This is a genomic window from Oscillatoria salina IIICB1 (genome assembly GCF_020144665.1).
In the GTDB taxonomy this organism is placed as follows: domain Bacteria; phylum Cyanobacteriota; class Cyanobacteriia; order Cyanobacteriales; family SIO1D9; genus IIICB1.
Genome location: NZ_JAAHBQ010000011.1, coordinates 57,672 through 106,041 on the forward strand (window position 1 = coordinate 57,672; position 48,370 = coordinate 106,041).

At 41.6% G+C, this 48,370-nt stretch carries 46 protein-coding genes, 1 tRNA gene and 1 pseudogene (1 of these 48 running past the window's edge); 23 read left to right on the forward strand and 25 right to left on the reverse strand.

The features are described from left to right. From G3T18_RS04155 to G3T18_RS04165, 3 genes are all read right to left on the reverse strand, one after another. On the reverse strand, positions 1–756 hold the 5' portion of the coding sequence (locus G3T18_RS04155; RefSeq protein WP_224409269.1) for a bifunctional aminoglycoside phosphotransferase/ATP-binding protein. 777 nt of this gene lie to the left of the window's left edge; the window shows 756 of its 1,533 coding nt (coding positions 1–756); the start codon lies at positions 754–756; its stop codon lies off the left edge, out of view. 79 nt (positions 757–835) lie between these two features. Continuing rightward, positions 836–1,504, reverse strand: a complete 669-nt coding sequence (locus G3T18_RS04160) for a 50S ribosomal protein L25/general stress protein Ctc (protein ID WP_224409270.1) — start codon at positions 1,502–1,504, stop codon at positions 836–838. A gap of 109 nt (positions 1,505–1,613) precedes the next feature. Continuing rightward, the gene (locus G3T18_RS04165; protein WP_224409271.1) at positions 1,614–2,954 is read right to left on the reverse strand and encodes an adenylosuccinate synthase; all 1,341 of its coding nucleotides are present in this window, start codon (positions 2,952–2,954) and stop codon (positions 1,614–1,616) included. 272 nt (positions 2,955–3,226) lie between these two features. Here G3T18_RS04165 and G3T18_RS04170 point away from each other — a divergent pair, with 272 nt between their 5' ends. The 6 genes from G3T18_RS04170 (at position 3,227) to G3T18_RS04195 (ending at position 10,537) form a co-directional block, all read left to right on the forward strand. Then, positions 3,227–4,765 carry an efflux RND transporter periplasmic adaptor subunit gene (locus tag G3T18_RS04170; RefSeq protein ID WP_224409272.1) on the forward strand — a complete coding sequence of 513 codons (1,539 nt, stop codon included), beginning with the start codon at positions 3,227–3,229 and terminating at the stop codon, positions 4,763–4,765. Positions 4,766–4,826: 61 nt separating this feature from the next. Next, on the forward strand, positions 4,827–6,017 hold the full coding sequence (locus G3T18_RS04175; RefSeq protein WP_224409273.1) for an ABC transporter permease: 1,191 nt from the start codon (positions 4,827–4,829) through the stop codon (positions 6,015–6,017). Positions 6,018–6,032: 15 nt separating this feature from the next. Continuing rightward, positions 6,033–8,042 (forward strand): TolC family protein, encoded by a 2,010-nt coding sequence (locus G3T18_RS04180; protein ID WP_224409274.1) that lies wholly within the window; start codon positions 6,033–6,035, stop codon positions 8,040–8,042. 153 nt (positions 8,043–8,195) lie between these two features. Then, positions 8,196–9,242, forward strand: a complete 1,047-nt coding sequence (locus G3T18_RS04185) for an adenosine deaminase (RefSeq protein ID WP_224409275.1) — start codon at positions 8,196–8,198, stop codon at positions 9,240–9,242. Between the two features lie 203 nt (positions 9,243–9,445). Further along, positions 9,446–9,979 carry a hypothetical protein gene (locus G3T18_RS04190; protein ID WP_224409276.1) on the forward strand — a complete coding sequence of 178 codons (534 nt, stop codon included), beginning with the start codon at positions 9,446–9,448 and terminating at the stop codon, positions 9,977–9,979. 63 nt (positions 9,980–10,042) lie between these two features. Further along, positions 10,043–10,537 (forward strand): GAF domain-containing protein, encoded by a 495-nt coding sequence (locus G3T18_RS04195; RefSeq protein ID WP_224409277.1) that lies wholly within the window; start codon positions 10,043–10,045, stop codon positions 10,535–10,537. Between the two features lie 6 nt (positions 10,538–10,543). Here G3T18_RS04195 and G3T18_RS04200 read toward each other — a convergent pair whose 3' ends face one another. From G3T18_RS04200 to pdxA, 4 genes are all read right to left on the reverse strand, one after another. Beyond that, a complete protein-coding gene (locus G3T18_RS04200; protein WP_224409278.1) occupies positions 10,544–11,128 on the reverse strand; it encodes an alpha/beta fold hydrolase in 585 nt (194 codons plus the stop codon). A gap of 117 nt (positions 11,129–11,245) precedes the next feature. Continuing rightward, the gene (locus G3T18_RS04205; protein WP_224409279.1) at positions 11,246–12,028 is read right to left on the reverse strand and encodes a hypothetical protein; all 783 of its coding nucleotides are present in this window, start codon (positions 12,026–12,028) and stop codon (positions 11,246–11,248) included. Positions 12,029–12,031: 3 nt separating this feature from the next. Beyond that, complete coding sequence (locus tag G3T18_RS04210; protein ID WP_224409280.1) at positions 12,032–12,250, reverse strand: hypothetical protein; 219 nt, start codon at positions 12,248–12,250, stop codon at positions 12,032–12,034. A 91-nt stretch (positions 12,251–12,341) separates the two neighbouring features. Next, complete coding sequence (gene pdxA, locus G3T18_RS04215) at positions 12,342–13,394, reverse strand: 4-hydroxythreonine-4-phosphate dehydrogenase PdxA (RefSeq protein WP_224409281.1); 1,053 nt, start codon at positions 13,392–13,394, stop codon at positions 12,342–12,344. A 93-nt stretch (positions 13,395–13,487) separates the two neighbouring features. On the opposite strand from pdxA, the gene petM reads away from it, so the two are divergent. After that, complete coding sequence (gene petM / locus G3T18_RS04220) at positions 13,488–13,598, forward strand: cytochrome b6-f complex subunit PetM (RefSeq protein ID WP_224409282.1); 111 nt, start codon at positions 13,488–13,490, stop codon at positions 13,596–13,598. Positions 13,599–13,718: 120 nt separating this feature from the next. Beyond that, on the forward strand, positions 13,719–14,645 hold the full coding sequence (thyD, locus tag G3T18_RS04225; protein ID WP_224409283.1) for a thylakoid membrane protein ThyD: 927 nt from the start codon (positions 13,719–13,721) through the stop codon (positions 14,643–14,645). Between the two features lie 421 nt (positions 14,646–15,066). Here the strand turns inward: thyD and murA are convergent, their stop codons facing one another. Then, positions 15,067–16,425 (reverse strand): UDP-N-acetylglucosamine 1-carboxyvinyltransferase, encoded by a 1,359-nt coding sequence (gene murA, locus G3T18_RS04230; protein ID WP_449867663.1) that lies wholly within the window; start codon positions 16,423–16,425, stop codon positions 15,067–15,069. A gap of 115 nt (positions 16,426–16,540) precedes the next feature. Here murA and G3T18_RS04235 point away from each other — a divergent pair, with 115 nt between their 5' ends. From G3T18_RS04235 to G3T18_RS04245, 3 genes are all read left to right on the forward strand, one after another. After that, entirely contained in the window at positions 16,541–16,681 is a 141-nt protein-coding gene (locus G3T18_RS04235; RefSeq protein ID WP_224409284.1) for a hypothetical protein, read from the forward strand. Between the two features lie 109 nt (positions 16,682–16,790). Beyond that, positions 16,791–16,876: transfer RNA gene (locus G3T18_RS04240), tRNA-Leu, on the forward strand. A 66-nt stretch (positions 16,877–16,942) separates the two neighbouring features. After that, complete coding sequence (locus tag G3T18_RS04245; RefSeq protein WP_224409285.1) at positions 16,943–17,746, forward strand: TrmH family RNA methyltransferase; 804 nt, start codon at positions 16,943–16,945, stop codon at positions 17,744–17,746. On the opposite strand, the gene G3T18_RS04250 is transcribed toward G3T18_RS04245, so the two are convergent. Then, positions 17,743–17,970 carry a hypothetical protein gene (locus tag G3T18_RS04250; protein ID WP_224409286.1) on the reverse strand — a complete coding sequence of 76 codons (228 nt, stop codon included), beginning with the start codon at positions 17,968–17,970 and terminating at the stop codon, positions 17,743–17,745. The genes G3T18_RS04245 and G3T18_RS04250 overlap by 4 nt on opposite strands. Before the next feature lie 228 nt (positions 17,971–18,198). Between G3T18_RS04250 and lpdA the strand changes: the two genes are divergently transcribed. The 4 genes from lpdA to G3T18_RS04270 all read left to right on the forward strand — a co-directional run bounded on the left by lpdA (position 18,199) and on the right by G3T18_RS04270 (position 22,324). Then, on the forward strand, positions 18,199–19,623 hold the full coding sequence (lpdA, locus tag G3T18_RS04255) for a dihydrolipoyl dehydrogenase (protein WP_224409287.1): 1,425 nt from the start codon (positions 18,199–18,201) through the stop codon (positions 19,621–19,623). Between the two features lie 140 nt (positions 19,624–19,763). After that, positions 19,764–20,651, forward strand: coding sequence for an indole-3-glycerol phosphate synthase TrpC (gene trpC / locus G3T18_RS04260; protein WP_224409288.1), 888 nt, complete (start codon positions 19,764–19,766; stop codon positions 20,649–20,651). 45 nt (positions 20,652–20,696) lie between these two features. After that, entirely contained in the window at positions 20,697–21,017 is a 321-nt protein-coding gene (locus G3T18_RS04265) for a DUF5340 domain-containing protein (RefSeq protein WP_224409289.1), read from the forward strand. Positions 21,018–21,169: 152 nt separating this feature from the next. Further along, complete coding sequence (locus G3T18_RS04270; protein WP_224409290.1) at positions 21,170–22,324, forward strand: pyridoxal-phosphate-dependent aminotransferase family protein; 1,155 nt, start codon at positions 21,170–21,172, stop codon at positions 22,322–22,324. Between the two features lie 173 nt (positions 22,325–22,497). Here the strand turns inward: G3T18_RS04270 and G3T18_RS04275 are convergent, their stop codons facing one another. The 8 genes from G3T18_RS04275 to G3T18_RS04310 form a co-directional block, all read right to left on the reverse strand. Further along, positions 22,498–22,689, reverse strand: a complete 192-nt coding sequence (locus G3T18_RS04275; RefSeq protein WP_224409291.1) for a DUF2949 domain-containing protein — start codon at positions 22,687–22,689, stop codon at positions 22,498–22,500. Positions 22,690–23,370: 681 nt separating this feature from the next. Further along, positions 23,371–23,901 (reverse strand): DUF192 domain-containing protein, encoded by a 531-nt coding sequence (locus G3T18_RS04280; protein ID WP_224409292.1) that lies wholly within the window; start codon positions 23,899–23,901, stop codon positions 23,371–23,373. A gap of 78 nt (positions 23,902–23,979) precedes the next feature. Continuing rightward, positions 23,980–24,681, reverse strand: coding sequence for a response regulator transcription factor NblR (gene nblR, locus G3T18_RS04285; protein ID WP_224409293.1), 702 nt, complete (start codon positions 24,679–24,681; stop codon positions 23,980–23,982). Between the two features lie 187 nt (positions 24,682–24,868). Continuing rightward, the gene (locus tag G3T18_RS04290; RefSeq protein WP_224409294.1) at positions 24,869–25,783 is read right to left on the reverse strand and encodes an NAD(+) kinase; all 915 of its coding nucleotides are present in this window, start codon (positions 25,781–25,783) and stop codon (positions 24,869–24,871) included. Positions 25,784–25,834: 51 nt separating this feature from the next. Continuing rightward, complete coding sequence (locus G3T18_RS04295) at positions 25,835–26,812, reverse strand: SDR family oxidoreductase (protein ID WP_224409295.1); 978 nt, start codon at positions 26,810–26,812, stop codon at positions 25,835–25,837. Positions 26,813–26,931: 119 nt separating this feature from the next. After that, on the reverse strand, positions 26,932–27,789 hold the full coding sequence (locus G3T18_RS04300; RefSeq protein WP_224409296.1) for an MBL fold metallo-hydrolase: 858 nt from the start codon (positions 27,787–27,789) through the stop codon (positions 26,932–26,934). Between the two features lie 11 nt (positions 27,790–27,800). Then, positions 27,801–28,898: a chorismate synthase gene (gene aroC / locus G3T18_RS04305; protein ID WP_224409297.1), complete on the reverse strand. Its 1,098-nt coding sequence runs from the start codon at positions 28,896–28,898 to the stop codon at positions 27,801–27,803. A 46-nt stretch (positions 28,899–28,944) separates the two neighbouring features. Next, the gene (locus tag G3T18_RS04310; protein WP_224409298.1) at positions 28,945–29,484 is read right to left on the reverse strand and encodes a retropepsin-like aspartic protease family protein; all 540 of its coding nucleotides are present in this window, start codon (positions 29,482–29,484) and stop codon (positions 28,945–28,947) included. A 463-nt stretch (positions 29,485–29,947) separates the two neighbouring features. Here G3T18_RS04310 and G3T18_RS04315 point away from each other — a divergent pair, with 463 nt between their 5' ends. Beyond that, positions 29,948–31,756 (forward strand): hypothetical protein, encoded by a 1,809-nt coding sequence (locus G3T18_RS04315; RefSeq protein ID WP_224409299.1) that lies wholly within the window; start codon positions 29,948–29,950, stop codon positions 31,754–31,756. Between the two features lie 88 nt (positions 31,757–31,844). On the opposite strand, the gene G3T18_RS04320 is transcribed toward G3T18_RS04315, so the two are convergent. Together G3T18_RS04320 and G3T18_RS04325 are read right to left on the reverse strand one after the other, a co-directional pair. After that, positions 31,845–33,386 carry an MBOAT family O-acyltransferase gene (locus tag G3T18_RS04320; RefSeq protein WP_224409300.1) on the reverse strand — a complete coding sequence of 514 codons (1,542 nt, stop codon included), beginning with the start codon at positions 33,384–33,386 and terminating at the stop codon, positions 31,845–31,847. Positions 33,387–33,544: 158 nt separating this feature from the next. Next, positions 33,545–36,448: a DUF1574 family protein gene (locus G3T18_RS04325; RefSeq protein WP_224409301.1), complete on the reverse strand. Its 2,904-nt coding sequence runs from the start codon at positions 36,446–36,448 to the stop codon at positions 33,545–33,547. Positions 36,449–36,812: 364 nt separating this feature from the next. Here G3T18_RS04325 and G3T18_RS04330 point away from each other — a divergent pair, with 364 nt between their 5' ends. Together G3T18_RS04330 and ppc are read left to right on the forward strand one after the other, a co-directional pair. Beyond that, on the forward strand, positions 36,813–37,007 hold the full coding sequence (locus G3T18_RS04330) for a hypothetical protein (protein ID WP_224409302.1): 195 nt from the start codon (positions 36,813–36,815) through the stop codon (positions 37,005–37,007). A 314-nt stretch (positions 37,008–37,321) separates the two neighbouring features. Then, complete coding sequence (gene ppc / locus G3T18_RS04335) at positions 37,322–40,411, forward strand: phosphoenolpyruvate carboxylase (protein WP_224409303.1); 3,090 nt, start codon at positions 37,322–37,324, stop codon at positions 40,409–40,411. Positions 40,412–40,488: 77 nt separating this feature from the next. Here ppc and G3T18_RS04340 read toward each other — a convergent pair whose 3' ends face one another. Next, complete coding sequence (locus G3T18_RS04340; RefSeq protein WP_397333909.1) at positions 40,489–41,655, reverse strand: histidine kinase; 1,167 nt, start codon at positions 41,653–41,655, stop codon at positions 40,489–40,491. 367 nt (positions 41,656–42,022) lie between these two features. Here G3T18_RS04340 and G3T18_RS04345 point away from each other — a divergent pair, with 367 nt between their 5' ends. The 4 genes from G3T18_RS04345 (at position 42,023) to G3T18_RS04360 (ending at position 45,412) form a co-directional block, all read left to right on the forward strand. Continuing rightward, on the forward strand, positions 42,023–43,612 hold the full coding sequence (locus G3T18_RS04345; RefSeq protein ID WP_224409304.1) for a glycoside hydrolase family 57 protein: 1,590 nt from the start codon (positions 42,023–42,025) through the stop codon (positions 43,610–43,612). Positions 43,613–43,910: 298 nt separating this feature from the next. Continuing rightward, positions 43,911–44,225, forward strand: coding sequence for a hypothetical protein (locus tag G3T18_RS04350; protein WP_224409305.1), 315 nt, complete (start codon positions 43,911–43,913; stop codon positions 44,223–44,225). 356 nt (positions 44,226–44,581) lie between these two features. After that, positions 44,582–44,875 carry a hypothetical protein gene (locus G3T18_RS04355; RefSeq protein ID WP_224409306.1) on the forward strand — a complete coding sequence of 98 codons (294 nt, stop codon included), beginning with the start codon at positions 44,582–44,584 and terminating at the stop codon, positions 44,873–44,875. Positions 44,876–44,941: 66 nt separating this feature from the next. After that, a complete protein-coding gene (locus G3T18_RS04360) occupies positions 44,942–45,412 on the forward strand; it encodes a TspO/MBR family protein (RefSeq protein WP_224409307.1) in 471 nt (156 codons plus the stop codon). 175 nt (positions 45,413–45,587) lie between these two features. Here G3T18_RS04360 and rpsU read toward each other — a convergent pair whose 3' ends face one another. The 5 genes from rpsU to G3T18_RS04385 form a co-directional block, all read right to left on the reverse strand. Continuing rightward, on the reverse strand, positions 45,588–45,764 hold the full coding sequence (gene rpsU / locus G3T18_RS04365) for a 30S ribosomal protein S21 (RefSeq protein WP_224409308.1): 177 nt from the start codon (positions 45,762–45,764) through the stop codon (positions 45,588–45,590). 342 nt (positions 45,765–46,106) lie between these two features. Further along, positions 46,107–46,775 (reverse strand): peptidylprolyl isomerase, encoded by a 669-nt coding sequence (locus tag G3T18_RS04370; protein ID WP_224409314.1) that lies wholly within the window; start codon positions 46,773–46,775, stop codon positions 46,107–46,109. A gap of 136 nt (positions 46,776–46,911) precedes the next feature. Beyond that, the gene (locus G3T18_RS04375) at positions 46,912–47,478 is read right to left on the reverse strand and encodes a photosystem I assembly protein Ycf4 (protein ID WP_224409309.1); all 567 of its coding nucleotides are present in this window, start codon (positions 47,476–47,478) and stop codon (positions 46,912–46,914) included. 62 nt (positions 47,479–47,540) lie between these two features. Further along, positions 47,541–47,678 carry a hypothetical protein gene (locus tag G3T18_RS04380; protein ID WP_224409310.1) on the reverse strand — a complete coding sequence of 46 codons (138 nt, stop codon included), beginning with the start codon at positions 47,676–47,678 and terminating at the stop codon, positions 47,541–47,543. 43 nt (positions 47,679–47,721) lie between these two features. Beyond that, on the reverse strand, positions 47,722–48,003 hold the full coding sequence (locus tag G3T18_RS04385) for a hypothetical protein (RefSeq protein ID WP_224409311.1): 282 nt from the start codon (positions 48,001–48,003) through the stop codon (positions 47,722–47,724). Positions 48,004–48,244: 241 nt separating this feature from the next. Here G3T18_RS04385 and G3T18_RS04390 point away from each other — a divergent pair. Next, positions 48,245–48,370, forward strand: a pseudogene (locus G3T18_RS04390) (photosystem II D2 protein (photosystem q(a) protein)); the annotation flags it as partial.

Sequence of the window (48,370 nt, forward strand, 5' to 3'; positions counted from 1 at the left end):
ATCATACATCACGTCTACAAAACGGAAAGGCTCATTAAACTCAATTCTGTCAAACAAGCAAATGCGATCGTGCCAAAAACAAATATTTCTTAAATGTAAATCGCCATGACACTCGCGAATTTTATCATTTTGACGGCGTTGGGCGAATAAATCTGTTCTTTCGGCGAAAAAAGTATCGCTAAATTGCTTGGTTTCCTCAAATTGTTGTTTGGTTTGCGGTCCACCAATATATTTATCTGTTTGTTCGTAATTTTCAGTAAAAGCTTCGCTAATTTTCTCAATTTCTCCGAAGGAACGAATGTAATCATTGGTCGGTGTTTGACGGTGAAATTCCGCAACTACTCGTCCCAAATCTGCCATTAATTCTGTCGTCAGCTTTCCTTGCTTAAACATTTCGTTCATTAAAGCATCTTGGGGAAATTGACGCATTTTCAGCACATATTCTACAGGTTCGCCATCGCCATCGAGAACAAATTTATCGCCAGTTTGAGCGATACTTAAAACCTCTAGATAAATTTCTGGTGCATTGGGCTGATTCAAGCGAATTTCTTCTTCACAAAAATGCTTGCGCTTTGTCACACTGGAATAGTCGAGAAAGCCAAAATTAACGGCTTTTTTCACTTTATAAGCATAATCTCCCGCAAGCAGCACGTAAGAAACATGAGTCTGAAATAACTTAATTGGTGTTTCTACCGGATGAGGATAAAACTCCGGCTGTTGCATTTGCTGAATTAAATTTGCTTGTTGAGTATTCATGGGTAATTGTTATTAATGGGCTGAAAAAAAAACAGGGACGAAATTCGCCCCTGGTACGAGTAATCTAACAAAAAATAATTTATCCTTCTTCGCCTTCCGTGGCGATTTCTTCACCCTCTGTTTCTGAAGAAGCAACTAATTCTACTTCGGGAAGTATTCCTTCTGTCTCTTCAGTTTCTTCTGTGGTTGTAGCTAAACGTGGTGCAACTACTGTTAAGACAGTTCTGTCGAGATCGTCTAATACAGTAACACCTTCTGGTACAACTACCTCGCTCAGGTGGATATTTGTCCCAATCTCGAAACTAGAAACATCAATTTCAATCGATTCGGGAATGTCACCGGGTGGACATTGTACCTTCAATTCAGTGATAATTTGTTCTAAGATACCACCTTCTTTCGCTCCGGCGGGTTCTCCTACCAAATTTACAGGTACTACCACTTCTACACTATCTTGTCCGGCGACAGCAAAAAAGCTTAAATGATAAAGAGTTCTTCTCCAAGGGTGAGCTTGAACTTCTCTAATTAAAGCTTTCCCTTTCCAAGACAAATCGGGAATTTTGAGGTCAACTAAAGTATTGTTTACCGAAGCTTTTTTGAGTAAATTTTCGGCTTCTTTAGCGTTCATGACTAAAGAAACTGATTCGGCTCCATTATGTCCGTATAAAGCCGCAGGAAGCAATCCTTCGCGACGCAGTGCATTTGGTTTACTACCTTCGGGTCGTTTTTGACATTCAACTGTAACTTGCATTGTTTTTGGTTCAGTAATTAATAATCAGTAACAAAAAACTGGAAATTTTCCAGTTTGGCTTGACAAGCAAACACAATTATGTTATCGCAAATTTTAGATAAGCATAACTTTAAATTTCTAACTTGACTGGAGTACCATCCTCATCAAGTAAAGCGCGTTTGGGACCATGAATCGGGTCTTCAACAATAATAGTTCGATCGCGGCTAGCGCCAAGAGAGACGATCGCGATCGGCACTTCCATCAACTCCGCGAGAAACTTAAGATAATCGAGAGCTTGGGGAGGCAAATCCTCCAAAGTGCGACAATCAGCAGTAGAGCGTTGCCAACCAGGAAGAGTTTGATAGATCGGGCGACAGCGAGCAAAGATCCGGGAATTGCTAGGAAACTCCTGACAAGTAGTCCCATCTAACTCATAAGCGACACAAACCTTAATTTCTTCGAGTCCATCAAGAACATCAAGTTTAGTAATCGCCATACAATCCATACCATTAATCCGGACAGCATAACGACCGATAACCGCATCAAACCAACCACAACGACGACGGCGACCTGTTGTCGTGCCAAATTCAGCCCCGCGATCGCATAAAAACTCACCGATTTCGCCATCTACTTCCGTCGGGAAAGGGCCTTCACCCACACGAGTAGTATAAGCCTTTGCCACGCCAATCGTGCGATCGATCGCCGTCGGACCCACACCCGCACCGACACAAGCACCACCAGCCACCGGATTAGAAGAAGTCACATAAGGATAAGTACCGTGATCCAAATCCAGGAGCGTACCTTGAGCGCCCTCAAATAGAATATTACGTCGTTGTTGTTTCGCCTGATAAATTTTCAATGAACTATCGACGACATAGGGACGCAACCGTTCTGCATAACCAAGATACTCTGCAATCACTTCATTGGGATTAAGCGGCGGCAAATCGTAGAGCTTTTCTAAAATAGCGTTCTTATAATTTATCGTCCACTCTAGCTGAGAGCGCAGACCCTCAGCATCCATCAGATCGATGATGCGAATTCCCGTACGCTCAGATTTATCGGCATAAGTAGGACCTATCCCCCGCTTAGTAGTGCCAATTTTGTGACTACCGCGACGTTCTTCCGAAGCATTATCAATCATGCGATGATAAGGCATCGTCACATGAGCAGTTTGCGAGATAAATAAATTATCAGTCGAAATCGCGATCGCTTCTAACTGATCGATTTCTTCAATGAGAACTTGGGGGTCAATAACCGTACCCGAACCGATAATACATTCAGTATCGGGGTATAAAATGCCAGAAGGAATCAAGTGGAGTTTAAAAGTTTTGTCTTTAACAACCACAGTGTGTCCAGCGTTAACCCCCCCTTGATAACGCACAACCACATCTGCGGAACGGGAGAGTAAATCTGTTATTTTTCCTTTGCCTTCGTCGCCCCACTGAGCGCCAATTACAATTACGTTAGCCAAGGGTCTTTATTTAAGCTAGAGTTTTCACAAACTATAATTATCCACATTTGGGGTCATAACTGTCAAGTTATTAATTCGTGGTTGGGGATTGGGGATTGGGGATTGGGGATTGGGGATTGGGAGAGGGGGGAGATAAGGGAGAGGGGGAAGCAAAGGAGACAATGGAGATAAGGGAGAGGGGGAAGCAAAGGAGACAATGGAGATAAACTGATAACTGTTCCCTGGTAACTGTTCACTGATAACTGAACCCAGTCCCCAATCCCCAATCCAAAATGCAGCAGTTAGCGAAAGAAAAATATAAAAGCGGCGTAAAATGGTTAACTTGGTCAGCAGTGTTGGCTGTAGTCAGTGTTGGTGGCTGGTTAGTTTATACCACTCGTTTTCAAGAAAGCTCTCAACCAGTAGAAGTCCGTTTGCTTACCGTCAAAAGAGACACTTTAGAGGAAGTAATTAACGAGAGCGGTACAGTAGAATTAGCAGAACAACAAACGCTCAAAGCACCTGCTGATGGTACAGTAGAAAAGATTTTAGTTGAGGTAGGCGATTTTGTTACTTCTGGTAAACGCTTGATTGTGTTGCGCGATCCCGAAGCACAAACTAAACTGGCAGATCATCAGTTAGAGATTCAACGACAAGAAGTTACACTCGCTAATGCGAAATCGCAAGTTACAGCCGCTCAAGAAAAGTTAAAAGTAGCACAAGCTGAACTAGAGAAACTGAAAAACGGCGATAGTGGAGGCGATCGCACTCGTCTTCCCGCACAAAGGTTAGCGATCGCTAAACAGGAACTAAATTTAACTAATCTTCGCGCTCAAGTTACTGAAGCTCAGGAAAAATTACGCGTCGCTCAAAATAAACTCGAAGCTGACCAAAAACTCTTCGCTAAAGGCTTTATTGCTGAAAATGAGTTGCAAAATCAAAAAGATGCAGTTCGTGCGGCACAGGCTGAATTAAGGGGCGCTCAGTTGGAAGTTAGCACCGCTCTCCTGGATCTCAAAAACGACAATCTGGAATTAGAAAGAATCGAGTCGGAATTACAACAAGAAATTGCTGATGCGGAGTCTGAATTAGCACAAGCTGAAGTTAGTTTACAAGATGCCGTCGCCCAGTTACAAAACGCACAAACTCAAGTCCGTCAAGAAGCGATCGCATTACAAAAACTACAACTCGAACGTCAGACAATTGAGCAAGAATTGCAAGAAAACGTGGTTATCGCCCCCGTAGCCGGACAAATCCTTGATATCGTAGTGAAAAAAGGAGCAGTAGTCCAACAAAGCGAAGCTTTATTGGTTCAAGGAAACCCCACTGAAGAAATCATTAAACTACAACTTTCTACCTTAGATGCAAGTAAGGTAGAATCTCAGCAAGTTGCTCGGATTAGCGTTATCGGTCCCAATCCAGAATCTTACACCGGACGAGTTGAAGAAATTTCGTTACTCGCGAATCTTAGTAGCGGTGATAATAGTGGCGATAGTTCACAAGCAAGAGTACCAGCAATAGTCCGTTTAGATAATCCCACGGGTAGTTTGATTCCTGGTAGTCAAGTAAGTGTGGAAATTATCATTGAACAGCAAAAAAACGTGCTAGTTTTGGACGCAGAAGCAATTCACCAGAAAGATGACGAAGCTTTTGTCTGGTTGATTGACGAACAAGGTAGGGTGAGCAAGCAATCTGTTACTCTCGGACTAGAAGCTTTAACTGCTATTCAAGTTAAATCTGGTTTAAGTGAAGGATCTCGCGTGGCTGTACCTGCTCCCGATACTACTTTACAACCAGGTATGAAAGTTAAAACAGTGGACAGTGAACAGTGATTAGGGACTGGGGACCCCTAATCCCCAATACCCAATCCCCAATCCCTAATCCCCAATCACCATGAGTCTCGTAATTTCTGATTTACTACATTTAACTTATCTTTCCCTGCGTGGGAATCCTTTGCGTTCCGCTTTGACAACTTTAGGGGTATTTATGGGAGTAGCGGCAGTGACGGCGACAATGCAAGTGGGTAATATTAGTAAAGCAGTAATTGCCAAACAATTAGCAGAACGAGATGCACCTCAAGTTACTTTATTTTCAGGACGACATCCAGTTACAAGAGATCGGGTTCAATTGCAGTCAGAGGATATAGAATTATTGCAGAAACGATTGCCACAGGTACAAGCGATAAGTAGTTACAGAGGGATTTGGAATCGATCGGAGATTTTGTTTCTCGATCGCGCTGCGACACCTTACCAAGCGGCAGTTTCGCAAGAGTTTTTGCTAACATCGGGGCGATCGCTATTGTCAGGACGCTTTTTTACTGAGGCGGATTTTGCTAATTTTCGCCCTGTGGTAGTTATTGATACGGTTTTGGCGGAAAAATTGTTTTCTGATGAAGATCCCATTGGTGAGCGTATTTATCGCGATCGTAAGCCTTATGTGGTGGTAGGTGTAATTGAAAGTAAGCTGGAAGAGGGGGAAGAAGAACCTCCGGGTTTGTTGTTGATGCCTCTGGCGACTTACAATGCTCTTACTGGTAGAGATAATGTGGGAGCGCTTTCTCTTCGTCCTGAGAGGATCGAAGATTTGACGAATTTGCAAGAGCAAGCAAAAGTTATTTTAGAGCAACGTTACCCTGGTTATGAGTTTTGGACTTGGAGTAATGTTGAGGATGTAATCGAACAACAGCAAACTTTACGCTGGGTTTCGCTTTCGTTACTTGCGGTTGGTGGAATCGCGTTACTTGTTGGTGGTGTGGGTATTGCTAATATTACTATTGCTTCGGTGATGGAACGCACCCCGGAAATCGGTTTGCGACGAGCTTTAGGTGCGACTCGACAGGATATTATGCTTCAATTTATCCTGGAAGCGGTACTTTTAAGTTTAGTTGGAGGAGTTGGTGCGATCGCTACTGTTCATGGAATTACGGTTGTGGTAGCTGACACTTTTGCGTTACCCTACGAGTTTAATCGCCAAACTACGGTTTTGGCTTTAGGTTCGGCTTTGCTAGTTGGAGTTGGTGCTAGTTTTTTTCCAGCCCTACGTGCTAGTAAACTAGATCCAGTTAAAGCTTTAAGAGCTTCCTAAGTTAAGGTAACAGTTATGATGGAGAATGAGCCTCCAGTATTTTCTCAATCTCCCTACCAACGACCAATCTCGCTACCGTCTCTGAGTTTGATTCAAGTTTTTTTGGTCGCAATTTTTTCGGCAATTTTGGGTAGTGTTTTTACCCTCAGTTTTTTGGGAATTTTCTCTAAAGAAAAAAAATCTCTCGCTCCCGCGATCGCTGCTGTTAAATCTTCTTCTTCTCTTACTTTGGACTCTTTTCCCTCTCCGATTATTTCGTCGAGAACTTTTCCTACTTCACCTCAACAATCAGTTTCAAGAAAACCACTAACTACTGCTGTCTCAAACCACGATCGAGTTGCTATTAAACAGAATTCATTTGTACCTCAAAATCATCCTCAATCTTGGTTGAATTCACTAAAATTTGCTGAGTCTGTAGAAGGAGAATTGCTCGCTCCTACAAAGACTAAATCCGCTCGTGCTAACTCTTCTTCAGTGAAATACTTTCCTACTTTTCCAGCGAAATCAAGAAAAAGCGATTTGCAAATTGCTAAAAAATTTACTGCTATTCAAGCACCAATTTCAACTGCTTATTTCTTAGCACAAAATCAGCATCAAGTCAAGCCGGAAACCGATATAGAATCAACTTTAACCAACGAGCGAGAAGAAGTGAAATTGTCCTTAAATGACGTAGTATTTTTAGTAGTCGAAAACAATAGAAATATTAAAAACGCTTACCTAGATCGAATAATTGCCAGACAAAATTTAGCTGTAGCTGAAGATAAATTTGTTCCTAACTTTACCCCGAGAGTTTCCCTCAGCGTTGAGGAAAACGAAAGTCGTTCGCTAACAACTAACAATCGAGAATTCAATTTAGGAACAGATTTTGCCGTAAAAATTCCTACAGGTGCAGATATTCAGTTAGAATGGAATGCGTTGAGACGTTCCACAGCAGAAAATAGAATCGATTTACTTGAGAGTATTGCTCAAAATCGCATTAATCAAACTTTAGAGTTAAGTTTTACTCAACCTTTACTCAAAGATTTTGGGATAAATATTAATCGTGCTTCAATTGAAATAGCGAGAATTGAAGAACAGGTAGATTTTTTACAACTAAAAAATACTTTAATTGAGACAATCACCTCAGCAATTCAAACTTACCGTAGTTTAGTACAAGCCCAAGAACAAGTAAAGATTCAACAGCTATCTTTAGAAAGAGCAAAAAGACAATTAGAAATTACTCAAGCTTTAATTGAAGCCGGGAGATTAGCAAGAATAGAATTAGTCCAAAACCAGACAGATATTGCCTCACGAGAAGTAAGTCTTTTAAATGCACAAAGAAATTTAGCCAATGCGCGTTTAAATTTATTGCAAATTCTTGACATTGAAGGAGATTTGCAAATCATTGCCGCCGAAATTTCCGAAACAGTAGGAGAAAATGTTAATTTAGATTACAAACAACTTTGGCAGCAAGCTTTAGCGAATGACCCAGAATATTTACAAGCAATTTACGCAGTCGAAATTGAGAAATTAAATGTTTTATTAGCCGAAAACAATCAACGCTGGGATTTAGATTTACAACTAAGTTACGGTATTGATGCAGATAATTTAGCAGAAAATAATACCGATTTGCGAGCCGGATTGAGTTTCACGCGCGAATTTGGCAATTTGGAATTAGAGCAAGCTGTCGAAAGAAGTAAAATTGACCTAGAAAAAAGCGAAAATAACTTAAGAGAAATTCGCGAAAATCTGGGAATCGATCTGCAAGACAGAATTAGAGATGTAGAAATTAGTTTAAGACAAGTAGAACTAGCGCGAAGATTCCGAGAATTAGCAGAAGAAAGGTTAGAAAACGAGCGAGAAAAACTCAGATTAGGAGTTCCAGGAACTCGCTTAATCGATATTATCAACTTCGAGAATGACCTAGTAGAAGCGAGAAATGCGGAATTAAATGCCAAGATTGATTATCTCAATGCTTTAACCAGCTTACAACAAACCGTAGGCATTACCTTAGAAGTATGGGAGATCGAACTTGAAGAAAATTAGCAAGAATTTAGCGATCGCTGCGGACGCTATTTTTTGACAACGAGCTACCATAGGAAAAAGTAGCGCGAGATAAAGTTAACCAATACTGTAACTCGTAATTCCTATTTCCTGAATAATTAAACAAACAACTAACGATTAACCACGGAGGTTATCATGGCATTATATGCAGACTTACACCGTCACTTAGGTGGTTCAGTAGTTCCGCGCATTCTCTGGCGTTATTTCCAACGTCACGACGAACAACTAGCGCAACGTTTTCCTAAGTATAAAGAATTCGAGGAATTTTATACTCGCAAACGCAATACCCTCGATGAATATTTGGAATTACACACCTTAGTGGAAAGTACCCAAACCGCAGCCAGTTTACCTTACTTTATTTATCGCTTGATTCGGGGTGCGTATATTTTCGAGAATTTAGCTTATCTAGAATTGCGCTATACACCTTATTTGCGTACTGACGATCAATTAAGTCAATCAGCAAGAATTGACCAAATGTACTCCATTGTAGAAATTGTCGGTAAAGCTGCTCGCGTACCAGAGTATCCGATGGTGACAAGTCAAATACTTTGTATGCACTCTAGACTACCCTACGAAGTGAACAAAGCGATCGCCGATTTAGCCATCCAATCCAGCGAGTATGTTTGTGCAATTGACGTAGCTGGAGGAGACTCCCATTACGCCGAACGTTTAGACGAGTTTATCAGTTTATACGAGTATGCGCGCGATCGCGGCTTGAAAACTACAGGTCATCTCTATGAAACTACTGACGGTTGTTACCCAAAATTGCTACCCTATTTAATGCGGATCGGTCATGGAATTCAAATTCCTCTGCGCTATCCAGAATTACTTCCCCAACTGGCTAAAATGAATCAATGTCTGGAAGTTTGTCCCACAACTTACTTAAAAACAGGTACTCTCGAAGATCTACATCAACTTAAAGTTGTTTTCGATCGCTGTTTTGCAGCCGGAGTAGACATCGCTATTTGTACCGACAATGCTGGTTTACACAATGTCCGACTTCCTTTTGAGTACGAAAATCTCTTAACCAAAGATGTCATCGACTTCCAGCAACTACAAGCTTGTCAAGAAGCCGCTTTTCGCCATGCTTTCGCATGGCCCCACAACCAAGGTCCGGCTTCTTTAATTACTGGGTTACTTCAAGACAAGCAGCCAGAAGCTTTAACTTTAAGTGGGAAGTAAATCTTTCGTAGTTAAGGCTTTATTGCCTCTTAGTTTACTACTGACTGCGCGGAAAAATTTTTTCTCTTCTGGCGATCCATTTTCCCAATGAAGGTAACGAGTGAGTATGGTGCGAAATCGTGTCAAAATATACTAGTCAAAGCTGACCATCTTGCACCACTCGCTAATTTCTAATTAATTTATATTCTCAGTCTTGTTTGGTAATGAAAGCAACCCGATTTTTCCGTCAGTTTACTTCTGCTGTGCTACTTTCCTTGATAGCTGGTACACTAGGTAACGTCGCCTTGGCGCAACCAGAACAACCAGTGCGTCGAGCATTTTTACTCCACTTACCCTGTGCTGATGGTGATGGTAAATCTTACAATAATTTTCGACGCAGCAATGCAGAAATCTCGGTTAATAGAGAATATTACGAAGCGGTAATGGAAGTGAAACCCGGAGGTGAAATGAGTTGCGGACTCCGAACTGACACACCTGCCACATTAGAGTTAGAATTTGGAATGCGAGACAGCGATCGCGGTAGCGCCCCGGTAATTGTTACTCTATTCTTAGATGGTTTTCAAATTGACTCCCAAACTGTTGCACCAGGACAAACTCGCAGTATTCTCGCTGATGTTACTAATGTTAGAAGTATCGCTATAGAAACTGCTTGTACGAAACCAATTAATTGCGGTTCGCCTGTTTATTTTACTAAGGCTGAACTCACCGAAATTCCCCTTTTCATTCAACAACAATAATTTGCCGGCTACAAAAGTCTTCCCGGCTTTTGTAGCTTCGTTCATCTTTGCATCAATAATATTATGTCCGATCGCCGTCTCCGAAACGTATATCAAAATCTTATTGGCAGTTTAGAGAGAGACTCTCTTGTTCAAAACACTACCGATAAACTCAGAAATTCTCTCCAAGTTGACCGCGTAGTTTTATACTATTTCTATAAAGAATGGTCAGGTCAAGTTACTTTTGAATCTCTCAGTAACCTAAAATTTTCTATTTTTGGTGCTACTGGTCCAGATCAATGTTTTAACGATAAATATGCAGCCCTGTATCTTGCTGGAAGAGTAAAAGCAATTAAAGATATTGCACAAGCAGAAATTACTGAATGTCACCGCAATTTTCTCCTAGATTTACAAGTACGTGCTAACTTAGTCGTACCAGTGTTAAATCACGATAAATTATGGGGACTTTTGATTGCTCATCACTGTCAGTCACCTCATCCCTGGTCTAATTCTGACATAGAACTTATGCGAGCGGAAGCTAAAAATATCGCCTTATCTCCCGCAATTCAAAACAGCTAAAATGAATTACTTTAAACATCTAGCGAGAAATTCCAGCAAATGTTGATGAAATTCTGGGGTTGCGTTCATGTAACAAGCATGACCAGCTTCAGCTAAAATTATTTTCTCAGCATTAGGCATTAATTTGACAAAAATATCGGCTTCTTTTACCATTCGATCTTTACTACCATAAATTGCTAACGTTGGCAACTCAATTTCTGGTAATTGTTGCTGATAATTAGCTAAACTTACCGGAGCAATTGGAACAAAACCGCTCAATTTTTCTGGATAATTAACTACAAAAGGTAAACTGTAGCCTCCACTCATCGAAGGCGAAATTAACACTGGTAAATTAATGCTTAACTCCTGGAATAATTTTAGCAGGAAATTTGCGCGATCGCTAAAATTACCTGTAGATTTTCCATACCCAGGTAAATCTATCGCAACTGCACGATAACCTTTTTCTACTAATAATTGCAAAGTCCCAATATCTTCCCAAGTTTGCGAACTAAAACTAGCACCATGTAACAATAAAACTGATTTACTATTCTTCTCTCCCGTTTCCCGATAAAAAATATTTTGCTCTTCTATTTCAATGTATTCTGCTTTCACTATTTGACTCCTTTTCTAATTTATTGTAACTTTAAAATCAACTACTCAATTAATCGAAAATCTTCTTGATTACGAAAAAAGCAAAATCTAAATTACTTTTCTTTTTACACAACAAATTTAACCGCTTGAAGAATTATAATCGTTATTTGCTGCTACTACTGCATTGTAAAAATCGTTTAACTCGACAGCGATATTATTGTTCTTATTAACATAATAATACCCACAAATTAGCGCAACTTTTCTTTTTGGCAAATACTCAAACTCTTTGATAGTTTTCAGTAATTCTTCTCCCGTCAGTGGTTCAGTTGCAGCATTCATTGGTAAATCGGAACGTTGATAAGACCAACTTCTTCCCACACCTAATTGTAGCAGCATATTATCAGGAGTAAATAACTCCCAATAAGGCAAATCATAATCATCTTCCCAATCTGGAAAAACTTGCAACTCATATTTATTGTTGAAACTTATTTTCAGGACTAAACTTGGATACTCAAGTTCAAATTTACTAATTTCATTTCCTTCTACTAACTTAATTTTTTCTTTGATTATTTCCAGTTCAGATTCTGAACTAACTATTAACTCACTAATCCTTTTTCTAGATATTTCTGAACTATTCAGTAAAGACACAGTATTCTGGGAATTTGCCGGAAAATCTAGGGTGAAATATATAGAATATAGTTTCCATTGTGACCCACGAGTCCCAAATGTCCAAGAGCCTTTTTGCTTATTTTTCATTAATTTGTGAGAGTAAGGAATTTTATCTCCAATTTCCAGAGATAATTCATCTCCATAGCTAAGTTTTGCTTCCCAACAAATTTCTCCACAAATATTTTTGACTATCTCTTGCAGTTGTTTCAAGTCAGTTTCACTATCAATTGATTGAATTAACATTAAATTCATAACTTAGTCCTCAAAATTTTCTTCCTCTAACTCTAAACCTAGAAACTCACGAGCTTTTTTTTGTAACTCTTGATAAGTAAAATCACCACGTTCATTTTTTGTTCCTCCGTAACCAGCAGCTTTCTCCTCTTCTAGAAAATTACCAAAATCTTTTCTTTCTTCTGATGTCATTTTAAATGCTTGAGCAATCTCATTAAATTGCTTAATGTTTGACTTTGACATTAATTATTCAACCTTTGACTAAATCTGAACTAACCTCATTCACAAAAGGATCTAATATCCGTGTTTATCTGCGTTTATCTGTGGTTACTAATTAACCCTTAATTCTCTGAGTAGTTAAATCAACTGCTAACTTAATTGCTTCTCGCATCGAAGTAGCATTTGCAATTCCTTTACCTGCAATATCAAAAGCTGTACCATGATCCGGTGAAGTGCGAATAAAAGGCAAACCAATGGTAGTATTAATTGCATAGTCAAAGGCTAACAATTTTACCGGAATTAATCCTTGGTCGTGATACAAAGCGAGATAGCCATCATAAGCACTATTTGTCGCTTCAGGATTGTACCAAGCTTGTCCAACTTTAACCCATAAAGTATCTGGAGGTACGGGACCAATTAACTTTAAATTAGGGCGATTTTTTTGTTCTGATTCTATCCAGGATATTAACCAATCTACCTCTTCTGTACCTAATTGTCCCGCTTCTCCGCTATGAGGATTTAATCCAGAAATAGCAATAGTTGGGGTTTCAATTCCGAAATCTGTGTGCAAACATTGGACAAGTAAATCTAATTTCTGACTCATTAATTCCGGATTAAGGGCATCGGGGACTTGACGCAGGGGAATATGTGTGGTAGCTAGTAGAGTACGCAAGGTGTAAGTTGTGTGAGGCGATCGCGCAACAAATAACATCCCAAATTTGTCGGTTTGCGATCGCCTAGCTAAAACTTCGGTTTGTCCGGGGTATTCATGTCCGGCTGCTTTCCACAACGACTTGGCGATCGGGGCGGTGACAATCCCATCAAATTCACCAGCCAGAGTGCGCGCGATCGCGGTTTCTAAATAAGCAAAACTGGCTGCACCACTCGCTGCATTACCAGCCCCCAAGATAATTTGCTCCTCGATTTCTCGCTCCAAACCGACATCTAAAATCGACAATTCGGCTGGATTTGCCATACCACTTATTCCTTGTTTTGTCAAGGACAAATAATTCTTTTCCAGTAGCGAAGTCGTCCCAACCACAGTAATTCGAGCATTCAGCGACAAATCCCGAAGCGCCTTAAGAATAATTTCTGCGCCAATTCCGGCAGGATCTCCCATTGTTACCGCTAAATGCGGATACTCTTGTTTAGCGATCGTCGATTCCATTTTCACCTTCTCCGAGGGCGACACACAGGAGGTATGATGATAAAGATTGACAAACTTAAAAAATCTTTAGGCAAGTTTACGAGGGAAAAATTTATGACCGCTCACAATTTGATGATTAACGCCGCAGTCTTATCTTCTAGCTTAATTATCGTCGGCTTAGTTTTAGGATTCTTAATGCTGAAAATTCAAGGCGGCGAAGGCTAAATCAAGTACCCGCATTTACCATCTTATCGGTTGTTAATTATTAGCCTCTAATTTCCACCCTCTAACCTAAAACTACCACATCAAACCTTTTCCCGAAGCACAAACAATGAATAAATAATTATGAAAGTAGCAATTACAGGCGGTACGGGATTTGTGGGCACACGCTTAGTCGAAAAGCTACACTCCCAAGGTGAGGAAATTGTCATTTTCACTCGCAACGAAACTCGTGCCAAGCGTATTTTTCCAACTTCAGCTTATCAAAATTTAGAGATAGTTGAATATACACCCCAAAAATCCGGCGACTGGCAAAATGCTCTCTCCGGCTGCGATGCTGTAGTAAACTTAGCCGGAGAACCAATTGCTGAGGAACGGTGGACACCACAAGTTAAGCAAAAAATTCTTCAAAGCCGTCAGCTAGGAACCCGTAAAATCGTCGAAGCCATTACCCAAGCCGAACCTAAACCTAGTGTATTAGTAAACGCTTCCGCGATCGGTTACTACGGAACCAGCGAAACTGCTACCTTTGACGAAAACAGTCCTCCTGGAGACGATTTTCTCGCCGAAGTTTGTCAAACTTGGGAAGCCGAAGCCGAGAAAGTCCAAGCCGCAGGAGTCAGACTAGTAATTTTGCGTTTAGGAATAGTATTAGGTAACGGTGGCGCACTCGCAAAAATGCTGACTCCCTTTAAACTTTATGCAGGCGGTCCCATCGGTAACGGTAAGCAATGGTTTTCTTGGATTCATCGGGAAGATTTAGTTAACTTAATTATCACCGCCTTAAAAAATCCTGACATCCAAGGTACTTTCAACGCCACTGCACCAAATCCTGTCCGCATGAACCAACTTTGTCAATCGTTAGGAGAAGTAATGAAGCGCCCCTCCTGGTTGCCAGTTCCCGGTATCGCCTTGGAATTACTGTTAGGAGAAGGCGCCAAGCTGGTATTAGAAGGTCAAGAAGTAATTCCCAAACAAACTCAATCTACAGGTTTCGAGTATCAATATCCGACCATTAAACCAGCACTAGCTCAGATTGTAGCTAATTATTAGGAAACACCCAATGTGTAGAGACGTTGCACGCAACATCTCTACAATCAGCTTAGGATTTGACGCTCCCCTGCCTAAAGGCGCGGGGATTCTTGGTTCAACGACACTCCTTACAACTAAAAGGAATCAGTCTCGCCGATTCGACCCCTCCCTTGACAAATTAACAAAAAAGCAATTTTATCAAGAGCGGCAATTAGTTCCAGTGGGATATATCTCCCCAAGCGTAAATTCTCGTGCGCCCCACGATACTCGAAAAAGCAAATTTCTTAACCACTGGTTTTCGGTACTCTGTCGAGTCCGGTGCGTTTTTTAAGAGGTTGTTCGCGCCTCATGTACTGGTATCGCTTTACGTCGTCAACTTAAGACAGTACCGACGAATCCTGTCTGTACCAGGCTACTTTCTTAGAATAGCATCAAAGCCGTCCTATAAGGACGGGGCTTGAAACCCATTATTCTTGGTCACTTTTGTCGCCTCAGCCGAAGCTAAATTTTCCTTTTGAGGATCGGATGTCAGGCGTTGAATTTTTGCCCCCAAGCGCCGTAGCTTATCCTCTAAGTTTTCATAACCTCGATCTAAGTGATGTAACCCTTGAATCGTCGTCGTACCTTCAGCAGCTAAACCTGCTAATACCAGTGCCGCCGATGCGCGTAAATCCGTAGCTACCACAGGCGCACCAGAAAGTAATGGTACACCTCGGACGATCGCATTTTGACCTTTGATGCGAATATCTGCGCCCATGCGACTCAATTCTGCTACGTGACGCATTCGATTTTCAAAGACCGTTTCAGTAATTACGCTATCTCCCTCAGCCAGAGTCAACAAAGCCATAAACTGGGCTTGCATATCGGTGGGAAATCCCGGATAAGGCAAAGTTTCAATATCGGTTCCGCGTAACTCTCCAGGAACAATGCGCAAACAATTACCACCTTCATGAATTACTCGATTACCGATGGTTTTGAGTTTCGCAATCACCGGAGTCAAGTGGTCGGGAATCACAGGTGAAAGCACCAATTCCGAGTGAGTAATTGCTCCAGCCACCAAAAAAGTTCCCGCCTCAATGCGATCGGGGATAATTTGGTAATCTACCGAATGTAAACGCTCAACTCCACTAATGGCGATCGCATTTGTCCCCGCACCTTTAATCTTGGCTCCCATTGCTCGACAGAAATTCGCCAAATCTACCACTTCTGGTTCTTGAGCAGCATTTTCGATAATCGTCTCACCATCAGCTAGGGTTGCCGCCATCATCAGCGTTTCTGTCGCACCGACACTGGGATAATCCAGGTAGATTTTTGCTCCCTTAAGCCTACCTCCACTACCATGTACATAAGCATGGACAATGCCATGTTCGATCCGAACCTCTGCTCCCAAAGCCTGCAAACCGCGAACGTGCAGGTCAACAGGTCTAGCACCAATCGCACATCCTCCTGGTAAAGGAACTCGCGCTACACCCAATCTGGCTAATAACGGACCGATGACAAAAAAGCTAGCTCTTAACTGAGAAACCACTTCATAGGGAGCCTTGGATTTCCCAATCGAACTAGCATTAACATCCAAAATGTTATCTTGTCGTCGGATTTTGACACCCAAAGCCGACAAAACTTGACTCATTCTCGCCACATCTACCAAAGAAGGAATATTCCGCAAGCGGCAATCTTCAGGACAAAGTAAAGCTCCTGCCATGATAGCTAGTGCCGAGTTTTTCGCTCCACTGATCGTAACTTGACCTTTTAGCGAAGTTCTGCCTTGGATTTGAAGCACTGATTGGTCTTCTTCAGGCAGAGATTTGTTATCTTTCAGGCTTATAGAGGGATTAATGGCTCTATCCTCCAGAATCACGCTAATATGTGTTAACTAATTTTAAAATTCGGTTTTGATTCTACAGGAAAGATCCAAAATGTATACATTTTTGAGCGATCTTTCTTGGCGATCGGCATTCATACAATCAAGATTGATAATCGGTGTTAAGGAATTTGGTACAGCAATTGCTGGAATGAGTTTACACTATAGCGCTTATTTAGGCAAAATTTTGGATTAATTTGCTGACTTTGTCCCCTTCTACCTTGGCGATCTTTTTTCCGGAAAAAGCTTGACTATCCTGAAAATTTTCGTCATTATAAGAAATTGCACGTCTATATTTGACTGATGCGGAACTGGCGGAATTGGTAGACGCGCTAGATTCAGGTTCTAGTGTCCCTAACCGGACTTCCGGGTTCAAGTCCCGGGTTCCGCATAATTAAGCGCTCGGGTATCAGTAATCAGTTATTAGTAAGCGATTCCACTACCTGACTCAGATTAAATGTTAACCAGTCTTCAGAATCCTCTGATCAAACAACTTCGGAAATTGCATCGCACCAAAGAGCGACACAAGGAAAATCTGTTTTTGTTAGAAGGGACACATTTGTTGGAGTCAGCTTGTGCTAATAATTTAGCTTTAGTAACGGTTTGCTGTACTCGTGAGTGGCGAGAAAATTATCAGCAACTCTGGGAGATTGCCCAAAAGCGAGCAGAACGCTCAGAATTAGTCACAGCAGAATTATTAAGCGCGATCGCCACGACAGTAAATCCTGATGGAGTGGTAGCCACAGCGAGACGCATTGCTAGAGATAGTTTACCTCTAACTCAGTTCAATTTAGGCTTAGTTCTCGAACGACTGCAAGATCCAGGAAATTTAGGCACAATTATTCGTACAGCCGTCGCTGCTAATGTTGACGGTTTGTGGATTAGTGCAGATAGCGTTGATTTAGATAATCCGAAAGTTTTGCGCTCGTCGGCAGGAGAATGGTTTAAATTACCAATGACAGTAAGTAGCGATTTAATAGCAGTGGTAACAAACTGGAAAGCGAAGGGAATGCAAATAGTAGCTACCTTACCCCAAGCAAACAAAAGTTACTGGGAGATTGACTTTCAACGCCCGACGATGATTTTATTAGGGAATGAAGGAGCGGGACTATCTCCAGAATTAGCTTCTCTAGCTGACGTAGAAGCGAAGATCCCCCTAGCTAATCAGGTAGAATCATTAAACGTCGCGATCGCCACTGCTTTACTTTTGTATGAAGCACGAAGACAACCCCAATTGAGCGAATCGTGTAAAATAATTTAATCTTCTGGAGTTGGGAATTGCTCTTGGTTGAAAAACTGCTCCAAGTCCGCACCAGCTTCTTCCCATTCATCAGTATCCTCCTTACCAGGAGAGGAGTCAGACTCAGTTTCTGTAACTCCAAATTCATAAGATTCATTTTCTAGCAACAAATCTTTCAGTTGCTCGAGAGCTTTTTCAAATTCCCAGGCAGCATGATGCCGCGAATTGGGTTGATATTGATTCATACTACTTCTTGTCTACCAAAAACTGACTGCGCATGAGAAATCAACAAGCACCCCAAGCAAATTCACAAAAGTTTCAATTCTAGCTAACTTATTTAATAAGTGAAACAAAACTGTCACTTTAAAATTATTAACTATTAAAGGAAAGATGCTCCACCGTGAAATTACTAATTCTGCTGCTAATCGATCGAGTTAAAGTAATTAGGAGCGTAAAATTACTGGGAAAAATCGATGAGCGAACAATTTGATTACGATCTAGTTATCATTGGTGCTGGTGTGGGCGGACATGGTGCTGCCTTGCACGCAGTAAAATGTGGATTGCGCACGGCAATAATTGAAGCTGGCGATATGGGTGGAACCTGTGTAAATCGCGGTTGTATTCCTTCTAAAGCACTATTAGCAGCCTCCGGGAGAGTACGCGAGTTAAACAATCAGTCTCACCTCAAAGAGTTAGGAATTAAGGTCAATGGTTTACAATTTGACCGAGAAGCGATCGCGGAACACGCTCAAGGTTTAGCAAGTAAGATTCGCGGCGATTTGACTAATAGCCTCAAACGTCTCAAGGTTGAAATAATTCGCGGCTGGGGTAAAGTGGCTGCACCACAAAAAGTAACTGTTAGCACCGACAGTGGTGAAAAAACTATTACGGCTCGCGATATTATTATTGGCGCTGGCTCAGTACCTTTTGTTCCCCCAGGTATTGAAATCGACGGCAAAACCGTTTTTACGAGCGACCATGCTTTACATTTAGATTGGTTGCCAGATTGGATCGCTATTGTTGGCAGTGGTTATATCGGTTTAGAATTTTCCGATATTTACACGGCTTTGGGCTGCGAAATCACGATGATTGAAGCCCTCGACCAACTTATGCCCGGATTTGACCCAGAAATCGCGAAAATCGCCCAACGAGTCTTAATTAATCCTCGCGATATTGAAACTCGTGTGGGAATGTTAGCTAAAAAAGTAACCCCAGGTTCGCCTGTAGTAATTGAATTAGCCGATACCAAAACGAAGGAAGTTGTCGAAATTCTCGAAGTAGATGCTTGTTTAGTAGCTACAGGACGCATTCCCGCTACCAAGAATTTAGGCTTAGAATCAGTAGGTGTCGAAACTGACAGACGCGGTTTTATTCCAGTAAACGATCGCCTGGCAGTTTTAGCTGGTGGCGAACCAGTTCCTCATCTTTGGGCGATTGGGGATGCTATCGGTGAAATGATGTTAGCACACGCGGCTTCGGCTGAAGGAGTAGTGGCGATCGAAAATATTTGTGGTCGTCCGAAAACTATTGATTATCGTAGTATTCCGGCTGCGGCTTTTACTCACCCAGAAATTAGCTATGTGGGCTTAACTGAGCCAGCAGCAGAAGCATTGGCGCAAAACGAAGGTTTTGAAGTCGCGACAGTGAAAACCTACTTTAAAGGCAATTCTAAGGCGCTTGCAGAGGGCGAAACGGAAGGGATGGCAAAGGTGATTTATCGTCAAGACAACGGCGAACTGTTGGGAGTACATATTATTGGCATTCATGCTTCAGATTTAATTCAAGAAGCAGCTAATGCGATCGCCAATCGTCAGTCTGTACAAAATCTCGCTTTTAATGTTCATACCCATCCTACTCTCTCGGAAGTTCTCGACGAAGCTTTTAAACGAGCAGCTTAGAACAGTGAACAGTTATCAGCGATCAGTTAGCAGTTAGCAGTGAACAGTTAGCAATGAACAGTTAGCAGTTAGCAGTTAACAATTTGTCTCCCAATCACCTCCTCCCCAATCCCCAGTCCCTAATCCCCAGTCCCTGAAGAATGCAAATCAGAAGACGATCGCCAAATCCGCCCGTAGATATTAAATATTTACGCTATCAAGTAGCATTGCCAGATGCAGAACCGCGCAATATTTTAGAAAAAATAGTTTGGCACAAAGAAACAGAAGTAGACAAAATGCGCGATCGCCTGCCATTGTTAGAATTACGCAAGCAGTTGGAAACGGCGCCACCAGTGCGAGATTTTTTGGCGGGGTTGCGCTCAGGTAAGACTAAACCGGCTTTAATTGCTGAAGTGAAAAAAGCTTCTCCTTCAAAAGGTGTAATTCGGGAAGATTTCGATCCAGTGGCGATTGCTACCGCTTATCAACAAGCAGGTGCTAGCTGTATATCAGTTTTGAGCGATCGCGAATTCTTTCAAGGTAGTTACGAAAATATTACTTTGGTGAGGTCAGCAGTAGACTTGCCGATTTTGTGTAAGGAGTTTATTATTTATCCTTACCAGATTTATTTGGCTCGCGCTCATGGGGCTGATGCTGTCTTGCTGATTGCCGCAATTTTGAGCGAGATCGATTTGGGCTATTTTCTCAAAATTACTCGAACTTTGGGCATGGCTGCTTTAGTAGAAGTTCACAGTTTGGAAGAACTTGACCGGGTTTTAGCTGTAGAAGGGGTTAACCTAGTAGGTATTAATAATCGCAATCTGGAAGATTTTTCCGTCGATTTACAAACAACTTCTCAACTGTTGGAGTTACGAGGCAAAATTCTCAAACAAAGGGGTATAACCTTGGTTAGCGAGTCAGGGCTACATCAGCCAAGTGATTTGCATTTTGTGAGCCAAGCTGGTGCTGATGCAGTGCTAATTGGAGAATCCATTGTTAAACAATCCAATCCAGTAGCTGCGATCGCTAATTTATTTGCTGATGTCTGACAAGTTGCGATTATAAATTTGTTCACTAAATGGTAATCAGCTTTCATGGAGCAAATTCCTCTTCCCTCTCATATTCACTACGAACTACTACTGCAACTCCTGGAGCGTCAAAGTTTGTTTGCCGCTAATCAAACACCAGCAGTGCGCGAGCAAATCCAGCAATTAATTATCACTCTGCGTAAAGCTTTAGCTCAACAAAAACAATTAGAAGCTACCTGCGATCGCGCTAATTTACCTTATGAGTATCATTGGTCGCTGAATAGTATTGTGGTTAAGTCGGGTACAGAAGTAGATATTCTCTCTAAACCCAATAAGAGAGAAGTTGCTGGTAAGGATGAACTGAGTGAGGGGGGGAATTGTCTTTGAGAAGAGCAATTCGGATGTAATGATTGGATGTCCGGGCTACAGTAATTAATAAATTCCCATAGTAAGTAATTTACAGACGCGAATTTTTGCGTCTGTAGTTATCAAACCGACAGAGAGACAGATAACTTAATTTTTCCATGGAGGACAAAACAATGGAAGATAAGCAAATGTTAATGATTCCTGGACCGACACCAGTACCAGAAAGGGTTTTGCTGGCAATGGCAAAGCATCCGATTGGGCATCGCAGTCCGGAATTTAGTAACTTAATTGCTGAGTGTAATGAGTTATTGCAGTGGTTACATCAAACCCAAAGTGATGTGCTGACTTTAACTGTAAGCGGTACAGGGGCAATGGAAGCGGGCATTATTAACTTCCTGAGTCGGGGCGATCGCGTTTTGGTCGGCTGTAATGGTAAGTTTGGCGAGCGCTGGGCGCAAGTGAGTGAGGCTTTTGGCTTACAGGTAGAAAAAATTACGGCTGAGTGGGGTAAGCCTCTGGATACTGAGGAATTTAAAGCTAAGTTGGAAGCTGATACGGAAAAGGAAATTAAGGCAGTAATTCTGACTCATTCGGAAACTTCTACAGGCGTTCTTAATGATTTACAGACTATTAACAGTTATGTGAAAAACCACGGCGAGGCTTTAATCATTGTCGATGCTGTTACCAGTTTGGGAGCGTTTGATTTACCGATTGATGAGTGGGGTTTGGATGTAGTCGCTTCTGGTTCCCAAAAAGGCTATATGATTCCTCCAGGTTTGGGTTTTGTGGCAGTCAGTCAGAAGGCTTGGTCTGCTTATGAAACTGCGACATTACCGAAGTTTTACTTAGATTTGGGTAAATACAAAAAAGCTAATGCCAAGAATAGCACTCCTTTTACACCGCCTGTAAATTTAATGTTTGGTTTGCAAGCGGCTTTACGGATGATGAAAGCTGAGGGGTTGTCAAATATTTTTGCTCGTCACCAACGAATGACTCAGGCGACTCGTGCAGGTGTGAAAGCTTTGGGTTTAAGTTTATTTGCTCCTGACGAAGCGGCGAGTACGGCAGTTACGGCGGTTGTTCCCGCAGCAGTAGAAGCTGAGAAAATTCGTTCAGTGATGAAAAAGCAGTTTGATATTGAGATGGCAGGCGGACAAGACCATTTAAAAGGTAAAATTTTCCGTATCGGTCATTTAGGCTTCGTCAGCGATCGCGACGTAGTGACAGTTCTATCTGCTTTATCAGCTACTCTCACTGAATTAGGAGCGGATAACATTCACTCTAGCGCTGGTATTGAGGCGGCAGCGAAAGTTTTCGCTTCAGCTTAAATTAAAATCTAAAAGAGCGGGCGATCGTCGATCTTCCGCTCTTTGTAGCCTGTTCATCAATTTTTGCTGGGAACACCATAACTAGAAAAAATCCTTATTAGGGTAGTTAACGGCAAAGCCCAATTGCTTTAGCATTGTTCTTTTACTTTTACTTTGACCTGGATTTTTCCTCCTTAAGCTGTTTCCAGCCAATCAAAAATACGGTCTAGCTGTTCGATGGTTACTAACCCATACTGCCACAGAATCATCGGCAATGGACCGGGATCTTGCTCCAAATGACGTTGCGCGATCGCAATTGAATCCGTAGAAATTGATAATTCTTCTTGTAAAAAGCGAATAAATCTCGAATAAGTAACAGGTGCCATAATTATCTTCACATCCTCATTCTTTTAATTAAATTTGATTTTGGCTCAGGAAATCATTAAATTGCTTGTAGCAGTAGTCAGTTGCTATACTGTCTGCGAATTAATTTGACTTTACTCTATTTTGAGAGTCTAACAATTTGCTGCCAGTGTCCTAAATCACAACTAACAAGAGATTTTGATTACTAAAAACCTTCTGAAAGTAACATCGGGACATCACAGAAAGCTTGCGCCTTTAACTTTGGACGCTAAATTAGTAAGCTAACATTAGCGTAAATTATTAATTAGCTAACCTTTCTTAATTTTTTTTACACAGTCTTTGAAGAGCAAACCATCTCCCAACAGGGAGATATAGCTAATTCCGTATTTCTCACACCACAATTCTCTTCGTTTTCTCCACTTTCAGTAATTTTACAAAGAACTATTTTGCTCGGTAATTTTACAGAAAGGGAAACGGAATTTGACAACTGAGCTTATCTTAATTAAGTGAGGTTGCAACTCTACCTAGGGAAAGATTAACTAAATTGTGCCATAAAAAGGACCAAAAATTGTTTCAATTTTGTGAACTTTACCAAAAGGACAAATTATCACTAATTCGGTTCGACCTCCGGAAAAATTTAACTTTGCTCATCTTAAAACCAGGTAGCGAGGAGAGAAAGCTTGGTTTCAAAAATAGAAACAAGGTTAATTAACGGTATTCGTTGACGGAGTCAGAAACTCAATTTTAACAGGAGATCCAGCTTTTAAACCGAGTTCGGCAGCTCTTCCTCCCCGCAGTTCGATGACTGTATCGATTAACTGCTCGGTTCCATAGGTAGGACAGGGATCGCTAGTACAAGGAGGAACATTAGCCGCGATCGCTTTAATTTCACCATTACGCACAAAAATCATATCTAAGGAGATTTTGACATTCTTCATCCAAAACTGAGTCGGTCGTGGCGGATTGAATGTAAATAACATTCCTCGATTATCAGGTAAACTCTCCCGAAACATTAAACCAAGTGCTTGCTGCTGGGGTGTTTTCGTCACTTCTAAATCAATTGTTTCGCCACCCATAATTGCTTGGGCTTCAACTGGTAACATTTGACCTGGAAAATTGGTTTCTGCTTCAGCGATCGCTATTGGTGTCTCAGGAACGTTTTTTTCGTCAATAGGTGTCGAGCAACCTAACAGCAAAATACCGAGGATAAAAATTAAACTAATTTGACCTTTCATGTAGCTACTAATTAATTATGATAACTTTGTAGCTAATCGTTAGTTTTTGACAAACGAGCCACTACAAGCGATAAATTATTATGATTCCCGCAAAACGTAACCTACACCTCGCACGGTTTGAATTAGTCGCTTTTGACCTTCATCTTCAATTTTTAAACGTAGATAACGAATGTAGACTTCAATTACATTTGATTCGCCCATAAAATCATAGCCCCAAACATTTTCCAGAATTTGTTCTCTACTTAAAACTTCTCGGGGATGGGACATCAGATACTTAAGTAATTCAAACTCTTTCATTGTTAAGTCAATTGCTCGTCCTTTACGAATAACTCGACGAGTGATTAAGTCTAACACTAATTCACCGAAACGCAATTGTTCGGTTGAGCCTTCTGCGGGTTGCAGATAGAGACGTACTAATTCTAAAAAAGATTCTGTTCGATAAGGTTTGAGTAAATAATCATCTGCTCCAGACTGCAAGCAAGCGACGCGATCTTCCACTGTATCTCGCGCCATCAACATCAGTAAAGGTATTCTACTACCTGTATTTCTGATCTGGCGACAAAATCTTAATCCTGATTCTCCGGCTAAGGAACGATCGACAACTATCATTGATGGTTGAAGTTCTTCAAATTGATCTATACCACTGTGAGCATCCGATGCTACTACAGTGGTATAGCCTGCTTCTCTCAATTCCAAACTAGCTCGTTGAGCGAAAGTTTCATCTGTTTCTACTAATAAGACGCAGGAGTTTAGCTCTGAGGTTATCGTTGTCGTCATCATCTCTGGCGTTAAGTATATTTACTCGATTTATCCTGTTTTAGCATACCAATGAGAAGCTGGCGATCGCCCTGGTGGATAATCATCCTCTTTTAATTCGCGATCGCCTACTTATCTTAGTTACCAATTAATTGCAAATGACTTTTTATCACACAAGCTGCAAAAAGTCAAGAATTAATTAATAACTAACTTAAGGTAATTCCACCGAGGTAGGTTTAGCGATATGAGGCAAACCCCAACCCAGTTTTTCGCGCAAAATACGGAAAAACTCAGGTGCTTGTAAGCGGATAAAACGAGCCGAGTATGGCGAGCGTTCGATCTCGACGCGATCGTCTGGCAAAACGTAGCAACCGCCATTACCATCAACCACCATCACCATTTGATTAGGAGTAGCCGGAAAAATCCTTACTTTCTCAGTATCGGAAAAAACTAAAGCTCGTGACGCTAAAGAATGAGGACAAATCGGAGCTAGTTGCAAAACCGGGACATCAGGTGTTACCACGGGACCCCCGGCACTTAAAGAATAAGCCGTCGAACCTGTAGGAGTTGAGATAATCACACCATCAGCCGCAATATCCACGGCGGCGTGACTTCCCACCTCAATTTCAAAATGGCACATCGAAGTTAACGGTTCTCGATGCAAGACCATTTCATTTAAACAAAGTGCCTCCCAAAGTAAGGTTTCCTCCCGAAGCACTTGTACTGTTAACATCGAGCGTTCTTCAATCTGATAATCTCCAGCGAGCAACTGCTCGATCGCTTGCGGCAACTGGTTCACATAAGTTTCGGTTAAAAAGCCCATGTGACCTGTATTGACCGCCAATAAAGGAATACCTAAAGGAGCAACTTGTCGGAATGCGGCTAACACAGTCCCATCTCCGCCTAAAACAATCCCGAAGCTAACATCCTCAAAACCAGGAGGTGTTAACTGTTCGATCCGCGCATGACAAACCGGACGTTCTGGGAAAGAATAGCCTAAGATTCCGCCCCAGCCAGTACAAGTAGAAACTTCCCAGCCACGAGCAGCGATCTTGTCTCTCAACTCATTAGCGACGCGACAAGCTACAGGTTTAGTATCGTTGTAAATAATGCCTGCTTTTGCCACAGTTATCGGTCCTGCTTTCGGTTTGGGTAGAATGGGGCTATGCTTGTTCGCTCAAGACTCGGATTTAAAAGGTGTTTTTTTCTTTCTTTTCTGTTTATTTTTTTTGTAATCAATTTCTTTAAGTTTTTTAACAATTCTGGTAAAGTAATCTTCTAAATAGGTTTCTAAAGTTGTTGTTTGCTCGGGGTCAAGTCCAAATACTTGATATACTTCGTCCATTGGCGCATCGAGAGGTTTACCATTTGCTAGCACTTCAGCAAATGCCAAGCGATCGGAAACATTTTTGCCCCAGGCAAAAAATCGGGTTAGTTTACGCATGAAACGTAACAAACCTATCGGCAAGCGGGCAATTTTAGCATTTTGCCCGGATAAAGCTTCACAGCGATTAATAATTTCGTAAGCACCCCAAGCGCGAGGTCCGACGACGGGAAAGGTTCGATTTTCAGTTTCGGGAACTTGTAAAGCACGAACGGCAAACTTAGCAATATCGATGCTATCCATGTAAGCAACCGGAGTGGTTTCTCCTGTTATCCATACTGCTTGATTGTCTAAAATCGGAATTGCGTACTGACCGATTAAACCCTGCATGAAACCAGCAGGTCGAAGTACCGTATAGTTTAATCCCGATTCTGCTAAAAAAACTTCCGTACACCGCTTAATTTCCATTAAGGGTACTTGAGGATGTTTTTCTGCGTCAAGAATGGAAAAAAAGATATATCTTTTGACCCCAGCAGCTTGAGCAGCTTGAATTAATGCTACTTTTCCTTGCCAATCCACCTGTTTTATGCTAAGAGAATCGGTAGGTCTAGCTGTTGCCGCATCAATTACAGCTTCCATACCTTCAAGAGCGGGAACTAGAGTTTCGGGCTTACACAAGTCTCCTTTAACTAGCTCTGCCCCCCATTCTTGCAAAAAAGTTGCTTTGTTTTTATTTCGTACCAAACAGCGAACCCGATGGTTTTCTTCGAGAGCGCGACGAGCAACTTGTCTTCCCAAGGTGCCCGTGGCACCGACGATCAATACATCCATCTAATGAATTTAGTCAGGAAATTTAAACTTTCTATAAGATATTATCAGAATTTGGACACTTTATGTTTTTCCAGTGCGGTTTGAATTTTCCAAACGTTAATCGTATGAAGAGTGCTAGTTTAAATGGCACTCAAAATCAAACCTTCGCGAGCCATCACCGCATTAGGAAAAGTTTCTTGAACTTGAATACCGATGCGATCGAGTAGATCGTCAGAGTGGTTGGGTTCGTGATGAAAGATAACTAATTTTTTCACTTTAGCAGCGATCGCCGCTTTCACTCCTTCTTGCCAAGTTGAGTGTCCCCAGCCGACTTTAGGCGATTTTGGGTTATGATATTCTTCATCAGTGTACATCGCATCGTAAATGAGTAGATCCGCATCGCGAGCAAGTTGGAGAACATTGTCATCAAGGCGATCGGGAAAATGTTCGGTATCGGTACAGTAAACGATCGAATGTCCCTGCCAACTTACTCGATAGCCCATCGCACCGTTAGGATGATTGAGGGGACGAGTTTCAATCGTAATTTCGTCAATATTGAAAATTTCCTCGCAAACTAGATCGTGGTAATTGAGCTGTGCCTGAATTTCTTTAATCGGGACTGGAGAATTTATGTGCAGCACTCGTTCGCGAAAGTGCTGTTTCATGTGCATTTTTTCGCCATCTGGGGGAACCTGTCCGTGAATGTGAAAGATATGTTCTTCACTAAAAACGGGCAGAAAAAAGGGTACTCCTTGAATATGGTCCCAATGATAGTGGGTGAAAAACATATAAGTTTCTTCTGGTTTTTGCTGGCGCAAGCTTTTACCTAAAACCCGCAAACCAGTTCCACCATCGAAAATGAGACGTTTACCTCCGACGCGCATTTCCACGCAGGAAGTATTTCCTCCATAGCGTACCGTCTCTGAGCCTGGAGTCGGAATACTGCCTCGTACTCCCCAAAATTGCACGACAAATTCAGAATTAAGGTTAGTTTCCATTTAGCAATTAATTAGCAAGGCTGAAAAACATTACATTGAGCATGGTGGCGTAATAAGTGATCGCACAGGACTAAAGCTACCATTGCTTCTACCATTGGCACGGCTCTTGGCAAAACGCAAGGGTCGTGCCTGCCTTTAGCTGCTAAAGTTGTTTCTTCGCCCGTGCTAGTCACTGTACGCTGTTCTTGACCTATGGTAGCAGTGGGTTTGAATGCTACTCGTAAAATAATGTTTTCTCCGTTAGCAATACCGCCTTGGATACCGCCAGAGCGATTAGTCGCAGTCCGAATTTGACCTTTTTCGTCTGGATAAAATTCGTCGTTATGCTCAAAACCTGTAAGTAAAGTTCCAGCAAAACCGGAACCAATTTCAAATCCTTTAGAAGCAGGTAAAGACATAACTGCTTTGGCTAAGTCGGCTTCGAGTTTGTCAAATACTGGTTCTCCTAATCCTTTCGGGACGTTACGAGCAACGCATTCGACTACGCCACCAAGGGAGTCTTTTTTTCTTCTAATTTGGTCAATTAATTCGATCATTCGCTCTGCTGATTCAGCATCGGGACAGCGAACGATATTACTTTCTACTTGTTCGAGAGTTACGGTATTAGGATCGACTACTGCTTCTAAATCTTTGATTCGTTTGACATAGCCGACGATTTCTATCTTAGCTATTTGGCGAAGGATTTTTTTGGCGATCGCTCCTGCTGCTACTCTACCTATAGTTTCTCTCGCACTTGCTCTCCCGCCACCTTGCCAATTCCGAATCCCATATTTAGCATCGTAAGTGGCATCAGCGTGGGAAGGACGATATTTTTGCGCCATTTCGGCGTAATCTTGGGGACGAGGGTCTTTATTCCGGACAATAATACTAATTGGCGTTCCGAGGGTTTTTCCTTCAAAGACTCCGGAAATAATTTCACAAGTGTCGGTTTCTTTGCGGGGTGTCGTAATTTTACTTTGTCCGGGTCGTCTGCGGTCTAAGTCGAATTGAATATCTGACTCAGAAATTGACAGTTGAGGGGGACAACCATCAATCACTACACCCACACCACCACCATGAGATTCACCAAAAGTTGTAATCCGAAATAAATGCCCGAAAGTATTGCCCATAGTTGAGAGTTAAAAGCCTATGAACTTTGTATTTTAACAGCGATCGCTACTTCGCTTTCGTCCGGGCGCGGATTTCGATCGCATTTTCTTTGATTGTGACATCATGATTGCCGTAAAAGTCTTGTCCTAGCAGTCCTATACTTAAGGCTGGAGAAATTCCTACTCGCAAATTATTCACTGTCATTCCTCCGGCAGCCACCGAACTTAAGCGACCATAAGGAAAAGGAACGGCATTTTGGCTAGCAGTATCGACTAAAATTGTTCCTTCGGTTTGTACGCCCAAAGTTTTTGCCATTTGGGGGTTAATTGCCGTTCCTGTTGCTCCCGTATCAAACAACATTTCAAAAGTTTCCTCGCCGTTAAAGGTAACATCAATCACCGGAGTACCACCTTCTCTTCTTTTAATCGGAATTATATATATTCCTGAAACTGAAGAATCAGAAGATTCTCCACAAAGCGCTCCTAGGTCAATGGAACGACCATTACTATCGACCATAAAACAACCTTGCTGTTCTTGGGAGTAAGAAGTCAAGGGAAATACAGTTACTCCAGTAGTTATTACTAATGCTGCAATCATTTTTTTCATGAGCATTCTGCGATCGCTAAAATTTTCCTCGCTAGTCGTATTTTAACAACTGGCGATCGCGATTTGTCTAGTCTCCAGCACTTTTGTGCAAATTACTTCAATTTATTTTGCTATCAATTTTAACTCTTTATGTAGAGTTCCTGTCCTCACACTCTTAATTGCCAATAAGACCGCTAATTTAAAATCTCCTTAAGCCGATCGCTCGTTTCCGAAAAAGTTACTTTATTTTTACTGTTGTAATAGTAAGTAATTTACAAAAAAAATAATTGTCTTGTCTCAAGGCTTTACTGGCAATGTCTCTATAAATATCACGATTATATTTTTCAAGTCATTAAAGCTTTTTTACCCCAAAAACTAGTTTAATTCGCGACGTATTTGTGGTCATATTGAGCCTCAATCTGCTATAATTGCATTAGCAAAATTCACCTGAATCTAAGTTAAGTTGAACTTAACAGAGGCACCGATGGCAACTAATAGCAAAAACTTGTTTCACGAAGCAGCAAATGATCGCCAACTAGGCAAAAGCGAACAATATTTTACTAAATTTTGCCTCTATAACTTTTTCGGACAAAAAAAAGGCTACTATCTTCATTTAGATACTTCTAACCCAAATGACAATCTTTTAGCTGAATACCAGCAAATAACCGAACAACAATATCAATCCTTAACTGAAATTACCCCCAGACAATCAGCTACAGCAGTATATAACTTCGTCCTCGCCAATTTAGCAGCAGGAAAACTAACTACAGCCAAATACGCTTTACTCAGCACCTTAGACAAAACCTTAATCGAAAAACACGCCCAAGCCATTACCAAGCCAGAACTCGCTCAACTCAAAACTGATATTGAAATCATCATCAACAACCCAGAAACCCTACAAAACCATGAATTATTTGTTCAAATTCCTGTTACCAAAAACATCTCCTTATTCGAGTTAATAAACCTCCTCGAAGAACACCGCAGCAGCATAATTATCAATCTCAAACATCTCCAAGAAAATTATCAGCGCAAAGGCATTAACCGAATCGAAGGTAGCCGAGATGAAAAAGGAAATTTACTCGAACCGACGTTAAAAACAGAAAACATCGACAATGCAGAATACGTGCAAATGGGTTCTTTGGCGATTAATCGTCATACTGCCACAATCAATCTACTTTTGACCCGAAAAGTCCGATTAATCAACCCAGAAACTAACACGCCTATAACCGAAGTTGCTGGCGTACTTCTTACCGATTTAAACAAGTACAACGATTACACAATTGTTAGCAACGGCGAACTGCATATCAACTCTTTGCAAGTCAAAATTAACAACAAAAAATTGCTTAATTTGCTGCAATCCAAAGGCGTTTTGGCTGCTGGCGAATTTGATTTTCGTACTGAATACGAAATCAAGTTAGATAATTTGCCGATAATAGCTTGTCAAGAAAATTATTCTCACCTGGATGGAGTCTTTGAGGAACTAGCAGCAATTAAAGTTCTTGCCAGTATTATCTCAGCTTACTTACGAGACGACTCAGAAATATTTACTCAGGAACAGTTGCAAGAATTGAAGCAACATTACCTTTCCAAAAACCTTTATGTCAACTTCCCCACAACCACCGAATATGCTGACTTAGAAACCGCCCTAGCTAAAGGTGAAGTCGCCTCTCGAATTAGTTATAAAATCGATATCGGGAACAAAAATATCCTCAACCTCAGCAAATTTTACTCAGCAAACCAATTCCTAAGCCGCATCTACGAAGCTTATAATCTAGAGACAGGCGAAAAAATATCTAAACCTAATTTTGCTGTCAGTTTAGATATTCCTCTTATCTTCGGACACAAAGACCTCTCGCGACGTACTAAATTTACTCAAGTTGACCGATTTATGCGACCTATTTTTGATAACTTCCTCGGTATCGAAGATAATGGTTCTGTAGCGGCTATTTTAAGTAAAACTGGTGCAAATAGTTTGTTACGAGTTTTGCAAGCGAAATGGAAAGGAGAAGCGATAACTCGCGATGAGTTTGTGGAAGCTTTAGCCGCAGCAAAAAGTAAACTAGAGAAATATATCGAACAATTGTACCGAGAAAAAATTTCTCCTTTAGTGTTCTATATTGGTTCCACGGGACTTTTACCTGATGCAATGGATGCTACAGCTTATACGGCTGAAGAACTTAGTTTTCAGTATCCTGACTTGTCCTTTTCTAAACACGAGCGAGAGGGAATGTTTTTTGTAGTAGGTGAAACGATTATTAGCGTTTACCCAGAGAAGGAATATTACTCAAGATAAACACTAATTTAAAAAGCGTGCTTCCCAATTGGGAGGCACTTTGTTAAAATACATTTGCTACAGTCAACATTCAGTTATTTTTTTCTGATCAAAAATCAAAGTAAATGTAGGGAAGTCCTCCTTCAGGGGCTAAAATCCAAACACAATAGAGACAAAGAGGAACTAAAATTAGCTTGATAGTCCAATTAAGTTGTAATTTCAAACCTCGCTGGACAAAGTAAATTATGCTCATTGAGGAAATTAGTCCAGCAATGAGCAAAGCGACGCGATAGCGTTGTAAATTGAGTGCTTCGGCGTATACTTTCTGAGCAAACTGAATATCGCCTGAATAGTTCCAGTAATGCTGAAAGACTAAGGTTGCTTGTTCGAGGTTAGGGAGTCGGAACCAAACCCAAGAGGTAAATACCATAATTTGAGTTAAAATCCAAGCAAACATGATGCCGAGAAAGCTTTGCCACCAAGAGGATATCCATTGCCAGCGTTTGCTGAAGGTTTCGGTGAGACGGTGTAGTGCTAAGGCGATACCGTGCAAAGCGCCCCAAACGACATATCCCCAAGCTGCTCCGTGCCAAATGCCGGCTATCAGCATAATTACGAACAAATTGAGACAAGTGCGTCCTAAACCTCGGCGGGAACCTCCAAGGGGAAAATAAAGGTAGTTACGCAGCCAATTACCGAGGGTCATGTGCCAACGCCGCCAAAAATCGGCAATGCTGGTGGTGAAGTAGGGAAAATCAAAGTTTTCTGGGAGATTAAATCCTAAGAGTAAAGCGCTACCGCGAACGATGTCTACATAGCCACTAAAATCAAAATATAGTTGTAAGCCGTAAGCTAAGGTTGCTAACCATAAATCGCCACTACCTGCTCGCTCTAAATTTCCATAGCATAAATCGACATAAATAGCAAGGTTATCGGCAAGAAGTGCTTTTTTGAATGCACCAGAAGCAATTAACCAAAGACCTTCGATAGATTCATCAAAACTAATAAGTTGGTGTTGGGAAGTAAAGTGATGAAAGCGAGTGATGGGACCAGAAATTAGTTTGGGGAAAAATAATTTATAGCTAGTGAATTGTAGCAGTTGGCGAGCAGCAGGGGCACCGCGATAAACATCAATAAGATAAGCGATACATTCAAAGGTAAAGAAAGAAAGACCGAGAGGAGCAATTACGCGATCGCTAATCCAAGTAGCACTTTGGGTAACAAATGACAAGTTCAATGGTGCAGCTAGGGAATTCAAAATAAAAGGGATATACTTGAAACCCACGAGCAACAGCACGTTGAGGATAATTCCTAGCCATAAAAGGTTACTGGTGCGACGATTCCAAAATCCCTGTAGCTGTTCCCACTGTTGGTTGGAAAGCTGACTATTTTCCGCTTGTATTCCGCCGATTTTGCTTTGGGATTCAATGGTACGAGCGAGGAAGAAGTTAATTAAGGTTATAGCTAGAAGAAGCGGAATATACCACCATTGTAAGGAAGCATAAAAGATAATACTGGCAATTAGCAGCAGCCAAAGTTGGAAATGCTGGCTTTTTTTAGGGGAATTTTTGGCTAATGCACGTCCTACTGACCAGTAAATTATTAGTAGGATTAACAGGAAAAGAGCGTAGATATTGGAAACGAAGGTCATTTTGGGGACTGGGGATTGGGGTTATCAGTTACCAGTTATCAGTTACCAGTTATTAGTTATCAGTTATCAGTAAAGATTGGAGATAACAAGCAATTAGCGAATAAACTGGTCGGGTGATAACTGTTAAATGCGGCTAAGTGCTAACTGTTCGCTGAAAATTACTTAAACCAAGGAATTCTGGTATCCTTAGCTAGTTGTTGGGAAACTTGATAAGCACCAAAACGATTGAGATGGCTGGGATCGGAGAATAATTCGTATTGAGTAGACCAACGCTGAGCGTAGTCAAGGAAAATTAAACCACGATCGCTGGCTTCTGCGAGCATATGAGTGCGAAATTTTTCTTCGTACTTGGTTCTTACTGGGTCAAGATATTCGTTAGTTAAAGGTGTATTGACGAAAACTAGCTGGATTGAGTGAGTTTGGAGAAAAGTGAGGAGTTCATTGAGAGCGGTATATTGTTGACCATCTAAGCCAAAAGAATCATAATCGCGATCGTGAGCGCCAGTAACTCTGGGATGATTTTGATAGTATCTCTCAGGATCGAAACGAACCGATAGAGGTAGGAAACCATCATAATCAATCGAGACCAATTCTGATTCGGAGTTAGTAATTGCTAAATTCAGATCGGTGTAAGGATTAAGGAAAGGTAATTTTACGCTGTCGAGTAAGTCTTGTCGTAACCAAGTTTTAAGGAGTTCGCGTTGAGGGTAGAGGGAAGATAATTTTCCCAACGAGCGATTGACGATCGCTTCACGATCTTGAATAGTAGTAGCGAGAAAGTTTTGTGAAGGACGCGTCAGTTGGTTGTTAGACTTGAGAGCAGTCAAATCTTCGCCATGCAATTTTTGATAAGCAGCAGAAGTTGCGATCGCTTCGTAGGTGCGATCTTCTCTGGAACTATTAAATGCTCTCGCACCATCAGCCCAAATTACTAGTTTTGGTAGTTGTTTTGGGGTCAAAACTCGGCGCAGTAATAAGTCTACAACTTGTGCAGTTGCACCATTAATACCAAAGTTAAATACTTCGATGTTTGAGTAGCCTTCGGCGGCTAAAGCTGTTTCTAATGCTTTAGGATCGACTCCTCGCATAGCGCGAGAACTACCGACAATGAGAACATCCGGAGGACCTTCTTGAGCTACTCGTTGTTGATAAAGCGCTAATTTTTCGTCTACCAATCGATTGTTAAAAGAAGGAATATCCGATCGCGCTGCGGCTAAAATTGCTGCGGTTTTACCATTATTTCTCGAATCTAACAATGAGTTATTATCTTGCCAAAATTCGATTTTACTTTCTCCGGGACGAGTAAAACCACGAGCATCGAAATCAGTTTCTTCTTGTTGAGATAGGGACGAGGTTTCGGGAATATATAGTTCAGGTAAGGAGTTTTCCGCCGCCGTATTTAGCTCAGAGGAAACTGTAATTGATTCAAGGCTATTACCGACTAACCAATCAACGCTAGCTGCCAGTAACAATCCCAGAATAGCCCAGACTAAAGTTAATTTTAGTGATGGTCGTGCCGTAAAACTAGTTTGGAGATCGCGATCGAGATTGCTTTGGGAAAGAGAACGAACGAATAAACCCGAACGACATAACCAATTGCTTAACGTTTGATTGACTTGTTCATACCAAAGGAGGCGAAAGCGATCGCGTTTTTGTGTTGGTGTTGCTTCTGGTGTAAATGTAGCTACACCAGCAGAAACTTTAGTTTTGGTACTATTGACTTCAGGAGGAACAGATTGAACTTCTTTCGCCGAGACAGCAGGTTGGCGTTTGCGACTGAGAAAATCAACTCCGTAACTCCATAAAGGAGAAGATTGACCAGATCTGCGTCCGTAAATTCGTAAACCAGCCAAACCAGGAATTGCTAATTGGCGAAATAAATTTTCTACCTTTTTGATTACTTCTGCTTTTGGCGGACAGATGACTGCTTCAGTCATCACGTGTAATAAATCTTGTTTGCGGCAAAGTTTAGTTCGTACGCCGCCAGTAGCTAAACGATAATCTAAATCCGGATTGAGTAATTTTTGTAAGAGGAAACTGAGTGCTTCTCGATTTTCCTGTCTGGCTAAATCAAAGATAGAAGTTTCCCCACGATGATTGTTGAACTTGAGCCAATCAATCCAAACTAAAGTATCTTCACTATTCGTTGAGTGTAAATGTGGATTTTTGACACCATAAACCGTGTATGAGGTTATTCCTTGAGGAGCGAGATCCTCCAAAATTGGTGCAATATGGGTAAGTATCAGATGTTTATCAGGAGCAATACCTGAGTTTCTCGAAACCCACCGACAAAACAAATGCAAAGTAGAATCTTTGACATTAGCACGCACTTCAATATCGAGAGCAGCTAAAGAGAGATTGAGCAAGCGAGTAATTGCCTCTAGATCGCCCCATTTTGCCCAATCAGCGAGCAGATCCTGTTTGCGAGTCAAATCCACCAGCAACACCCAATCGGGAGCCGCTTCACCATCAACTTGAGAACGGATGACTGCTTCGCGAAAACCGACTAAATCTAAATCTCGTAACCGTTTGACAATCGGTTCAGCGAACAGATGAGGATCGAGACTCCAGGGACAATTGCAAACCAACCAGAGACGCTGCGAAGCACCACCATCAGGTAGTTTTTGCACCAACGACTTAACACTCACACCCCACTGAGAAAGAGATTCGCTCAGATAAATGGCGATCGCGTTTTTATCTCCCAAACGTGCCAAACTTTCGTAATTAGTAATAGTCGTTTTTTCCTCCCGATCGTGATTTCCTGGCAATTTTTGCTCATTTTCACCTTCTGGGAAGCCAGAGGATTTTGACCTTAGCCGAGCTAAAACAATTGGCTCTATCCACTCAGGACGTTTTTCAGCGACTGCTTTGCCATAAATAATGACCCGATGAATTAAAATTTCACCAGTCAGCGATTGTAGGATATCACTTCCTTGTGAGGACTTAAATACCTCAACTAATCGAGGTACAACTTGAACTGCTGGCGGACATTGGGAACCTTCACAAAGAATGTGTAAATTATTACCCCTAGTCCGCACCCGCAAACGTATTCTTATAGACAAACCAGACTCTTTGAGTGTCTGATAGAGCCACTGAGAAAGTGATAATTGAGTCCCACTTGAATTTCTCCGATCCAGATCCAACATCGTAATTTGGCGATCGCGCTTTTTTATCTAACAATGAAAACTCCGCTCACATGATATAAGGATTCTGGTTATCCTGCCTAGATAAATCACTTTGGCGATTGGAGCGGGAAATAGGCAAAATCTTGTTTAACCCAGAATTCTCAGCCAAAAAATTAATTATAGTTCTAAAATTTTTTACCACCCCCAGAAGTTTTTCCGCCGTAGAGTTTGGCGATCGCGCTTTTAAGAGTACACTACAAATGCAATTAACTTACCCAAGTTATGAGGAGAAATTTGTTTGATGTCTAATTCCCAGTCTCCACTCCAGCTAGAAATCTGCTTAAGTTTGGCAGCAACGCCCTTTCTCTTGAGTATGATGGCAATCCGAGGATTGACCCAAGCACTTACCGATCTCGGCATTGCTTCTGAAGAAATCTTTCGCGGTGAGATTCTACCTGTACTGCATTTTCCTAATCCGGAAGTTCCAGAACAGTAAAGAAGACGACTCTCTCCTGACACTGAATCGCGCGATCGCCGTGTTCCCTTGTCGATCTTAACAAGGAAATGTTTTTGCTTCCCACGCCAAGGCGCTTGACAATCTCCCCAACTTACCCATACTAGCCCAAGCTAAACGCTGATAGGTTCGCAGTATCCTCAAGAGCGACAAACTTCCGAGCAGGGCAAGGGAATGGTACGCTCCTAGCAGCATTAAGTTTTTTTATTCAGTGTCAGGGGAAACTGCTGAATTAGAAATAAACCTTTAAGATCGGAAAATTGTAACTTAGGTAAGATTGGGTATAAACAGGTATTATGAGTTTTCTTCTTTCTTCCTCAGAGCAGGAATTTAAGGTTCTTTCTACTTCAGAACTTTTTTTACGCCATCGTCTTAAGTTAGTCGAAGATTTGTGGGAAGTGGTACTGCGCTCTGAGTGCGGTCAAGAAATGGTCGATTTACTGGGGCAGTTGCGATCGATGTCTTCTCCAGAAGGACAAGCAACCGATCTGCCTCAATCTTCTGTTCCTCAGTTGGTAGAAAGGCTCGATCTCGAAGCTGCTATTCGTGCTAGTCGCGCTTTTGCTCTTTATTTTCAACTGATTAATATCGTTGAAAAACATTATGAACAAAGGGAGCAACGGATTTCCCGACGAAATGCTCATCAAAAATTAACGACGAAGAATGCCAAATTAACTAATGGTAGGGCTGAGCAATCGCCAACTACAAAAGAAGTGGCGCAAGCTAACGAAGCGCTTGGCACTCCTGGGATCGATATGCTCGAAAAAAGTTGGCAGGATAGCAAAGGAGCCAATAAAAAAACCGGAACTTTTGAATGGCTATTTCCTTATCTCTACAAGCTGAATATGCCTCCGGGAAAAATTCAGGAGCTATTAGATAATCTAGACATTCGCTTAGTGTTTACGGCTCATCCAACGGAAATCGTCCGTCACACAATTCGCAACAAACAACGACGTATTGCTCGGATTCTCAAGCGACTCGATCTCGAAGAGGAGCAGTCATTAGAAGATTCTCAAGCATCTAATCAAGAGTTAACTACTTCCTGGGAAACAGACGAAGCAATTCAACAATTGATGGAGGAAATTCGTCTTTGGTGGCGCACTGACGAACTTCATCAGTTTAAACCGACTGTCTTGGATGAGGTGGATTATACTCTTCACTATTTTCAGGAAGTGTTATTTGAAACCATTCCCCAATTGTCGGTATTGCTCAAACAAGCTTTGGGAAATTCTTTTCCTGGTTTGCGTTCCCCGCGCAATAACTTTTGTCAATTTGGTTCTTGGGTAGGTGCAGATCGAGATGGAAACCCTTCGGTAACTCCTCAAGTTACATGGGCAACTGCTTGTTATCAGCGAGAATTGGTACTAGAAAAATATGTCAGGTCGATTAAGAGTTTGACAGATTTATTAAGCTTATCTCTTCATTGGAGCAATGTTCTGCCAGAGTTACTCGATTCTTTAGAGCAAGACAGATTGTTGATGCCGGAAGTTTACGAACGATTGGCAATTCGCTATCGTCACGAACCTTATCGGCTTAAATTAGCTTACATCCAACAGCGATTGGAAAATACTCGCGATCGCAATCGTCGTTTGTCGGAACAAGAACCTCATTTTCCGCAAAAATCGGATCTCAATCCGAAATGCTTTTATGCTTCAGGAAAAGATTTTTTAGCTGAACTGCGCCTGATTCAACGCAATTTAGTGGAAACTAATTTAAGTTGCCGCGATTTGGACAATCTGATTACTCAGGTAGAGATTTATGGCTTTAAACTGGCGCAGCTAGATATGCGTCAAGAATCTTCTCGCCATTCGGAAGCGATCGAGGATATTGCTTGCTATTTGCAACTAATCCACAAACCTTACAATGAGTTGAGTGAATCTGAAAAATCGCTCTGGTTAGCAACAGAATTACAAACTCGTCGCCCTCTAATTCCTGCGGAATTACCTTTTGCGGAGAGAACCTGCGAAGCGATCGCTACTTTCCGGATGCTACGACGACTACAGCAAGAGTTTGGGACGGAAATTTGCCAAACATATATTATCAGCATGAGTGAGGATGTTAGTGACGTTCTGGAGGTGCTGTTATTGGCAAAAGAAGCTGGACTTTACGATCCAGCAACGGGAGTTAGTAGCGTTCGCGTTGTTCCTCTGTTTGAAACGGTGGACGATTTAAAACGCGCACCTAGTGTGATGCGTTCTTTATTTGAATTACCTTTGTATCGAGCTTGTTTGGCGAATGGATACGATGGCGATGGAGAGCAAAAAGCTCCTCTACAACCGGCTAATCTCCAAGAGGTGATGCTGGGTTATTCGGACAGTAACAAGGATTCGGGTTTCCTCAGTAGTAATTGGGAAATTCATAAAGCCCAGAAAGCTTTACAGAAAGTAGCTTCGGAATATGGTGTGAATTTACGGATTTTCCACGGACGCGGTGGTTCGGTGGGACGTGGTGGCGGTCCGGCTTATGAAGCGGTTTTAGCCCAGCCGACAGCGACGATTAACGGGCGGATTAAAATTACTGAGCAAGGAGAGGTTTTAGCTTCTAAATATTCGTTGCCAGATTTAGCGCTGTATAACTTAGAGACAGTCACCACCGCAGTGATTCAGGCTAGCTTATTAGGAAGCGGTTTTGATGATATCGAACCGTGGAAAGAGATTATGGAAGAATTAGCCACGCGATCGCGTTGTGCTTATCGTTCTTTGATTTACGAACAGCCTGATTTTCTCGATTTCTTCCTCTCGGTAACACCAATTCCAGAAATCAGTCAACTGCAAATTAGTTCTCGTCCTGCTCGCCGTAAAAGTGGTAAAAAAGATTTGAGTAGTTTACGTGCTATCCCTTGGGTATTTAGCTGGACTCAAAGTCGTTTTCTTTTACCCGCTTGGTATGGAGTCGGTACTGCACTTCAGGAGTTTCTCAATCAAGAACCTGAAGAAAATTTGAAGCTCCTGCGTTATTTTTATTTCAAGTGGCCCTTCTTTAAAATGGCAATTTCTAAGGTAGAGATGACCTTAGCTAAAGTGGATTTACAAATGGCTAAACACTATGTCCAAGAACTTTCGCCGCCAGAAGATTTAGAGCGTTTTGAGCGCGTTTTTGAGCAAATTGCTGAGGAATATCGCCTCACCAGCGATTTGGTTTTGACAATTTCCGGTCACAAAAAGCTCTTAGATGGCGATCCAGATTTACAGCGATCGGTACAATTACGCAATGGAACCATTGTTCCTTTAGGTTTCTTGCAGGTTTCTTTATTAAAACGGCTTCGTCAGTACACCAAAGAAGCTGCTTCTGGTGTAATTCATTTCCGTTACAGCAAAGATGAGTTATTACGGGGAGCGCTGTTAACTATTAACGGTATCGCTGCGGGAATGCGTAATACTGGTTGATTTAGTTGATGCGAACAACTCGAAAGGGATTTTTGAGTTCCCTTTCGAGCAATCAAAACCTGAAAAGCGCGAGATTCTCAATTATAAACAGGCAAGGTAAAATGAAAACAACTGCCACCTGCCGAAGCAGTATCTACCCAGATTTGACCGTAATGCGATCGGACGATCTGACGGCAAAGAGAAAGACCTAAACCGTATCCTTCTCGATCTTCATCTCGCTGAAGACGGAAATGTCTCTCAAAAATGCGATCGCGCTTTTCTTCTGGAATTCCCGGGCCTGTATCGCAAATACTCACTTGAATCTTTTGGGTCGTCCGGTGTAAAATCGAAACTTGGATTTTCCCTCCTTCTGGAGTATACTTAATCGCATTTTCTAACAGATTAATAATAACTTGGCGAACTAACTCTTGGTCAGCATAAACAGCAGGAAGATCGTAAGGTAAGTCGGTTTCTAGCTTTTGCGATTTTTTCTGGAATCTTTCTTGATATTCAGCCAAAATTTCTTGACAAAGATTCTGTAAATAGAGTTGGTGAGGTTCAATCGTTAATTCAGCACTTTTACCCTTCGACGCTTGGAGAATATCCGAGATCATTCTTTCCATAATGCGAAACTGGTTGCAAGCTTGCTGATGTAACTGCTCGGTTAAAGCTCGAAAACGTTCGTTGGGCTGGTTTTGAACTATTTTGATTGTTTCCACAGCAATCGAAGCGGCGGTAAGAGGACTGCGGAGATCGTGTGCTAACATTGCTAGCACTCGGTCTTTAAAATTTAATTGCTCTTCGAGTTCTTCTTTTTCTTTTTTGAGGCGAAAAATTTCTTCAGATAAGCGAATGAGTTCTGCGGAATAGCCAAGGGAATTACTTTTTGTGGGGTCTGATAACTCACCTGCTGCTTGTTTTTCCTTAGCTTCTTCAACACTAAGCTGCCATCTAGACCACCATTTTTGCAGTTGAGCAACGAGATTGCTTCCTGCTAGAGTTTGCCTTGGTTCAGGACATATTTTGACTAAAGCTGGGGTGGCTACCAATCGAAAATGCTCTGCTAGATAAGGCTGCTTCCCCACATCAATCACCTGAAGCTCAAAGGGATATTCGGCTTTCAAACTGTCTAGATAACTGCGTACTCGCCGGATATGTTCCTGAGAACCAGGACGCTCGTCAATAAACAGCAATAGTTGAAGCAACCCTGCTGGGGTATAACTATTTTGTTCTAAAGCTACCTGCCTGCCATTTGATTGTTGCACTGGAGAGTAATACTGATACGCTGAAACCAACTTAGAAAAGCCCCTGAAAAGGACTTGAAGCCAAGATTTAATATCTATTTTATATTTTTACCTCAAATGTGGCGAGAATACTCCTGCGACAAATAATATCATCAGAAAAATAATGAATTATAACACATATTTTTGGTTATCAAAGCCAGGATTTTGAGGCGATTAATACCACCTCAAATCAGGCGATCGCGCCCAAAGACACTCATTGCTGATTCAGCTAGAGCTTCGCATCCATTAACTTTCTTATTTTCGCATTTTCGTAATAAAATCTTAAGATAACATCAAAGACATCCTGCCTGCCTTGGCACAGTATTCACTCTCCAACCGAAAAACAATTATGGCTCTTGGCTACGTTGCCCTCGTACTTCACGCCCACCTACCCTTTGTCCGACATCCGGAAAGTGACTATGTTTTAGAAGAAGAATGGCTTTTTGAGGCAATAACGGAAACTTATATTCCTTTGTTGCACGTTTTTGAAGGACTAAAGCGGGATGGAATTGACTTTAAAATGACGATGAGTTTGACACCTCCCTTGGTGTCAATGCTACGCGATCCGCTCTTACAAGAACGCTTTGAGCAACATTTATCCAATTTAGAAGAACTCGCACAACAGGAAATCGAGCATAATCAGCATAACGGTCATCTGCGTTATCTCGCAGAGCATTATGCTCAAGAATTTCAGGCGATTCGTCAGACTTGGGAAGGCTACAACGGAGACTTAGTTACTGCTTTTAAACAATTTCTCGACAGCAACAATCTGGAAATTATTACCTGTGGTGCTACTCATGGCTATTTGCCATTGATGAAGATGTATCCCCAGGCAGTTTGGGCGCAAATTCAGGTGGCTTGCGAACATTACGAAGAAACTTTCGGTCGTCCGGCTAAGGGAATGTGGTTGCCCGAATGTGCTTATTATGAAGGTTTGGATCGAATGCTAGCGGATGCTGGCTTGCGTTACTTCCTCACTGACGGTCATGGCTTGCTATATGCTCGTCCTCGCCCTCGTTTTGGCGCTTATGCACCGATTTTTACTGAGGCGGGAGTAGCTGCTTTTGGTCGCGACCATGAGTCGTCTCAACAGGTATGGTCTTCTGAGGTAGGATATCCTGGTTCGCCAGAATATCGGGAATTTTATAAGGATTTGGGCTGGGAAGCAGAATACGAGTACATTAAGCCGTATATTATGCCTAATGGTCAGCGCAAAAATACGGGTATTAAGTATCACAAGATTACTAGTCGGACTGCGGGCTTATCGGATAAAGAATTATATGACCCTTATTGGGCAAGGGAAAAAGCTGCGGAACACGCGGGAAATTTCATGTACAATCGGGAACAGCAAGTTAGGCATTTAGCGGGAATTATGGGGCGATCGCCAATTGTGGTTTCTCCTTACGATGCTGAGTTGTTCGGTCACTGGTGGTATGAAGGTCCTTGGTTTATTGATTATCTGTTTCGTAAGTCTTGGTACGATCAAAATACTTTTGAAATGACTCACTTGGCTGATTATTTGCGTCGGGAACCAACTCAGCAAGTGTGTAAGCCTTCTCAGTCGAGTTGGGGTTTTAAGGGTTTCCACGAATATTGGCTGAATGAAACTAATGCTTGGATTTATCCTTATTTACATAAGGCGACGGAACGGATGATTGAGTTAAGCTGTCGCGAACCTGTTGATGAGTTGGAGTGGAAAGCTCTTAATCAAGCAGCGCGAGAGTTACTTTTGGCACAGTCTTCGGATTGGGCGTTTATTATGCGTACGGGAACGATGGTTCCTTATGCGGTTCGTCGCACGCGATCGCATTTGATGCGCTTTAATAAGCTCTATCAAGATCTTAAGGTCGCTAAGATTGATTCTGGTTGGCTGGAAAAGGTCGAAAAGATTGATAATATCTTTCCCAATATTAACTACCGTGTCTATCGTCCTTTGTAAGCTGGGCGGCTATTTCACCAACTAGGGTGGGCAACAAGCCTACCTTTTTTATTTCTCACTCTAGACTATTGACGAAAATTTTTTTGCCAACTCAAACTAAAAGTGATGTATATTAGTTTACTAATTGAAATTGCATCTACCTATAGCATGAGATCTGATAAAGTTAAAAATTAAAGCAAGTTGTTTCTCTTTCTCAGACTGTTCTAGGAGTGAAACAACTCGAACTAACGCTAATCTTCTTGCTCTCCCAATCGAAGTCTATTATTTACCGATCGCTAGAAAACAAGCAGAAAACCGAATGCTCCAAAAATCTACTTACCAAACTCTAGGAATAATTGACCAAGCTATACAGCGTTTTCTTCAAAAACTCAATCCTAACGAAATTCTGGCTTTGGGAGATACATCTAATCTTCAAGCAGAATTGCGCCAAGTTGAACGCAATGGCAAGATTGAAATTAGACCTGTTGTCGTAATTGAATGTGAAGGTAAAGCTCATCGCTATGCACTACTTTGTTTGAAATCACGTTTGTGTGCAGCTGCAACCGCAGTGGGTATTCCTAGTATTTGCTTGTCTGTAAATGGGGCGAGCGATATAGGATTTTTTTGTGACTAATTATTTTTGAGATCGAGCGCGATCGCTCCTCTACTATTCTTAGAGTGGAATAGTTGAGGGGCTTTTTGCTGTTTCTATATTAAGTTTTGTCAAGAAAGATGAGAAAACTTATTTTTTCCACAACTTAAATCTTCAATCGACAGAGATTTTCGTTCTCAGGTAGAGCAAAGAAGCATCAAAAGCCTGTAATTCTCTGACTCTATGGTATAATTAGTGACATGACTCACAAGATCTACTTTTGTCCTGTCACCTAAATATAACTGCTATCTCACGTCTCCGTGATGACACTCTTCACGAAAAAAAGGCGATAAGATTCAACCTCAACTCTCTACGAAATCACTCAAAGATTTTGCTGGATGCCCGATTATATAAGTGGTTTGTCGATTAATCGGGAGAAAAAAATGGAAATGTTTAGTGAATTTTCTTTACCAGTTGGCAAAGGACAACAAGCTGATGCTGATAGAGATAATTCTCCACCCATGAAGCCTTTAGAACTTAATATTTCGGTGCTAGAAATTTTGTTGTCAGCAACATCGTTAGAAAATAACTACTATAGTTGGTCGGACGAACAAAAATTAAAGCACCTGAAGCGTATTAAAGAAGCGGCGCTGAATCTGAATGGTTTGTTTAGTAATTTATCCCAGTCTTAGTTATACCTCTAGATTGAGTAACCAATGCCGTAACGGATTTACGATTGTTAGGGCAAGGAGAAAAAGATGATTAAATCTTGGATGGTGATTGGGGGTGTGACGCTTTTGGTTGCTCTCGGTAGCAATCTGGTTACGCCGGATGGCGTTCGTTGGTTTAAGCGCCAGCAACGCCCTCGTTGGTTGACATTTGAGTGGGCGATTCCCTTTATTTGGACTTTTATTTTTATTTGTGGCGCTTGGTCTGCTTATATTATTTGGGAAAGCGATCCCGGAACGACTGAGACTTGGTTATTGATGGGTTTTTATTTGCTTTTGGAAGTAGCGATCGTTGCTTATACACCTGTTATGTTTGCCCTTCGCAGTTTAAAAATTGGTACGATTGTTGGTGCTGTGGGTACGGTTTTAGGTTTAGTTTTAACTCTGATAGTTCTATCTATTTCAGGCTGGGCGGCTTTGTTATTATTGCCTTATCTACTTTGGAGCCCTGTTGGTACTTATACGACTTGGGAAATGATGCAGTTAAATAATATTGATTAAATTTAATTTGATTCAAACTTTCTTTGCTAACTATCTGCTTGCTTAGAAAAGAAAGTTTCTGGTCAAATATCCACCGTGAAGCCCACGGTGGTTTGTAGAGAACTTAATTCCTTGCTCGCTGGAAAAATTGCTTTTTTCCACGCTCTACTTAATCAATTCCAGCTTTTAGTAGATTTTAACGGAAACGCTTTTTACGCCGCGCGATCGCCTTGCGCTTGCGCTTTTCGATGGGAGTTTCGTAGTGACGGCGACGCTTGATGTCAGCAAATATTCCTGCTTTTGAGACTTGACGCTTAAAGCGACGTAATGCCGATTCAATGTTTTCGTTTTGTCCGACAACCACTTGGGTCATACAGTATCTTACCTCCTTTGTGAATTTACTGTTTTTGAGTGGTGATTAATAATTGGCGAACTTAGACAAGAAATTTAGCGTTGCTTACTTTTTCCTTTAAGCTACGAGAGCGAAAGCGAATTCAGCAACGCGATCGTTTATCCTGATTGCATTTTTTGCCAATCAGTCAGAATTTACAATATAGCTTTAAAGCTTAAAAAAGTCTACCAATAAAAATTTTTACTCAACAATCATCATAGCGTAAAAGGGAAAAAGAATCAAGAAAAGGCGTTCCGATCTTGAGAACGCCAGCAAGATTTTCGTGAGAGAGTTACGGAGAATCTCATCACGATCGCCTGGAAACTACTTTTGGAGATTTTCCATTCCAGAGACTACTTTCGCCGAGTCAATGCGATCGCCTTGTTTAATGGTATCGACAACATCCATTCCGTCAGTGACATAGCCAAAAACCGCATAATCGCCATCTAAGAAAGCTAAATCGGACAAAGCAAAGTAAAACTGAGAAGAAGCCGAATCAGGCATTTGCGAACGAGCCATCGCGATCGCCCCGCGACTATGCTTCAAAGCCACTGGGGGAGCGGAAAAACCTGCCTGTCGTCCCAAAGCCTTACTATAAGTAGGTTCTTCTTCACCTTCAAGCTGAATTTCCAAAGGAATGTAACGAGGTCGAGAAGTTTCGGGATCGACAAAACCACCCGTACCAGTACCTTGAGGATCGCCACCTTGAGCGACAAAAGGTTGGGGATCTTTAACAACCCGGTGAAAAGTTAATCCATTATAGAAACCTTTAGAGACAAGATCGACAAAATTACCCGCCGTGATCGGAGCATTATTGCCATCCACCTCAATAGTAATTGGCGAACCATTAACGGTCATCTCCACCGTGGCTGTACCTTCGAGTCTGGGTAAATCTTTCATTGTTTGATTGCTAACTTGAGTTGCTACGGGTAAATCTGTCTGCGTTGTCAAGGAAGAATCTGAATTAGCCGATTGGGAAGTACAACCTCCCATAATCAGTCCCCCAACCGCGATCGCTACAAACAGCGATCTGAGTGAAGCCCATGCTACATTATTCGTCCGCAGTGGGCGGGATAATGTTGACCAAAGCTGATGTAAAATCTGCATTTTTTATACTCAACCGAATTGTTTACAATCCTTCCAGGGGTACTGACAAGAAGCGAGCTAGTTCGGCTCCTTGATTTTCCAACTCTGACAATGATAGCGGTTCTCCCACACGAGTCAGGGGAATATCGCGACGTTTTTTCGCCCGGAGATACAGCGAGCGCTTGGGATTAAGTCCTTCTTTGATTTCTGCTCTTACCGCTTGTACGTCTTCTAAGTTCAACTTAAGTTCAATGCGGCGGTTTTTACCAAAAAAACCCCAGCGAAAAATCGTTACTTCACCTGTTTCCCGATTAAACTCGTTGTAGCCACCACCCACATTCAAAAAGATGACTGTATACAGATACAGTGCCATTGCTGTACCAGCAAAACCATAGAAAGTGAGTGCAATACCTTGAGGGATAAATTGTAATTCGCTGGGATCGCTTACCAGTAGCAGATTGACTCCCAAATAACTCGAAAGCCCTGCTAAAAGAAAGCCTACCCCACCAATGGTAGAAATTACTGCCCAAAAGTAGTTACTGAAGCGACGAGAACCCAATACCTCTTGACGGAGGATCTTGCTGTTAGAAGTAGTTGCCTGTGCTGTCATGTTTAAATTTTGCCCAATATAAAATTTGAATCTACCTAGATCGATTCTGACATTCTCTGGAATCAAGCAAGAGAGAAAATCTCCGACTCGTTAGTGCGATTGGTACGGTAGCGCCAACAACCGCGCATCGGCGATCGCGATCGTTCCCCCAACCAAGATTTTATGAGGACAGATGTGTCAATTTGTAAAATTTCGAGCATAATAATTGAAAGTGGGTGAAAACTCCAGCCCAGATTTTCCCAATCAGGCTGGGAATTCTAACCCAACTTGTGATAATTTAAGAAAAGTTAACTTGTCACTCACTAAATAGCTAGTGAATGAGCAAGCAGAAACTACTCTCAAACAGCGTACCGCAAGGTCGGCGTAGCCATCGCCAGTCCTCTTTTGTGAATTAAGTGCAATTGAGGCAATGGGGAAATCGCCATCCCAACAAATAATGGTCAAGCTCGAACAATCTTCAGCAGAAAAAAAGTTGAGATGTTGGAGAAAGCCAAGAAAGCAAAGAAAAAGTTGGGTATAATTCATCAAAGTTGTTCAATTATTGGGAAAACCAAGCATTGTGACAAGCAACGGTGATGAAAATGTGAGTAGGGTAGTTCTTAGCAAATTAACACCTGTAAACAAGTGGTGGGAACACCCTTGGGAAAAACAGGAAAAAAGCACCAAGTTGGAATTAACAACTTTGGATAAGTCTTTTCAAGCAGGATAAAAACCTTCAGATTAAGAAATCTTGCAACTGATTCATTAAGCAAGAGGTTTTGAAAGTATGACAATAGCAGTCGGACGCGCACCAGCACAGAGAGGATGGTTTGATTCCGTCGATGACTGGTTAAAGCGCGATCGCTTTGTATTTATTGGTTGGTCAGGATTATTATTGTTCCCTTGTGCTTAT

Excerpts from the sequence above, each read along its gene's own strand:
- G3T18_RS04160 (WP_224409270.1), bottom strand. The coding sequence starts at position 1,504 with ATGCAAGTTACAGTTGAATGTCAAAAACGACCCGAAGGTAGTAAACCA.
- G3T18_RS04170 (WP_224409272.1), top strand. The coding sequence starts at position 3,227 with ATGCAGCAGTTAGCGAAAGAAAAATATAAAAGCGGCGTAAAATGGTTA.
- G3T18_RS04175 (WP_224409273.1), top strand. The coding sequence starts at position 4,827 with ATGAGTCTCGTAATTTCTGATTTACTACATTTAACTTATCTTTCCCTG.
- G3T18_RS04180 (WP_224409274.1), top strand. The coding sequence starts at position 6,033 with ATGATGGAGAATGAGCCTCCAGTATTTTCTCAATCTCCCTACCAACGA.
- G3T18_RS04185 (WP_224409275.1), top strand. The coding sequence starts at position 8,196 with ATGGCATTATATGCAGACTTACACCGTCACTTAGGTGGTTCAGTAGTT.
- G3T18_RS04190 (WP_224409276.1), top strand. The coding sequence starts at position 9,446 with ATGAAAGCAACCCGATTTTTCCGTCAGTTTACTTCTGCTGTGCTACTT.
- G3T18_RS04195 (WP_224409277.1), top strand. The coding sequence starts at position 10,043 with ATGTCCGATCGCCGTCTCCGAAACGTATATCAAAATCTTATTGGCAGT.
- G3T18_RS04205 (WP_224409279.1), bottom strand. The coding sequence starts at position 12,028 with ATGAATTTAATGTTAATTCAATCAATTGATAGTGAAACTGACTTGAAA.
- G3T18_RS04210 (WP_224409280.1), bottom strand. The coding sequence starts at position 12,250 with ATGTCAAAGTCAAACATTAAGCAATTTAATGAGATTGCTCAAGCATTT.
- pdxA (WP_224409281.1), bottom strand. The coding sequence starts at position 13,394 with ATGGAATCGACGATCGCTAAACAAGAGTATCCGCATTTAGCGGTAACA.
- petM (WP_224409282.1), top strand. The coding sequence starts at position 13,488 with ATGACCGCTCACAATTTGATGATTAACGCCGCAGTCTTATCTTCTAGC.
- thyD (WP_224409283.1), top strand. The coding sequence starts at position 13,719 with ATGAAAGTAGCAATTACAGGCGGTACGGGATTTGTGGGCACACGCTTA.
- G3T18_RS04235 (WP_224409284.1), top strand. The coding sequence starts at position 16,541 with ATGTATACATTTTTGAGCGATCTTTCTTGGCGATCGGCATTCATACAA.
- G3T18_RS04245 (WP_224409285.1), top strand. The coding sequence starts at position 16,943 with ATGTTAACCAGTCTTCAGAATCCTCTGATCAAACAACTTCGGAAATTG.
- G3T18_RS04250 (WP_224409286.1), bottom strand. The coding sequence starts at position 17,970 with ATGAATCAATATCAACCCAATTCGCGGCATCATGCTGCCTGGGAATTT.
- lpdA (WP_224409287.1), top strand. The coding sequence starts at position 18,199 with ATGAGCGAACAATTTGATTACGATCTAGTTATCATTGGTGCTGGTGTG.
- trpC (WP_224409288.1), top strand. The coding sequence starts at position 19,764 with ATGCAAATCAGAAGACGATCGCCAAATCCGCCCGTAGATATTAAATAT.
- G3T18_RS04265 (WP_224409289.1), top strand. The coding sequence starts at position 20,697 with ATGGAGCAAATTCCTCTTCCCTCTCATATTCACTACGAACTACTACTG.
- G3T18_RS04270 (WP_224409290.1), top strand. The coding sequence starts at position 21,170 with ATGGAAGATAAGCAAATGTTAATGATTCCTGGACCGACACCAGTACCA.
- G3T18_RS04275 (WP_224409291.1), bottom strand. The coding sequence starts at position 22,689 with ATGGCACCTGTTACTTATTCGAGATTTATTCGCTTTTTACAAGAAGAA.
- G3T18_RS04280 (WP_224409292.1), bottom strand. The coding sequence starts at position 23,901 with ATGAAAGGTCAAATTAGTTTAATTTTTATCCTCGGTATTTTGCTGTTA.
- nblR (WP_224409293.1), bottom strand. The coding sequence starts at position 24,681 with ATGATGACGACAACGATAACCTCAGAGCTAAACTCCTGCGTCTTATTA.
- G3T18_RS04295 (WP_224409295.1), bottom strand. The coding sequence starts at position 26,812 with ATGGATGTATTGATCGTCGGTGCCACGGGCACCTTGGGAAGACAAGTT.
- G3T18_RS04300 (WP_224409296.1), bottom strand. The coding sequence starts at position 27,789 with ATGGAAACTAACCTTAATTCTGAATTTGTCGTGCAATTTTGGGGAGTA.
- aroC (WP_224409297.1), bottom strand. The coding sequence starts at position 28,898 with ATGGGCAATACTTTCGGGCATTTATTTCGGATTACAACTTTTGGTGAA.
- G3T18_RS04310 (WP_224409298.1), bottom strand. The coding sequence starts at position 29,484 with ATGAAAAAAATGATTGCAGCATTAGTAATAACTACTGGAGTAACTGTA.
- G3T18_RS04315 (WP_224409299.1), top strand. The coding sequence starts at position 29,948 with ATGGCAACTAATAGCAAAAACTTGTTTCACGAAGCAGCAAATGATCGC.
- G3T18_RS04320 (WP_224409300.1), bottom strand. The coding sequence starts at position 33,386 with ATGACCTTCGTTTCCAATATCTACGCTCTTTTCCTGTTAATCCTACTA.
- G3T18_RS04330 (WP_224409302.1), top strand. The coding sequence starts at position 36,813 with ATGTCTAATTCCCAGTCTCCACTCCAGCTAGAAATCTGCTTAAGTTTG.
- ppc (WP_224409303.1), top strand. The coding sequence starts at position 37,322 with ATGAGTTTTCTTCTTTCTTCCTCAGAGCAGGAATTTAAGGTTCTTTCT.
- G3T18_RS04345 (WP_224409304.1), top strand. The coding sequence starts at position 42,023 with ATGGCTCTTGGCTACGTTGCCCTCGTACTTCACGCCCACCTACCCTTT.
- G3T18_RS04350 (WP_224409305.1), top strand. The coding sequence starts at position 43,911 with ATGCTCCAAAAATCTACTTACCAAACTCTAGGAATAATTGACCAAGCT.
- G3T18_RS04355 (WP_224409306.1), top strand. The coding sequence starts at position 44,582 with ATGCCCGATTATATAAGTGGTTTGTCGATTAATCGGGAGAAAAAAATG.
- G3T18_RS04360 (WP_224409307.1), top strand. The coding sequence starts at position 44,942 with ATGATTAAATCTTGGATGGTGATTGGGGGTGTGACGCTTTTGGTTGCT.
- rpsU (WP_224409308.1), bottom strand. The coding sequence starts at position 45,764 with ATGACCCAAGTGGTTGTCGGACAAAACGAAAACATTGAATCGGCATTA.
- G3T18_RS04370 (WP_224409314.1), bottom strand. The coding sequence starts at position 46,775 with ATGGGAGGTTGTACTTCCCAATCGGCTAATTCAGATTCTTCCTTGACA.
- G3T18_RS04375 (WP_224409309.1), bottom strand. The coding sequence starts at position 47,478 with ATGACAGCACAGGCAACTACTTCTAACAGCAAGATCCTCCGTCAAGAG.
- G3T18_RS04380 (WP_224409310.1), bottom strand. The coding sequence starts at position 47,678 with ATGCTCGAAATTTTACAAATTGACACATCTGTCCTCATAAAATCTTGG.
- G3T18_RS04385 (WP_224409311.1), bottom strand. The coding sequence starts at position 48,003 with ATGAATTATACCCAACTTTTTCTTTGCTTTCTTGGCTTTCTCCAACAT.